The 57,671-nt window shown below is 46.2% G+C and carries 47 protein-coding genes and 1 pseudogene (2 of these 48 only partly in view); 38 read left to right on the forward strand and 10 right to left on the reverse strand.

Annotated elements, in window-relative coordinates:
• From ACFVQB_RS06595 to ACFVQB_RS06625, 7 genes are all read left to right on the forward strand, one after another.
• Window positions 1-85, forward strand: the end of a protein-coding gene (locus tag ACFVQB_RS06595; protein ID WP_379435812.1) for a GTP-binding protein. Its footprint begins 1,115 nt before the window's first position; the window shows 85 of its 1,200 coding nt (coding positions 1,116-1,200); its start codon lies beyond the left edge, outside the window; it ends in the stop codon at window positions 83-85.
• 74 nt (window positions 86-159) lie between these two features.
• A complete protein-coding gene (gene rpmG, locus ACFVQB_RS06600; RefSeq protein WP_379435816.1) occupies window positions 160-309 on the forward strand; it encodes a 50S ribosomal protein L33 in 150 nt (49 codons plus the stop codon).
• A 49-nt stretch (window positions 310-358) separates the two neighbouring features.
• Window positions 359-1,066, forward strand: coding sequence for a metal ABC transporter ATP-binding protein (locus tag ACFVQB_RS06605; RefSeq protein ID WP_379435819.1), 708 nt, complete (start codon window positions 359-361; stop codon window positions 1,064-1,066).
• Window positions 1,012-1,905, forward strand: coding sequence for a metal ABC transporter permease (locus ACFVQB_RS06610; RefSeq protein ID WP_379435821.1), 894 nt, complete (start codon window positions 1,012-1,014; stop codon window positions 1,903-1,905). The genes ACFVQB_RS06605 and ACFVQB_RS06610 overlap by 55 nt, the downstream gene beginning before the upstream one ends.
• Window positions 1,892-2,971: a metal ABC transporter substrate-binding protein gene (locus ACFVQB_RS06615; RefSeq protein ID WP_379435824.1), complete on the forward strand. Its 1,080-nt coding sequence runs from the start codon at window positions 1,892-1,894 to the stop codon at window positions 2,969-2,971. The genes ACFVQB_RS06610 and ACFVQB_RS06615 overlap by 14 nt, the downstream gene beginning before the upstream one ends.
• A 202-nt stretch (window positions 2,972-3,173) precedes the next feature.
• Window positions 3,174-3,650 (forward strand): hypothetical protein, encoded by a 477-nt coding sequence (locus tag ACFVQB_RS06620; protein WP_379435827.1) that lies wholly within the window; start codon window positions 3,174-3,176, stop codon window positions 3,648-3,650.
• Window positions 3,651-3,697: 47 nt separating this feature from the next.
• Entirely contained in the window at window positions 3,698-4,405 is a 708-nt protein-coding gene (locus tag ACFVQB_RS06625) for a M50 family metallopeptidase (RefSeq protein ID WP_379435830.1), read from the forward strand.
• Between the two features lie 60 nt (window positions 4,406-4,465).
• Here ACFVQB_RS06625 and ACFVQB_RS06630 read toward each other — a convergent pair whose 3' ends face one another.
• The 5 genes from ACFVQB_RS06630 to ACFVQB_RS06650 all read right to left on the reverse strand — a co-directional run bounded on the left by ACFVQB_RS06630 (window position 4,466) and on the right by ACFVQB_RS06650 (window position 8,530).
• Window positions 4,466-4,837: a DUF4363 family protein gene (locus ACFVQB_RS06630; protein WP_379435832.1), complete on the reverse strand. Its 372-nt coding sequence runs from the start codon at window positions 4,835-4,837 to the stop codon at window positions 4,466-4,468.
• A gap of 23 nt (window positions 4,838-4,860) precedes the next feature.
• Window positions 4,861-5,589, reverse strand: coding sequence for a DUF421 domain-containing protein (locus ACFVQB_RS06635; RefSeq protein WP_379435835.1), 729 nt, complete (start codon window positions 5,587-5,589; stop codon window positions 4,861-4,863).
• A gap of 234 nt (window positions 5,590-5,823) precedes the next feature.
• Window positions 5,824-6,687, reverse strand: a complete 864-nt coding sequence (locus tag ACFVQB_RS06640; protein ID WP_379435838.1) for an SDR family oxidoreductase — start codon at window positions 6,685-6,687, stop codon at window positions 5,824-5,826.
• A complete protein-coding gene (gene uxuA, locus ACFVQB_RS06645; protein ID WP_379435841.1) occupies window positions 6,684-7,751 on the reverse strand; it encodes a mannonate dehydratase in 1,068 nt (355 codons plus the stop codon). The genes ACFVQB_RS06640 and uxuA overlap by 4 nt, the downstream gene beginning before the upstream one ends.
• Before the next feature lie 47 nt (window positions 7,752-7,798).
• Window positions 7,799-8,530: a GntR family transcriptional regulator gene (locus tag ACFVQB_RS06650; RefSeq protein WP_379435844.1), complete on the reverse strand. Its 732-nt coding sequence runs from the start codon at window positions 8,528-8,530 to the stop codon at window positions 7,799-7,801.
• Between the two features lie 197 nt (window positions 8,531-8,727).
• Here ACFVQB_RS06650 and ACFVQB_RS06655 point away from each other — a divergent pair, with 197 nt between their 5' ends.
• Together ACFVQB_RS06655 and ACFVQB_RS06660 are read left to right on the forward strand one after the other, a co-directional pair.
• Window positions 8,728-9,030 (forward strand): ArsR/SmtB family transcription factor, encoded by a 303-nt coding sequence (locus ACFVQB_RS06655; RefSeq protein ID WP_379435847.1) that lies wholly within the window; start codon window positions 8,728-8,730, stop codon window positions 9,028-9,030.
• An 88-nt stretch (window positions 9,031-9,118) separates the two neighbouring features.
• Window positions 9,119-10,519, forward strand: a complete 1,401-nt coding sequence (locus tag ACFVQB_RS06660; protein WP_379435850.1) for an aldehyde dehydrogenase — start codon at window positions 9,119-9,121, stop codon at window positions 10,517-10,519.
• A 65-nt stretch (window positions 10,520-10,584) separates the two neighbouring features.
• Here the strand turns inward: ACFVQB_RS06660 and ACFVQB_RS06665 are convergent, their stop codons facing one another.
• Window positions 10,585-11,496: a helix-turn-helix domain-containing protein gene (locus ACFVQB_RS06665; protein WP_379435853.1), complete on the reverse strand. Its 912-nt coding sequence runs from the start codon at window positions 11,494-11,496 to the stop codon at window positions 10,585-10,587.
• A 179-nt stretch (window positions 11,497-11,675) separates the two neighbouring features.
• Between ACFVQB_RS06665 and ACFVQB_RS06670 the strand changes: the two genes are divergently transcribed.
• The 9 genes and pseudogenes from ACFVQB_RS06670 to ACFVQB_RS06710 all read left to right on the forward strand — a co-directional run bounded on the left by ACFVQB_RS06670 (window position 11,676) and on the right by ACFVQB_RS06710 (window position 22,460).
• Window positions 11,676-13,907: a glycoside hydrolase family 52 protein gene (locus ACFVQB_RS06670; protein ID WP_379435856.1), complete on the forward strand. Its 2,232-nt coding sequence runs from the start codon at window positions 11,676-11,678 to the stop codon at window positions 13,905-13,907.
• On the forward strand, window positions 13,904-16,054 hold the full coding sequence (locus tag ACFVQB_RS06675; protein WP_379435858.1) for an alpha-glucuronidase family glycosyl hydrolase: 2,151 nt from the start codon (window positions 13,904-13,906) through the stop codon (window positions 16,052-16,054). The genes ACFVQB_RS06670 and ACFVQB_RS06675 overlap by 4 nt, the downstream gene beginning before the upstream one ends.
• A gap of 79 nt (window positions 16,055-16,133) precedes the next feature.
• The gene (locus tag ACFVQB_RS06680) at window positions 16,134-17,201 is read left to right on the forward strand and encodes an NAD(P)-dependent alcohol dehydrogenase (RefSeq protein WP_379435861.1); all 1,068 of its coding nucleotides are present in this window, start codon (window positions 16,134-16,136) and stop codon (window positions 17,199-17,201) included.
• Between the two features lie 167 nt (window positions 17,202-17,368).
• Window positions 17,369-17,635 (forward strand): HPr family phosphocarrier protein, encoded by a 267-nt coding sequence (locus ACFVQB_RS06685; RefSeq protein ID WP_379435864.1) that lies wholly within the window; start codon window positions 17,369-17,371, stop codon window positions 17,633-17,635.
• A gap of 144 nt (window positions 17,636-17,779) precedes the next feature.
• The gene (locus ACFVQB_RS06690; RefSeq protein ID WP_063563876.1) at window positions 17,780-18,028 is read left to right on the forward strand and encodes a type B 50S ribosomal protein L31; all 249 of its coding nucleotides are present in this window, start codon (window positions 17,780-17,782) and stop codon (window positions 18,026-18,028) included.
• A 215-nt stretch (window positions 18,029-18,243) separates the two neighbouring features.
• Window positions 18,244-18,546: a Dabb family protein gene (locus tag ACFVQB_RS06695; protein ID WP_379435868.1), complete on the forward strand. Its 303-nt coding sequence runs from the start codon at window positions 18,244-18,246 to the stop codon at window positions 18,544-18,546.
• Window positions 18,547-18,687: 141 nt separating this feature from the next.
• Window positions 18,688-19,449: an SDR family NAD(P)-dependent oxidoreductase gene (locus tag ACFVQB_RS06700; RefSeq protein ID WP_379435870.1), complete on the forward strand. Its 762-nt coding sequence runs from the start codon at window positions 18,688-18,690 to the stop codon at window positions 19,447-19,449.
• Between the two features lie 225 nt (window positions 19,450-19,674).
• Entirely contained in the window at window positions 19,675-21,402 is a 1,728-nt protein-coding gene (poxB, locus tag ACFVQB_RS06705) for a ubiquinone-dependent pyruvate dehydrogenase (protein ID WP_379435872.1), read from the forward strand.
• Between the two features lie 303 nt (window positions 21,403-21,705).
• A pseudogene (locus ACFVQB_RS06710) lies at window positions 21,706-22,460 on the forward strand (SDR family NAD(P)-dependent oxidoreductase).
• Between the two features lie 97 nt (window positions 22,461-22,557).
• Here ACFVQB_RS06710 and ACFVQB_RS06715 read toward each other — a convergent pair.
• The 4 genes from ACFVQB_RS06715 to ACFVQB_RS06730 all read right to left on the reverse strand — a co-directional run bounded on the left by ACFVQB_RS06715 (window position 22,558) and on the right by ACFVQB_RS06730 (window position 26,025).
• Window positions 22,558-23,739: an MFS transporter gene (locus ACFVQB_RS06715; RefSeq protein ID WP_379435875.1), complete on the reverse strand. Its 1,182-nt coding sequence runs from the start codon at window positions 23,737-23,739 to the stop codon at window positions 22,558-22,560.
• Window positions 23,740-23,993: 254 nt separating this feature from the next.
• On the reverse strand, window positions 23,994-24,278 hold the full coding sequence (locus ACFVQB_RS06720; RefSeq protein ID WP_379435878.1) for an ArsR/SmtB family transcription factor: 285 nt from the start codon (window positions 24,276-24,278) through the stop codon (window positions 23,994-23,996).
• A 172-nt stretch (window positions 24,279-24,450) separates the two neighbouring features.
• On the reverse strand, window positions 24,451-24,795 hold the full coding sequence (locus tag ACFVQB_RS06725) for a ribosomal protein L7/L12 (protein ID WP_379435881.1): 345 nt from the start codon (window positions 24,793-24,795) through the stop codon (window positions 24,451-24,453).
• Between the two features lie 39 nt (window positions 24,796-24,834).
• Entirely contained in the window at window positions 24,835-26,025 is a 1,191-nt protein-coding gene (locus ACFVQB_RS06730) for a cytochrome P450 family protein (protein WP_379435884.1), read from the reverse strand.
• 573 nt (window positions 26,026-26,598) lie between these two features.
• Here ACFVQB_RS06730 and ACFVQB_RS06735 point away from each other — a divergent pair.
• The 20 genes from ACFVQB_RS06735 to ACFVQB_RS06830 form a co-directional block, all read left to right on the forward strand.
• A complete protein-coding gene (locus tag ACFVQB_RS06735; RefSeq protein WP_379435887.1) occupies window positions 26,599-27,699 on the forward strand; it encodes an ATP-binding protein in 1,101 nt (366 codons plus the stop codon).
• Entirely contained in the window at window positions 27,687-30,089 is a 2,403-nt protein-coding gene (locus ACFVQB_RS06740) for a DUF5682 family protein (protein WP_379435890.1), read from the forward strand. The genes ACFVQB_RS06735 and ACFVQB_RS06740 overlap by 13 nt, the downstream gene beginning before the upstream one ends.
• Window positions 30,074-31,264, forward strand: coding sequence for a VWA domain-containing protein (locus tag ACFVQB_RS06745; protein ID WP_379435893.1), 1,191 nt, complete (start codon window positions 30,074-30,076; stop codon window positions 31,262-31,264). Before ACFVQB_RS06740 ends, ACFVQB_RS06745 begins: the two co-directional genes overlap by 16 nt.
• 51 nt (window positions 31,265-31,315) lie before the next feature.
• Window positions 31,316-34,831, forward strand: a complete 3,516-nt coding sequence (locus ACFVQB_RS06750) for a DUF4132 domain-containing protein (RefSeq protein ID WP_379435895.1) — start codon at window positions 31,316-31,318, stop codon at window positions 34,829-34,831.
• Between the two features lie 4 nt (window positions 34,832-34,835).
• Complete coding sequence (locus tag ACFVQB_RS06755) at window positions 34,836-36,608, forward strand: hypothetical protein (protein ID WP_379435898.1); 1,773 nt, start codon at window positions 34,836-34,838, stop codon at window positions 36,606-36,608.
• Window positions 36,595-36,873 carry a hypothetical protein gene (locus tag ACFVQB_RS06760; protein ID WP_379435901.1) on the forward strand — a complete coding sequence of 93 codons (279 nt, stop codon included), beginning with the start codon at window positions 36,595-36,597 and terminating at the stop codon, window positions 36,871-36,873. The genes ACFVQB_RS06755 and ACFVQB_RS06760 overlap by 14 nt, the downstream gene beginning before the upstream one ends.
• Before the next feature lie 169 nt (window positions 36,874-37,042).
• Window positions 37,043-37,585, forward strand: coding sequence for a sigma-70 family RNA polymerase sigma factor (locus tag ACFVQB_RS06765; protein WP_379435904.1), 543 nt, complete (start codon window positions 37,043-37,045; stop codon window positions 37,583-37,585).
• Between the two features lie 221 nt (window positions 37,586-37,806).
• A complete protein-coding gene (locus ACFVQB_RS06770) occupies window positions 37,807-38,973 on the forward strand; it encodes a hypothetical protein (RefSeq protein ID WP_379435907.1) in 1,167 nt (388 codons plus the stop codon).
• A 172-nt stretch (window positions 38,974-39,145) separates the two neighbouring features.
• A complete protein-coding gene (locus tag ACFVQB_RS06775) occupies window positions 39,146-41,656 on the forward strand; it encodes a WG repeat-containing protein (RefSeq protein ID WP_379435910.1) in 2,511 nt (836 codons plus the stop codon).
• A 234-nt stretch (window positions 41,657-41,890) separates the two neighbouring features.
• Window positions 41,891-43,690 (forward strand): ABC transporter ATP-binding protein, encoded by a 1,800-nt coding sequence (locus ACFVQB_RS06780; protein WP_379435922.1) that lies wholly within the window; start codon window positions 41,891-41,893, stop codon window positions 43,688-43,690.
• Complete coding sequence (locus tag ACFVQB_RS06785; RefSeq protein WP_379435925.1) at window positions 43,687-45,429, forward strand: ABC transporter ATP-binding protein; 1,743 nt, start codon at window positions 43,687-43,689, stop codon at window positions 45,427-45,429. Before ACFVQB_RS06780 ends, ACFVQB_RS06785 begins: the two co-directional genes overlap by 4 nt.
• Window positions 45,430-45,517: 88 nt before the next feature.
• Window positions 45,518-46,480 carry an ABC transporter substrate-binding protein gene (locus ACFVQB_RS06790; protein ID WP_379435928.1) on the forward strand — a complete coding sequence of 321 codons (963 nt, stop codon included), beginning with the start codon at window positions 45,518-45,520 and terminating at the stop codon, window positions 46,478-46,480.
• Between the two features lie 176 nt (window positions 46,481-46,656).
• Window positions 46,657-47,073: an RDD family protein gene (locus ACFVQB_RS06795; RefSeq protein ID WP_379435931.1), complete on the forward strand. Its 417-nt coding sequence runs from the start codon at window positions 46,657-46,659 to the stop codon at window positions 47,071-47,073.
• 320 nt (window positions 47,074-47,393) lie between these two features.
• Window positions 47,394-49,019: a type 2 periplasmic-binding domain-containing protein gene (locus ACFVQB_RS06800; protein WP_379435934.1), complete on the forward strand. Its 1,626-nt coding sequence runs from the start codon at window positions 47,394-47,396 to the stop codon at window positions 49,017-49,019.
• Between the two features lie 56 nt (window positions 49,020-49,075).
• A complete protein-coding gene (locus ACFVQB_RS06805; protein ID WP_072732961.1) occupies window positions 49,076-49,999 on the forward strand; it encodes an ABC transporter permease in 924 nt (307 codons plus the stop codon).
• Between the two features lie 10 nt (window positions 50,000-50,009).
• A complete protein-coding gene (locus ACFVQB_RS06810; protein WP_379435938.1) occupies window positions 50,010-50,891 on the forward strand; it encodes a carbohydrate ABC transporter permease in 882 nt (293 codons plus the stop codon).
• A 102-nt stretch (window positions 50,892-50,993) separates the two neighbouring features.
• A complete protein-coding gene (locus tag ACFVQB_RS06815; RefSeq protein WP_379436377.1) occupies window positions 50,994-52,052 on the forward strand; it encodes a glycoside hydrolase family 88 protein in 1,059 nt (352 codons plus the stop codon).
• Between the two features lie 276 nt (window positions 52,053-52,328).
• Window positions 52,329-54,629: a helix-turn-helix domain-containing protein gene (locus tag ACFVQB_RS06820; protein WP_379435941.1), complete on the forward strand. Its 2,301-nt coding sequence runs from the start codon at window positions 52,329-52,331 to the stop codon at window positions 54,627-54,629.
• A gap of 19 nt (window positions 54,630-54,648) precedes the next feature.
• Entirely contained in the window at window positions 54,649-56,298 is a 1,650-nt protein-coding gene (locus ACFVQB_RS06825) for an extracellular solute-binding protein (RefSeq protein WP_379435944.1), read from the forward strand.
• A gap of 195 nt (window positions 56,299-56,493) precedes the next feature.
• Window positions 56,494-57,671, forward strand: the 5' portion of a protein-coding gene (locus ACFVQB_RS06830) for a glycosyl hydrolase family 28-related protein (RefSeq protein ID WP_379435960.1). It continues 157 nt past the right edge of the window; only the first 1,178 of its 1,335 coding nucleotides appear in the window; it begins with the start codon at window positions 56,494-56,496; its stop codon lies off the right edge, out of view.

A 57,671-nucleotide genomic window follows, 5' to 3' on the forward strand; every position in this document is an offset into this window, starting at 1 on the left:
GACGCTGGATGAGACACTCCTTACGGAAGAAGAGATGTTAATGAATTGGCGAGATTTGAGAGATCCATTTCCAGCGTGGAGTTGACAAACGTAAAAGCATGGGCTAATATCATTAAATAGTAATAATTACGATTAGTTAAATTGAAGGAGGCCCTATCCATGAGAGTCATTGTAACCTTAGCCTGCACCGAGTGCGGAGACCGCAACTATACAACCACCAAGAACAAGCGTAACCATCCGGAACGGATCGAATTGAAGAAGTATTCACCACGATTGAAAAAGATAACCATTCACCGGGAAACAAGATAAATTTTTTTGTCATTTTTACATCGTAATATTTACGAAAAGAGGAAAAACCATGATTCTATCTTCCATGCGTGATGTGGTATTCGGATACGGCAAAGAACCGGTTATTGACCAACTGTCGCTGGATATCCATGTAGGGGAGTTTGTGGGCATTACAGGACCGAATGGTTCCGCGAAAACAACCATGTTGAAATTGCTGCTGGGGCTGTTACAGCCCTGGAGCGGCACGGTACATATGGATGCACAGTCCGTACGTGGCAGCAAGCTGAACATCGGATATGTACCCCAACAGGTAGCATCGTTCAATAGTGGATTTCCCAGTACGGTGATCGAACTGGTGCGATCCGGATGTTACCGCAAGCTCGGCTTGTTCCGCAGATTCACTTCCGAGCAGGAAGCCATTGTGGAACGCAGCTTGCGGGAAGTCGGCATGTGGGAATACCGCAACGCCCGAGTTGGTGAACTATCTGGTGGACAAAAGCAGCGAATCTGCATTGCCAGAGCCTTGGCAGGCGAGCCGCAGGTACTCGTACTGGATGAGCCGACGTCAGGCATGGACCGGCGCAGCCGTGAAGGGTTTTATGATCTGATGCGCCATTATGCAGACGTGCACGGACTGACCATTATTATGGTCACCCACGGACTGGAAGAGATGGGCAACCGGTTGGACCGGACGATTACCCTGGAGCGGCAAGAAAGTGAGGAATGGCAGTGTTTGAGTACGAATTCATGCAGCGTGCTTTCTGGGCAGGCGGACTGATCGGAGTCATTGCTCCAATTCTGGGAGTCTATCTGATGCTGCGACGACAGGTGCTGATGGCGGATACGTTGTCCCATGTTTCATTGGCTGGGGTTGCCCTGGGTTCTGTGATGAACCTTGATCCAGTGATCTGTGGATTTGCGATTGCGATTATCGGCGCATTGCTGGTGGAACAACTCCGGCGAAATTACCTGACATATAGCGAGGTGCCTGTAGCGATCATTATGACGTCGGGTCTGGCCCTTGCTGTGGTGCTCATGAGTCTGAAAACCAATCTGTCCAAGACATTCAGCTCTTACCTGTTCGGTTCCATCGTTGCAGTTAGTGATATGCAGTTGTGGATTATGGTGGCTGTGTGCGTCATCGGACTTATTTTTTTCATCGTGCTCCGAAGACCATTGTACAATTTGACATTTGATGAAGAGACAGCTTCCATTGGAGGCATTCAGGTCAAAGGTTTATCATTTGCATTTGCCGTTCTGACAGGAATGACCGTTGCTTCAGCCATGCCGATTGTCGGCGTATTGCTTGTGTCTGCATTAATCGTACTGCCCGCTGCCCTGGCACTGAGATTGTCACGCAGCTTTGCAGCAGCGATCCTTATTGCTGTCGTCACTGGATTAATCGGTATTTTTAGCGGACTGACAACCTCTTACCATTTAAACACACCACCGGGAGGAACGATTGCTCTCATCCTGTTGGTATTTCTATTGATTGGAATATCAGCCCAAAAGCTGATTGGACGATATAACCGTAAGCGTCATCGTAAAGAGAGAAAACAACAACGAGCAACTCTATTCATACATTCAAGGGAGAATACGCCACATGAAATTCAATAAAAAATCAGCTCTTGCATTATTATTCAGTCTTACACTTATCGTAGCCGGTTGTGGACAAAATCAAGCCGCTTCCGACTCCAGTACCAGCTCGGCTAACACGCCAGTACCAGCAGAGACCGAAGAAGCCAAACTGAACGTTGAGGTCAGTTTCTATCCGATGTACGAATTCACCAAAAATGTAGCGGGCGATCTGGCTAATGTTCATCTACTCGTTCCGGCGGGTATGGAGCCACATGATTGGGAGCCGACACCACAGGATATTGCAAGCATCGAGAAAGCGGATGTGCTTGTCTATAATGGGGCGGGTATGGAATCCTGGATCGATCAAGTTACGGATAGTCTGAGCAATGCCAAACTCATTCAAGTGGAAGCGAGTCATGGGATCGATTTGCTGGAAGGCTCAGAAGAAGATGAGCATGAACACGATCATGCCGATACAACGGACACGCATGACCATGCGGATGAAGCCACGACAGAGGAGCATGATCACGATCATGACGCTGAGGCAGAAGAAGGACATACACATGATCATGATCACGGTGGACTTGATCCCCACGTTTGGCTGTCACCTGCACTTGCCGTGAAGGAAGTACGGAATATCGAGGCTGGACTCGTACAGGCTGCGCCTGAACATGCAGAGCAATTCAAGCAAAATGCCGATACCTACATTGCCAAATTGGAGGCACTGGATCAGGATTTTAAAGCGGCTGTGGCAAACAGTAAACGTAAAGATTTCATCACACAGCATGCTGCATTCGGCTATCTTGCACAGGAATATGGTCTGAAGCAAGTACCAATTGCCGGTCTGTCCCCTGAACAAGAACCTTCCGCAGCGCAAATGGCATCCGTTATTGATTTTGCCAAGGAGCATCAGGTGAAGACGATTTTCTTCGAAACGTTGGTTTCATCCAAAGTGTCAGAGACCATCGCCAGCGAAATAGGGGCCAAAACGGCTGTGTTGAACCCGATTGAAGGGTTGACGGAAGAGGAAATCACAGCAGGAATGGATTACATCGGTGTAATGCAACAGAATTTGGAAGCACTGAAACTGGCACTGAATGAATAGCTCTTTTGCTTCTTTAACAAGTTGGATTTACGAAAAAAGAAAACCCATTTGATGCCTGTCATCGAAAAAGGTACAATAATACAACATGCTGAGGAATGGTGGAGCCATTCCTTTGCCTTTGGCCACGCAGAGAGCACAGGGATGTGCTCTTTTCGTTGTTCAAGGTGACGGAGATCATGCGCGGAACGGGAGGAATCACTTTATGGATTTACATGAAGAACAGGAAGTGCTGTTAAGCCAGCAGCCTGCCCATCTATGGAGAAGACGCAAACTGGAGTTAATGCAGTGGACGGAACGCGAGAAGCAGACGGTGGCAGCGAAGAGAACGGAGATTTGGAACGATGTTGAAGTGGATGCTGAGCTTGTCAATGCCTTGACTTTGCTTCACAGAGCAGGCGTACGTACCGAGTTTTCTTGCGCTGGTGTAAGCCCTCTTGATGAGCCGATAGATCATTCCCTTTATGCCTATGTTACACTTGTACAATGTGAAGCAAGCGATCGATTTGTAACCTATGCGCTGTCTCAGATGCGGAGCAGATTGCTTGCCACACTGGAGACAGGAACGGGTCGTTATGATCTGTCTTCTTTTTTCATTGGACATAACCGGAGTTTCTGCTGGTGGATGCAATATTGCGCTGCACATTTCATGGATCGAAACGATTACAGCGTAACCACGTAGTATAGTGATAGGCATTTTTACTCGGAGGCAAGGGAGGTAGGACCGGATTGAATAAATGGGTCAAAACCATACTGTTTCTGGTGGGCTCAGCGATACTGACCCGCTTTATCCCGTTTTCTTCATTGTTCCGTAACCTGGATACGATGATTCACGAATTTGGCCATGCATTAGTAACACTGTTGTTATCCGGCAAAGTATTGCGCATTGAATTATACGCAGATCACAGCGGCGTTACATATTCATCCATGCTGACACCAGGCAGATCTATATTGGTTTCCTTGGCGGGCTATGTCACAGCATCTCTCTTTGCCTGGCTGCTATTCTATCTATACCGGAAAGGACGTCACATGTGGGGGCTCGGCATCATGACAGGTGTAGCCCTTGTATCGCTTCTCTTCTATGTAAGGGGAGAATTCGGTATGCTATGGCTTACAGGCTTTAGTGCGCTGAATGTTGTGATCATGATTTTTGGTGCAAAAATCGCGAAATTCTATTATTTGTTACTGGCTTTCCTCACATTGGAAGAGTCCGTAGTTAGTGCCATGTATGTTGGGCTTATGTCCTGGACGCAGCCGTCACGGGCAGGGGATGCAGCCAATTTGGCTCAGCAGACATTCCTCCCGGCATTGTTCTGGGGAACGTTATTTGCACTGTTTGCACTGTGGTGTGCGAAGGGAGCACTTACGCTCTTTTTCCGAAAAGAAAGCACGGCCCGCACGTCAAAATCTCGTCGATTACGCGGACGTAACGTTTAGAAAACAGAGAAGGCACTTCCTTTTTGATTAAAGGAGAGTGCCTTTTTGCGTTTCTTCAGATCAATCTCCAAGATTTTCCCATAACACATAAAAGTAATAAATTTCTTCCATGATCGCTTTATCATCCTCTGCGGCAATACCGCCCTTCATCCGGGCAAGGGTACCCAGAATATCGTAAATCGTCTCACGCTCCACACTGAACTGTATGCGATTGACGATCTTGTTCCAGGCTTTCATCGCGTAATCAATTTGGGACTTGGCTTCAGTCCATTTTTTGTCCTCTACCTGTTTCTGCAATGTTTGTACAGATTCAAGCAAGCGATCATCAGCACCAAAGGGCTTTTTGAGAAGGGCTCCGCTTGCCATAATCGCAACGAACACAAGAATGAGGCAGATCGGAAGCACATACAGCAACCAGAAACGCGTTTTCATTCAATCGCCTCCTTCATATAAATTTAGAAAGGCCCCTCATAATCGCCCATATCGATTTTTTCGGTAATCTTATCCTTAAATAGATCAATATACAATTTATCGTTAGGCAATATGGCGGCAAAAGCAATATCCTGTATCGTCACTTTTTGCTTTTTAAGCTGCTCGCTGAGCCAATTCGTATCCTTGTTTCGTTCCGCCAGATTTTGCTTAATCAGCACGCCATCAATGATAATCTCGGTCATCAGTTTACTCTTGGCAGGATGCATATGCATATCCTTTGCGGTTACCGGTTGATTCTCGGGTTTCAATACAACAGAGAGACTACCGTCCGGTTCAAGAATGGCATAATCCAGCGTAGTGATGTCAAATACATCCTTTTGCCGCAGCATCATGGTCAATTCGTCGAATTTCACACGCATTTTATGCAGGTTCTGTTCAAGAATTTTACCGTTCTGAATGACCAATGTAGGATCAGAGTCCATCAGTTTGGAGATCGTGCGATTTTTCAGCGTAATATACTGAAAGACGATCGTGATGATTGTGAAAATGGTCAAGGCTACAAAATGAATCCACGCTTTGGAAGATAGATCCGTCGCAAATGTACCTGCAAGGGAACCGATCGTAATGCCGTTAATGTAATCAAAATACGTCAAGTTGCCCATTTGCTGTTTGCCTAGCACCCTTGTATAGATGATCAGGGTCAAAAAGGCGATAATAGACCGTACAGCAACAACCCATGTTTCTTCCATCATATATGTATCACCTTCCTTCGCTTCGTCTTACAAATTGAAAACGTCAAAGCTTGGAGCTAATATTTAGCTCCACCCAGCATAGTTGTGGACTATAACAAGCTTTTCCCAGGCTGGATCATCTTATTCTTAAACGCAAAAAACCGAATCCTGGCTAAGAGCTCCAGGCTTCGGTTAATCATTCGATACACATTTTCAATTCGATCCAATCCGTGTAAAAGGAAAATAGAAGAGAGGTCACACACCTGAGTAAGCCATAAACCCGCCATCCACAGGAATAACCGTACCTGTTACAAAACCGGACTGCTGTTCATCTGCCAGCCACATCAGCGTGCCCAGGAGATCTTCTGGTTTGCCGAAGCGGCGCATGGGCGTATGCGCAATGATTTTGCTTGAACGTTCAGTCGGTGAGCCATCCGGCTTAAGCAGCAGTTTACGATTTTGTTCAGTCAAGAAGAACCCAGGGGCAATGGCGTTAACCCGGATTCCTGATTCTGCAAGATGTACGGCAAGCCATTGCGTGAAATTGTTAATCGCGGCTTTGGCTGCACTGTACGCAGGAACTTTGGTCATGGGCGAAGGGGCACTCATGGATGAAATATTAATGACGGTAGCTGGAACATCACGCTCAATCATTTGTCTTGCGAAAATCTGGGTAGGGATGAGTGACCCGACAAAATTCAGATCCATCACCTGACGAAATCCCTCAACACTTACATCGAAAAAAGTAGTGATATCCGGCTGCTCCAGATCTTCCAGCCTGAAAATTTCATTCGTGGTATTGGCGCTGGCATGGTTGCCGCCCGCCCCGTTAATAAGGATGTCGCAGGGGCCCAGCTTCTCCTGAACAATAGCCGCTGCCGCTACTACGCTTTCGGACTGAGTCACATCACAAGCTACAGCAATCGCTTTTCCACCCGCAGCCTCGATTGCAGCAACGACTTCCTGTCCTTTGGATACGGTACGGTTCAAGATGGCTACACTTGCACCATGAAGCGCGAGCTCTTCAGCCATAGCACGGCACAGAACACCTGCCCCGCCAGTAATTACAGCTGTTTTGCCTTCCAGGCGGGTTGATCTTTCTTTGGCAACGTTGCTCATGCTTTTGACCTCCTTTGCAGGGAATCCCAGACGCCCCACAGATACATAATTCCCAGAGCCCGATCATAGAGTCCATATCCCGGTCTGCATTGTTCTCCCCAGAGATGACGTCCGTGGTCCGGTCGTGCATAACCTTCAAATCCAATATCGTGATAGGCTTCCACAACACCTGCAATATCGACATTTCCATCCTGACTGCGGTGAGAGGTCTCGATAAAGTCACCATTGTCGTAGATTTTGACATTACGGATATGGGCAAAAGGAATACGGTCCTTGAACTCGTGGATCATGCCGATAATATCATTGTTTGGATTGGCTCCAAGAGAGCCGCTGCACAGCGTTACGCTATTGTAAGGGCTATCATACAGGTTCAGATATCTGCGAACATTGTCTTGATTCGTAATAATCTTCGGCAGACCAAAGATCGGCCATGGTGGGTCATCCGGATGAATGGCCATTCGAATACCTAATCGTTCAGCAGTAGGAATGATCTCCTGAAGGAAATAACGGGCGTGTTCCCACATATGATCCTCAGTTACATTCTTATAGGCTTCGAACAGTCCTGTTAAATACTGCAATCTTTCCGGTTCCCAGCCAGGCATAGTTAAAGCTGAATTCTCGGTAATCCGGCGTACCAGTTCCAAAGGCTCAATATCGGCGAGTTTGCTGTGCTCGTAGAAGAGGGCAGTAGAGCCATCGTGCATCTCCTTATGCATATCGGTACGCAGCCAATCAAAGATGGGCATAAAGTTGTAACAGATCACTTTAACGCCTACCTGGACGAGTTTTTCCATCGTTTTTTTGTAATTCTCAATATATTGATCACGTGTAGGCAGACCGAGTTTGATGTCTTCATGAACATTAACACTTTCAACGACATCCAGATGTAATCCGGCTTTGTCGGCAGCAGCTTTCACTTCCAGGATTTTGTCCATGGGCCATTCCTCACCTGCCGGAACATCGTGCAACGCCCATACAATACCTTCAACACCAGGAATCTGCCGGATATGATCAAGCGTTACAGTATCATTGCCTTCTCCAAACCAGCGAAAAACCATTCTCATCACGTTCACCTCATCAAGATTAGTTTAAAGAACAGGTATATCCATCATTATTGAAAATAGGAAGGGTATGTATCCCGCAGGACAGCCAGATCCGTGACAGTTAAGTGCAGATGTTCCTGCATAATGTGTTCCGCAGTTTGGGCATCGTGCTGCTGTATCGCCTGAACCATGGATCGATGCTGTTCAAGCAAGTGATCCCAGTGATGATCCGAAGACAGGCGGAGCATTCGGCTCCGGTTAAGATGCACGTTCATATGCTGGATCACGGACCAGGTATTACTTTTGTTGCAGCCTGCAAAGAGAGTACTATGGAATTCCTCATCCAATCCGAACATTCGATCATCATCCGGTTCAAGTATGCATTCCTGCTGCTGTGCAAGGTTCTGTTCCAATATCTTCATGTGTTCATCCGGAAACTGCACACAGGCAAGCCGTATAACAGCACGCTCAAGCTGTTCACGCATGAATCGCGCTTCCTCTACGAGATCAACCTGAATCAGAGATACATAGGTACCCCGCTGCGGATATACTTCGAGCAGACCCTCTTGTGCTAATCGGACAAAGCTTTCTCGAACAGGGGTCCGACTCACATTGAACTCAAGCGAAATCTCCTTCTCCGAGATGGCGGTACCAGGAGGCAGCTTCAAACTCAAAATTAACTGCTTCAACGTCGTATAGACCGCATCACGCGAAGAGAAAGTCTGCTTCTTCAGAGAAGAGGGGCTTATTAAGGATGATAATAAATCGGCTTTGGATGAAGACCTTGGGGGATATTCCATAACTTCAACTCCTTCAAGGATATACTACCATACTTGTATGGTAGTGTGGAAGCGCTCTTATATAAGTTATTCTACAATTTATCGGACACGACTTGCTGTTAGCGGGGTGGTGGAGTAAACTATACCTATTAGGTTCAAACGTTTGAACCAACAGACATGACAAAAGTGATATCTGTAGAACATATAGAGGTGAAACCATGGGACAAAAAGCGATATCTATTTTTCAAACCTGTATCCCCTTATTTCAGGTACTTAGCGACAATCATCGTCAGGCGATTTTACTTGCTCTTAGTGAGAAGGGCAGCATGACAGTGAATGAAATTACAGAACAGTTCAGCCTATCCCGGCCTGCTATATCTCATCATCTCAAGCTATTGCTTGAGAAAGGGCTCATCTCCGTAGAACAGAAGGGTACACAGCGATATTATTCCGCTTCATTAAGGTCCTCGGTGGAACTATTGAAGGAACTGGTTTCGGCGTTGGAAGAGGAGTGCTTATAACCAAGTGTTGTTAACATGCCTAGGCATGTGGGCTATACGTTCGTATGTTTAAACGAATCATCATTAACTCGAAGAGGAGTTGGATTATATGAGTCCCATTCAGGAATTAAGCGAACATGAAGTCAAAGAAATTTTACAGCAGCAACGGCTATTTTTCCGCTCAGGGGCGACTCGTTCGGCCGAGTCTCGCATTGCACATTTGACCCGGTTGAAACAGGCGATTCAAAAGTATGAGTCCCGTCTTACCGAGGCGCTCTATCAGGATTTGGGCAAGAGTGAGTTCGAATCGTATACTACAGAGATCGGATTTATGCTGGATAGTATCACGCACACCATTCGGCAAGTGAGGAAATGGGTCAAGCCGGTCAAAGTTAAAACCCAATTCGCGCTGGTCGGTTCCAAAAGTTATATCATTCCTGAGCCTTATGGAGCGGTATTGATTATTGGACCTTTTAACTATCCATTTCAGCTGTTAATTGAACCCCTGGTTGGCGCGTTGGCAGCAGGCAATACGGCAGTCCTCAAAGCATCAGAGAACACACCGGCCGTCTCAGCTGTTATTCGCGAGATGATTACCTCCGTATTCGAACCAGCTTATGTTCATGTGGTCGAAGGAGCCAAAGACACAACCACGGCGCTCATTAATGCGCCATTTGACTATATCTTTTTTACAGGGAGTGTACCGGTGGGCAAAATCGTCATGGAGGCCGCTGCCAAAAACCTCGTTCCGGTTACGCTGGAGCTTGGCGGTAAAAGTCCGGTTATCGTGGATAAGCACGCAGATCTCAAAGTAGCTGCACAGCGTATTATATGGGGGAAGCTGCTCAATACGGGTCAGACCTGCATCGCTCCGGATTATCTGCTTGTGCATGAACAGGTGAAAGATTCGTTGATCACCGAAATGAAAGCAGCAGTGGAATCATTCTTTGGGACAGATATCCAGCACAATCGAGACTATGGGAGAATTGTAAACAAGGCCCATTTCAAACGTCTCACGACTCTCATTGAACGCGATCAGGCTCATATCATCTACGGTGGTCAATCCGATGAGGAAGATCGCTTTATTGAACCGACGTTTATTGATGCCGAATCGTGGGAAGCCGCTACGATGGAGGACGAAATTTTTGGACCAATTCTGCCGATTATCAGTTATACCCATATTGATGAGGCGATTGCCGGTATTGTGAAGCGACCGAAACCGCTGGCGCTCTACCTTTTTACATCGGATACGCAGCTGCAGGATAAAGTGATGCGTGAGGTTTCTTTTGGGGGCGGCTGCATTAACGACACGATCACCCACGTGGCCAACCCACGTCTGCCATTTGGAGGAGTAGGACATTCCGGTCTTGGCTCTTATCATGGGCGTTACAGCCTGGAGACCTTCTCACATATGAAAAGTGTGCTCAAAAAGAGCACGCGGTTGAACTTGTCGATTTTATATCCGCCATACGATAACAAGCTGAACACGATTAAACGTCTTTTGAAATAAAAGAACCGGCGTTTAATCATATACAAATTAAATGCCATACTGGAATGATGTTCAATGGATGAAGCTCATTCAGGAGCAGGCTGTTCCTGTCTGTAGCGTGTGGGTGAAATCCCTGACCAGCGCTTGAATTGACGACTGAAATGGGCAATATCCTTATAACCTAGCATGGCAGCGATATTCTGCACCGACAGCTTGGGGTTACCCAGCAGAACTTTGGCTTCATGCAGAACCATTTCAGATAAATATACACGCGGAGACTGACGATATACCTGCCGAAATACACGGTTACAATGTGAGGAACTGATGCCCAGCTCTGCTGCAATATCATCAATGCCATAATGGCTGTCGGACTCACGTCCCTGCTTGAACTGCTGACTCACCAGTCCTTGCAGCCGATTACGAATTTGATGTGCCAGTTCGATTTTCTCATATCCTTCCGTGAACAATTGAGCGGCTTCCTGAGAGACAGCCTCCCATAAATGGCCGAACAACTCAAATACCGCCGATTGCAGCTGCATGCGCTGTACCATCGTACTCGCCGCCCGGTTGTCCGCAGAAGACATTAATTTGTGAAGTACAGGCTCAATCTGGCGGGTAACCGGACTATCAGCATCGAATAAAACCTGCTTGATTCGTGCAAGCAAAGAGAGAAATAATTGATCGTCGATATCAAAATGCATGCAAAAATAGGTAAACCCCTTGCCATTATGGCTCAGGCTGGAATGAATGCTTCCTGGAGGAATCAGGAGCAATTCGCCAGCCTTTTGAATATACAGCTTGCCGTCCACGGTCATGCATTGTTCGCCTTCCGTTACATAATTCAGCTCATATTGTGGATGTTCATGGGCTGGATAATCCCAATCCGCCCCGACACTTCGCAAATGAATGGCGAACAAATTTACCGTTGTTTGTACATCCGGGTAAAACACCTCATGCACACTCTCTCCCAAAGCGGGAGGCAAATAGGTGGAAGACATGGAAGACCCCCTTGATAAAAAATATGGAAACGGATGTAACCGCTTTATTTATATTATAGTCTACTAGCTTGATTTGGGTAAATATCCGATTGATTTGACCATGGTCTACGGTGGAACGCCCATGGTAGGATGGGGCTAATGAAAACGTATGCAAACCATTTTGAAAGGGGTCATCGTTCATGAGCACATCCAAATCCATCTTTTATAATGCGCATCACTCCCCGATCGGGGCTTTTGCCAGCTTTACGCTTGGATACAAAGGAGCCAAAGGCGGACTAGGCCTGGAGCTTGGAAAGCCAGCAGATCAGAATATATATATTGGTTTACAATCTCGCGACAGTGACAACTACGAAGCACTCCCATTTTTCGAAGCCGTAGAAGATGCAAGCGTTCGGTATGATGTAGAGAAAGTGGAGAATTCGGATTCAGATCAGGTGTCTCCGGCCTCGACGGAAAGTGGAGCGAGCACGCCAGCGGCAGTTGCAGCACAAGGGTCACGCCCACTGATTTCAGCGTTCCGCGATGAAGAGATTACGCGCGAGTTCACTTCGGGAACAGATACGTGGACGGCAGGTGATCTGACTTTCCGTATTTACTCACCTGTGCGTCCTGTACCCGAACCGTTGAGTGGCGACCGTGAAGCATTAATGGATGCGCTTGTGCCTGCGGTGCTGGTGGAGATGACAATCGATAACACGCAAGGACAGCAGCCGCGTAAAGCATATTTGGGCTACCAGGGTAATGATCCTTATTCAGCCATGCGTATAATCGGAGGACCTGAGGGTGGAGCATTAACGGGTGTTGGACAAGGACGTCTAACCGCCATTTTGTCTGAAGATGAGGGGCTATGGCCTGCACGAGGATTTACGTTGGAGAAGATATTGCAGGAGAAGCATCGTGAGAATCTCGCGTTCGGACTTGGCGAAACAGCTGCGTTGTTAATGGACGTTCCAGCCGGTGAGAAGCGTACGTACCAATTTGCTGTTTGTTTTTATCGCGGCGGGATCGTTACTTCGGGCATGGACACAACGTATTGGTATACCCGTTATTTTGCAGATATCCTGGAAGCAGGGAAATATGCGCTTGACCGTTTCAGCGAGCTGACTGCTTCCTGTAAGGAAGTTGAGCAACGTCTCGGTGTGGCTGCTTTGAGTGAAGATCAGTCATTTATGCTTGCCCATTCCATTCACAGCTACTATGCAAGTACACAACTGCTGGATGCGGACGGCGAGCCGTTCTGGATCGTAAATGAAGGCGAATACCGGATGATGAACACACTCGATCTGACCGCAGATCAGTTGTATTTTGAACTTGCCTTAAATCCTTGGACCGTGCGTAACGAGTTGGAGTGGTTTGTGAAACGCTATAGTTATACGGATCAAGTTCGATTCCCGGGGGAAGAGAAGGAATATCCGGGCGGCATTACTTTCACGCATGATATCGGTGTAGCCAATGTATTCTCACGTCTGGGACACTCAGCGTATGAACTGGTGGGCATTGATGACTGCTTCTCGCAAATGAGTCACGAGGAACTGGTCAACTGGCTCTGCTGTGCAACTGTATATATTGAACAGACGCAGGATCGGGAATTTGTTAAAGAGATGCTGCCCGTCATTCGGGATTGCTTCGAAAGCATGTTGAACCGGGATCATCCGGATGAACTGCAACGCAACGGCCTGATGGGGCTGGATAGCAGTCGTACCAAGGGCGGAGCCGAGATTACCACTTACGACAGCCTGGATGTGTCGCTTGGACAATCCCGTAACAACATCTATCTGGCAGGCAAATGCTGGGCCGTCTATGTTGCACTGGAGAAGCTGTTCGCTGCAGAGAAGCTGGCTGAACTGTCTCATCATGCAGGACGTCAGGCGGATCGCTGTGCAGCCAGTATTGCAGCACAGTTGACCGAGGGTGGCTACATTCCGGCAGTTATCGCCGAGAATAATGATTCCCGCATCATTCCGGCCATTGAAGGCTTGGTGTTCCCATACTTCACCGGCTGTGAAGGCGCGCTGGATGTAAATGGCCGTTTCGGACCTTACCTGCAAGCACTTCGAACCCACTTTAAAACCGTTCTTGTCCCTGGCACTTGCCTGTTTGAAGATGGAGGCTGGAAGCTGTCCTCTACGAGCAATAACTCATGGCTCAGCAAAATATATCTGTCCCAGTTCATCGCACGAGAACTGCTGAGTGTGGAATGGGATGAAACAGGGAAGGCTTCTGACGCTGCTCATGTAAACTGGCTGTTACATCCAGAGGAATCCTACTGGTGCTGGAGTGACCAGATCCTGGCAGGTGTGGCTGTCGGAAGCAAGTATTACCCACGCGGTGTAACATCGATTCTATGGCTGCTCGAAGACAAAGGTAATCGTCTGGAGCAGATCTATGCCAGCAAGGAGGCTGTACAATGAGCAATACAACCATTCAATCCAATATCTCCGGCCCGCAATATGATGCGTGGCTTGGATATCTTCAAAGTCAATCCGCAGTGAAAGGGGCCTCCAAAAAGGCAGCCCCTGCTTGGAGCCATACCGTGACTGTGGCGGAAGATCAGGAAATCATATCAACAGCAATAGCCGAACTGACTCAGGGGCTGGATAAGCTGTTTGGCATCAAGCCGAAAGTTAGTCATGATGCTTCCAGTCAAGCGAGTGAGCCGGATTTAGCCCACCAGGAGACACAAGGGATATTGCTTGGCACATGGACGGGTTCGGAAGCTGTAGCTCAGGCCTTCAGTGACACGGAACGCTCTACCGTGCAAGGAGAAGGTTATATTATCCGCGAAGATAAGGAACGGGGCAGGTTGTTTATTGGTTCTGAAACCCCTCAAGGTGTTCTGTATGGAACTTTTCATCTGTTAAGGGAGCTTGTATTGAACCACGAAAGTTCAAATCAAGCGGAGAATGCTGCGGAAAGATTAAGTTACATTGCCGAGCAGCCCGTTAATGCATTACGCATGATCAATCAGTGGGACAACGTGGACGGCAGCATTGAGCGTGGTTATGCTGGAAAATCCATTTTCTATGACAATGGAGAATTCACTCGTGATCTCGGGCGTATCCGTGATTATGCCAGATTGCTTGCTTCCACAGGCATTAACGCCATTTCGATCAATAACGTTAACGTGCATCAGCGTGAGAGCCTGTTCCTGACGGAACGTTTCCTGGGTGATGTTGCGAAGGTTGCTGCCGAATTCAGAGCGTACGGCATCCGACTATTCCTGAGCGCAAACTACGCAAGCCCGATAGAGATTGGTGGATTGCTTACGGCAGATCCGCTGGATGAACAGGTCCGTGAATGGTGGAACATTCAGACAGTCAAGGTATATGCGGCAATCCCGGATTTTGGCGGCTATCTGATCAAAGCGGATTCGGAAAATCGACCAGGTCCATTTACGTATAACCGGGATCATGCGGATGGAGCGAATATGCTTGCCGAAGCACTTCGCCCGTTTGGTGGACTAGTAATTTGGCGCTGCTTCGTCTATAACTGCAAGCAAGACTGGCGTGACCGCTCCACAGATCGTGCACGGGCGGCATATGACCACTTCAAACCACTGGATGGCCGATTTGCGGAGAACGTCATTTTGCAGATCAAGAATGGGCCAATGGACTTTCAGGTTCGTGAGGCCGTATCCCCGCTGTTCGGGGCAATGGAGAAAACAAATCAGGTATTGGAATTCCAGATTACGCAGGAGTATACGGGCCAACAACGACATCTGTGTTATCTGATTCCACAGTGGAAAGAAGTATTAGATTTTGATACGTTTGCCAAGGGACCGGGTTCTGAAATCAAACGTATTGCTGACGGTTCTCTGTACGACAGACCGTATAGCGGCTTTGCCGCAGTATCCAATATCGGTGCAGATGCTTGCTGGACAGGACATCCGCTTGCTCAGGCGAATCTATATGGATATGGAAGACTTGCCTGGAATCCGGAGCTGTCATCGGAAGAGATCGCGAAGGAGTGGGTTAGACTTACATTCGGACATGACGAAGAGGTAGTTCGTCTAATCTCTGGCATGCTTTTGAATTCGTTGGATATCTATGAAAGTTATACGGCGCCGCTCGGTGTAGGCTGGATGGTTAATCCGGAGCACCATTATGGACCTAATGTGGATGGCTATGAATATTCCAAGTGGGGGACGTATCACTTTGCCGATTGTGATGGCATTGGTGTGGACCGGACAGTGAGCAGTGGAACGGGATATACATCCCAATACCATCGGGAAAATGCCGAAAGATATGAATCCGTAGACTCCTGTCCGGACGAGCTGCTGTTATTTTTCCACCATGTCCCGTATACGCATGTTCTGCAGTCTGGCAAAACGGTCATTCAGCACATTTATGATACACATTTTGAAGGTGCAGAGCAGGCTGCGGGATTAGCTCAGACCTGGAGACAGCTGGAAGGCAAGATTGATCCAACTGTATTTGATAAGGTGTCTGCGTTACAAACAGGGCAGGCGGAGCACGCCAAGGAATGGCGAGACATGATCAATACGTACTTCTATCGCAAAAGTGGTATTGCCGATAAACATGGAAGAACGATATATTAATCTGGATACGAAAACTAGAACAGTCGGATCTTCTTCGGAGGAAAGAACAACGTTGGCATACACGAGAAGGAGGGAACATATGGGAGATCATCAAGTACCCAAGACCATGAAGGCCGCTGTCATGACAGAGCCCGGGCACATCATTATTGAGGAACAGGCTGTACCACAGCCGGCTGAAGACGAGGTGCTCATTCAGGTGATGGCCGTTGGCGTCTGCGGATCGGATGTGCATTATTTTGAACATGGTAGAATTGGCCGATTTGTAGTTGAGAAACCGATTATACTTGGACATGAATGTGCAGGTATCGTAGCGGCTGTAGGCTCGAAAGTATCACGGCTGAAAGAAGGAGATCGGGTAGCCATTGAGCCTGGGGTAACCTGCGGACGATGCACGGCATGTAAAGAAGGCCGTTATAATCTGTGTCCCGATGTGCAATTTCTGGCGACGCCTCCGGTGGATGGGGCATTTGTACAGTACATGACCATTCGTGAAGATATGGTTTTCCCGATCCCGGATCATCTGTCTTTTGAAGAGGCAGCCATGAACGAACCTTTCTCTGTTGGCATTCATACTGCGAGACGCAGTAAACTGGCTCCGGGAACGACACTTGCCATTATGGGCATGGGACCTGTTGGACTGATGGCTGTTGCAGCTGCCAAATCGTTTGGTGTGGAACACATCATCGTCACAGATCTGGAGGAAGTACGGTTGGAGGCTGCTCGTCGTATGGGCGCCACCCATACCATTAATGTTCGTAACGAGGATGCACAGGCGGTGATACGTGAGTTAACGAACGGCGTCGGTGTAGATACAGCTTGGGAAACTGCGGGAAATCCCAAGGCGCTTCAGTCGGCATTATATTCGCTCCGGCGAGGAGGCAAGCTTGCCATTGTAGGACTGCCTGCACAGGACGAGATTGCCTTGAATGTTCCTTTTATCGCAGACAACGAGGTGGATATTTACGGGATCTTCCGTTACGCCAATACGTATCCGGCGGGCATTGAATTTCTGAGCTCAGGCCAGCATGATGTGATGTCCCTGATTACAGACCGTTATTCGCTTGAGGAAACCCAGCAGGCCATGGAACGGGCATTGCACAACAAGAGCGGCAGTCTGAAAGTAATGGTGTATCCGAACGGCAATTGAATCTATCTCGAAGGAGCCCTGATGTTCAGGGTTTCTTTTTTTGTATTTGTCGCCATAAAAGGGTTAAACAAACTTCCATAACGCGGTATAATGCTTGAAGATTCTAATATATAAAATTATACACACCCCATGGGTTGAATAGCATCTAGTGAAAGGAACTGAAGGTTGTGAGAACACATGAATTTATGATTCACTCTGATTTCCACCGGGATGATCTGATGTCAGTATCTTCTCAAGCGTCGCGTTTTGCCTCGGATATTTCATTGTCATTTATGGATGCGAATCATGAGCATCGTGTAGATGTCAAAAGCCTACTCGGAATGGCGCTTCTTCCCATTCGACATGGCAGTGTAGTGAGATTGCAGACACGGGGAAGAGATGAACTTGAAGCGCTGGAATATATGCTGAATGTACTGGAGAAGAGCTCAATTTGAACACTGAAACCCGGGTTAGTCGCAGTGAATTGTAAAATATTTATCGTTTCTTCAATTCCGACTGGTACTTCGTCCAAAAAAAGAGTATAATAAAATTTAGTTCTATTCTAAGAAGTACCCATATTAAAGGAGTGTAAATAGATTATGCCAAAAGCTGATATCCATCCAAAGACACAAACAGTAATTTTCTTCGATGCAAGTGCTGATTACAAATTCCTGAGTTCTTCGACTAAATTCTCGAACGAAACAATGGAATGGGAAGATGGTAACTCTTACCCAGTAATCCGTGTGGACACTAGCTCCGCATCCCACCCATTCTTCACAGGTAAACAAAGAAACGTGGACATCGGTGGTCGTGTTGATAAATTTAACCGTAAATACAACATCAAATAGTTTGTCCAACCATTACAAGAAAACCTCGGGATCAATCCTGAGGTTTTTTTGTATGCATGCCGATAGGTAAACTCATATAATTCAAACTTAAAAGTAATTCTAATACCCGTACATATTCAATTTCACTAAAATTAATTCAACCAATTATTGCGCTTACAACACTTTCGGATGTACACTAGGAAACAGAGTCAGACATATTGGAGGAGGAAATAGAGATGAGCAGCATCAATCATATGGTAACGTTTACACTTTACGCAGGTAAAGATACACCTGAAGCAGAGGCATTTTTGAAGGAGAGTGCGGATGCACTGGCGAATATTCCCGGTGTAGAGCAATTCCAGGTTCTGAGACAGGTGAGTGAAAAAAATGAATTTGACTATAGTTTTTCAATGGTATTCGCCAATCAGGCTGCGTATGATTCATACAATGATCATCCGGTTCACCGCCAATATGTAGAAGAGCGTTGGGAAAAGGAAGTTAGTCGCTTTCAGGAAATCGATCTCGTTCAGCACGGTTAAGAATCATCTCATAATACGTGAAGCAATTAAGATTCGAAATCGTTCTCGATGAAATGGAGTTATCATTCATTATATATCGCTTCGCTTAAGTTCTGATAATATCCATGTGATGATATATGAACTCAAGGAGGTTTCACTGTTATGCAACTGGATCTTACAGGTAAAACGGCGCTGGTGACCGGTGCAACCGGTCAATTGGGAAGGGTCATCGCTCGTACGTTGGCAGACTGTGGTGCTGACCTTGCGCTGCATTACATAAATAATGAAACGAAGGCTAGAGAACTCCAAAGTGAGATTGAGGCCCTTGGCCGGAAAACGGTCATTGTCCAGGGAGATATCACGAAGCAGGATACGGCATTTCGGATGCGGGATGAAATTCAATCCAGCCTCGGCGATGTGGATATTGTGGTTGCCAATGCGGTCATCCAATATGCCTGGACAACGGTACTGGAACAATCACCGGAGGATTATATAAGCCAGTTCGAATCATGTGTGATGCAGAGTGTGTATCTTGCCAAAGCATTCATTCCTTATATGAAAGAAGCCAGAGCTGGTCGATTCATTGGTATCAATACGGAATGTGCGATGCAAAATTTTGCTACCCAGTCTGCATATACGGCTGGAAAACGCGGCATGGACGGTTTGTACCGTGTACTGGCCAAAGAGGTAGGCGAATATCAGATTACGGTCAACCAGGTTGCTCCTGGATGGACGATCAGTGAGCGCGACCGCAACAACGAGTCGGGGCATGATGAGGGCTATATTCAAACTGTACCGCTGAAACGTAGGGGGGAAGATCAGGAAATTGCCAATGCCGTAGCATTTCTGGCATCCGACCTGTCCTCTTTTATTACAGGAGCTTATATCCCGGTCAGTGGTGGCAATGTGATGCCCGCCATTTAATTTGGCTTTGGTGATATGAATGAATTACTAAATATGCAATGTATGGCTTTTTAAACCATAGTAGCCTATGATCCGTTTGTCAGTCCATGACAAGCGGATGTTTGTATATATCCATAAATACATATGATTTTGTTTCTAATTTCAAAAGATTGGGGTAAAAGAATAGGTAGTTTAACGCGGTGGAAACATAACTCAAAATAAGTGGATAAAGGAGACCGACCTTTCATGAAAAAAACAATTGCAGACGTTCTGGTCGAAGCACTATTGAACGCAGGCATCAAACGCATCTATGGTATCGTTGGAGACTCCTTAAATGCGGTACTCGATTCCATCCGTCGTTCGGGTAAAATTGAATGGATTCATGTCCGCCATGAGGAAGTGGCTGCTTTTGCAGCAGGGGCAGATGCCCAAGTGAGCGGAAGTATCGCCGTATGTGCGGGCAGTAGCGGACCGGGAAACATGCACTTGATTAACGGTCTGTATGACTGTCATCGGAACCGTGTACCGGTACTTGCCATCGCTGCTCATATTCCGAGTGATGAGATCGGGAGTGAGTATTTTCAGGCGACTCATCCAGAGTATTTGTTTCAGGAATGCAGTCATTATTGCGAGGTCATTACAACAGCCAAACAAATGCCGCGTTCCTTTACGATGGCGATGCAGACCGCAGTTGCGCGTTCAGGCGTTTCTGTCATTATACTGCCTGGGGATGTAGCAGCTCTGGAAGCGGCTGATTTGCCTGTACCGGAACATGTATATCATGCCACACATCCTATTGTACATCCTTCCGAACCTGAACTGCGGAAACTGGCGGAATTCCTGAATCAAGGTAAAAAAATTACGTTGCTGTGCGGGGCAGGCTGCGCGGGTGCACGTGAACCTCTGATGCAGCTCTGTGATCGCTTGAAATCCCCTATGGTTATTGCTTTGCGAGGCAAGGAATACCTGGAATACGAAAACCCGTATTCGGTGGGCCTTACGGGATTAATCGGGTATTCTTCGGGTTATCATGCCATGATGGACTGTGATGTGCTCCTGATGCTGGGAACCGATTTTCCGTATCGTCAATTCTTCCCGGAAGATGCGGTTGTACTCCAAGTGGATATTCAGTCTTCACACCTTGGCCGCCGTACAAAGCTCGATTATGGAGTGTGTGGAGACGTGAAGGCTACCATTGAAACCTTATTACCTTATCTGACGGAAGAGCATAGCGACAAACATTTGCATAAAAGTGTAGAACGTTACGAGAAAGTTCGTAAAGAATTGGATGAGCTTGCTGTAGGAAAACCCGGAAAAATGCCAATTCATCCTCAGTATCTAACCAAGATCATCAGCGATGCTGCAGCGGAAAATGCGATCTTCACCTGCGATGTAGGTACACCTACGGTATGGGCGGCTCGCTACATTGAGATGAGCCGCAATCGCCGATTGCTGGGATCATTCAGTCATGGCACCATGGCGAATGCTCTTCCGCAGGCGATTGGAGCGCAGGTGTCTGATCCGGGAAGACAAGTGATATCTCTATCTGGTGATGGCGGCATTGCCATGCTGATGGGTGATCTTCTGACGCTTAAACAGCATAATCTCCCGATTAAAGTTGTCGTGTTTAACAACGGTGCACTCAGTTTTGTTGAACTGGAGATGAAAGCTGCCGGATTGCTTGAATCCGGAACCGAGCTTGTAAATCCCAACTTTGCCATGGTAGCCCAAGCGATGGGCCTGGAGGGAATACGGGTTGAAGATCCGGCGGATCTGAAAGGGGCTGTAGAGCGTGCATTGCAGCATGATGGTCCAGTTCTGATTGATGTTGTGGTGAACCGGCAGGAGCTGTCCCTGCCTCCGAAGATTAATATAAAACAGGCTGAAGGCTTCACCTTATGGATGATGAAGGCGGTACTGAATGGACGTGGCGATGAGCTGATCGAGCTGGCAAAAACCAATTTGCTGAGATAAGTATTAGGTTCACCTTAGCATCAACGCAACAAGTTAAACTGTACATCTCACCAAAAAGAAGGGGAACGTTACACGCTTTTATTAAGGAGTTCTCCTTCCTGAGATGTTTAGTGTGTGATGAAAGTTATAGTATGCAGCCATATTATATGATTTGTTTTTAAGTTGTAACTCCATTAAAATAGGTAAAGTCAGGCAGGATTCAAGGCTTAATACCCTACATATGTTGCATTCCGATGCAAGACCGATTTATATCGAATTAACCGATCCAATGACAGATGACGAACACACATGGAGGAGATCAGAATGAGTCACAAAGGAAAAGTAGCAATTATCACTGGAGCAGGAAGTGGATTGGGTCAAGCGACTGCATTAAAGCTGGCTGAGAAGGGCGCATCTATTGTGGTCGTTGATCTCGTGGCAGAGACGGGTCAGGAAACTGTAAAACAGATTGAGAAGCTGGGTGGTAAGGCCATTTTGTACAAACAGATGTAAGCAAGGCGAATGAGGTAGAGAATTATGTCAACAAAACGATTGAGGAATTCGGGCGAATCGACATGTTCTTCAATAATGCCGGGATCGCTGGTCCGGGTATCAAATTAATTGAGCATACCATCGAGCAGTTTGACCAAATCATTGATATTAACCTGAGAAGTGTATTTTACGGATTAAAATATGTGATTACCGAAATGCTCAAAACAGGCGGTGGTTCAATCGTCAATACGGCATCTACAGCAGGTATTGTGGGTGTTCAAGCGGTTGCTCCATATGCAGCGACGAAGCATGGCGTAGTTGGACTAACACGTACAGCGGCCATTGAGTATGGCAAAGAAAATATTCGTGTGAATGCCATTGCCCCAGGGACGATTGAGACTCCAATGGTGGTTCAGTTCGGGAAGGATAATCCTGAAGTGTTCAAAGCGACCCTTGACAGCATTCCATCCGGTCGTCTCGGTAAGCCTGAAGAGATTGCCAATCTCGTATCCTTCCTGCTGGGAGACGAGGCTCCGTATATTAATGGTGCTGTTTATCCAATTGATGGTGCTGTAACCGCACAATAAGGCTTCAATTAGACTGAATAAGAAAGAGAGGCTACTGTAATGTCACAGTGCCTCTCTTTTTGCGTGTTATCATTTTTATTCTTGAGCATACGCTCCATTATGCCACATTGGAAGATTCAGTCTGAGCTGTTGTAGCAATTGCCGGACGATAGGCAAGAATAATGATGATCATTGCAATAACCACCCCTACAGCACCAATCCAGGTGATGGATGACAATGAAACTGCGCTGACAGCGATCCCCCCAATACCAGCACCAGCAGCCATGGCCAGTTGCATAACCGAGCTGTTTAGACTCAACATAATCCCGGACGATTCAGGAGCCATTGTAACCAGATTATATTGCTGTGTTGGGCCGGAAGACCAGGCGGAGAAAGACCATAGAATCAACACAATAAAGATGACCACACCCGAATGAGCCGTGATGTTCAGTATCAGCAGACTTACGACATGCAAGGCCATTCCCAGGATGAGTGTTCGCTTTACTCCCATACGATCCGCGCTGTATCCTCCAGATTTGGAACCAATCAGACTTGCGATACCAAAAGCCAGCAAAGCGGAACTTAACAACGTTTCGCTCATACCTGCAACAGATACCAGGTAAGGTGAAATGTAGGTATACGCAATGGAATAGCCTCCTAACCAGAAAAAGCTGACAAGCAGCGCAAATCCAATACGAGGTTGTTTAAGCAGGGCTAATTGTTTTTTCAAAGGAACGGGTGCTTCGCCTTCAGATGGTGGAATCGTAGATGCGATAACAACCATGGCAATCACACCCAAAATCGCGATACCTGCAAAAATAAGTTTCCAATCCCAAGCTGCAGCAACCATTCTTCCCAGTGGAACTCCCACGATCAGAGATGCGGTAAACCCCGTAATGACCGTTGCGATAGAGCTGGCCTGTTTGCCTGCGGGCGCTATTTTGGCAGCGACTGTCAAGGCTGTTACAACGACGACTCCTGCTCCCAGCGCCATAAGGACACGTGCAGCGATAAAGAGTCCATATCCGGGTAACAGGTAGGCCAAGACATTCCCAACGACAAAAAGTCCCAGAAAGTAGAGCAGCAGCTTTCGTCGATCCATGCGGGATGTTAAGGCGATAATGATAGGCGTACCGAGTGCATATACAAGTGAAAAGACTGTGATCAGCTGTCCCGCAGCAATCAACGATATATTCATGGTGTCCGAGATCCGATCCAGAATGCCTGCAATGACATATTCGGAGGTCCCTACAAGAAAGCTGACCAAGGCCAGGACATAGATTTTCCATGTGTTAGACATGAGTATATTACCTCTTTCTGATTATAATTATTATATTTTTAGAAATATAGAAATAAAGACGAGAGAACAGAACTAAGAAATAACTAATGCACCAATGAGGCAAGGCTGAGTACTTAAACTATTAAATATACCGGGTGTTATGTCAAAAAGGGTATTTACACGACTACGTTGAGGCTCAGCCGACCAAGTAGCAATACCGCTTTAATGAAAATAATTTTATATTTCTAGTATTATAGAAATATAAAACAAAAATTTTATCTATCCAACAGATAAGGAGCAAATCTCTGTACAGTATCCGTGTTCAGGCTGTAGTAAATATACGTACCTTTCTTTTGTGATGTTAACAAACCACAATCGGAAAGCTGCTTCAGGTGATGAGATAGAGTGGAGAGCGCTACGGTTACAAGCCGATTCTCCAAATCAGCCGGGCAAAGGTTGCTTTCACCCGAAAGGATCTGAATGATCTTATATCGTGTTTGTTCACCCAGAGCTTTATGAATTTTCACGGCCTGTTCAGTATCAATGGGATTGGTTTGCATCAAAATCGGTCCTTTCGTCTTTATTTCTTATTTCTATAAATATTGAAATAACTTTATCATGCCTTTTGAAAAAAGTAAACTCCCCACGAAGATCGTTGTTTCCAGTCGAACATGAATCAACTGAAAGCAAAAACCTTTGCAGGAAGTTGGGAAGTCTATCTAAACTCACTAATTATAGACGTTCAAGATACTCGACGTATTCTTTGGCATCTTTCAACGACAGGTTTCTCGCTTCACGAACCTTTTTGATTGCAATTATTTTCTTGCCCTGTTGTGTAAGTGCCTGCAATTCTTTATCAAGTTCAGTCAGGTCAGCCTGTGCCGGTGGAGGTGGAGACACATTCACTGAAGAAGCGTTATAACTGAGAGGGGAATGAGCGGTACTGCCTGAACCATTCTCCAGGCGTTCAACATCCCTTTTCAATTCATTCAACTGTGTCTGCAAGCTGATGACGCGAACCAATAAGATAAGAATAAGAAATAAAAAAACGACTAAAATTATGGTGTTAATTTCCATCCAGTCAGGTGCCTCGCTTTCCTTGCTTCAAATACACATCTATTTAAGCTGTACCGGGATCTCCTTAACACCACGAACAATCATGCCGGGTCTCCATTCAAGTTCATTAACATCCGTCTGCAGCTGCATATCGGGAAAGCGGCGAAGCAGTGTATTAATAGCAATCTCGCCTTCCAGTCGCGCGAGAGGAGCTCCCAGGCAGAGATGAATGCCTTTGCCAAAAGCCAAATGTGCACTCTTCTCGCGAGTGATGTCAAACACATCCGCATCTTTAAATTTCTCTTCATCCCGATTGGCTGAATCCAGCGCTACAATAACAAGTTCACCTTCAGCGATGTGATGTCCATGAAATTCAATGTCCTCGGATGCCCAGCGGGATGTGCTGAATTCAACCGGTCCGTTATAACGCAGCATTTCTTCTACGGCGTTATGGATTAACTCAGGCTGCTTGATCAACAGGTCGCGTTGCTCCGGGTGCTCCAAAAGGGCAAGTACACCATTGCCGATCAGATTAACGGTTGTTTCGTGTCCGGCGATGATCAGCAGAGCAACAACACCGAGCAGTTCTTTTTCAGAGAGTTGTTCTCCTGATTCTTCTGCCACAACGAGCTGGCTAATCAGATCGTCACCCGGCTGCTCACGCACTTTGGCAAACCAATCATTCAGGTAATCAATAAACTCCTGGGCATGCTTTTCGAACACTTCGGAATTCTCCGCACTTGTCGCATCGATAATGGAATTGGACCAAAGACGGAATTTGTCCTGATCTTCAAGAGGTACACCCAGGATCTCGCTGATTACAATGATCGGTAATGGAAAAGCAAACTCATCAATCAGATTCATCTTGTCTTGGGAATTGAGATTATCCAGGAGATCGTCAGCAATATCTTGAATATGGCTTCTCATGCCCTCAATCAATCTGGGAGTAAAAGCCTTCTGTACAAGTCCACGCAACCGGCGGTGATCGGGTGGATCGGAAAAAAGCATGTTATGCACGAATATATTTTGTTGATCAGGTCCATAACGTTTGACTACATCCTTACTGAAACGGTTGTCTTTTAATACTTCGACTGCATCCTCATAGCGGCTAATAATCCAGCCGAAATCACCATGAGGGAACAGAACTCTGTAAATGGGATCATTCTGTCTCAGCTTTTCATATACGGGGTAAGGGTTCTGTGTAAATTCTCGGGTGAAGAACTCAGGCTGTGAAGTTTCATTTGTACTCAAATGGTTAATCTCCTCTCATCAAAAGCTCGTAATGTTACGCATCTTATCTAAGGGATCATATGTTAATTTCGGTGGCTTCATACGAAAAGCCTGCACCATCTATATATTCAATATTGGAGCGATTGAAACCTTGTTTTTGACTAAGCAATATGGTATGGAAAGCTTACATATTTTAGAGGGAATAGCACTTGGAAGTTAGGTATATCATCAGTTAGAGATTGGGTGAAGACACAGCTTACTTGGTTGTGTTTTTTTTGTGAGATTGGACTTAATCTGCTTGAACCATATTACGTGATGTTTAATGAACTATAGGGACGTATGGCCTATAAATTGAAGTTTTCTACAACAACAACATGAAATCAAATTAGTTTTGAATGCAACCGCCATGATGTAACGATATAAGTAATTCACAATTGTGCTAATGCACCATGTCCACGGACTTATGAAGAATGCTGATAAGAAGGACGTTTCAACCATTTTTGTCGTTTTCTACGTTCGTTCAAAGGCTGCTGTGATAAGATAAAATGTAATAAGAACATACGATCTGTTTATGCGAGAGGAGAAACCTTGACGATGGAGATGCTTAAGCCGCCCGCCGAGACACTATATGAGACAGAATTAAGGGCACTGCGAGAAGAAGATACGGGAAAACGTCCTCCAAACTGGCTGCTTTCCCCAGCCTATGTCAGAGATTTTATTATTGGCAGGGATAAACCTGCCATATTGGATGGAGAAGAGATCACAATTACACGGAAATTTTATGGCAACGATGTTCTCATTGAACGAGCCGTGGTAACCTTGGCAGGAAATCGGGGCTTGATGCTCGTTGGAGAACCCGGAACAGCCAAGACTATGCTCAGTGAATTGCTGACCGCGGCCATTTCTGGAACCAGTTTGAACACAATTCAGGGTACGGCAGGTACAACTGAAGACATGATCAAATATTCCTGGAATTATGCCATGCTGCTGGATAAGGGCCCATCCGAAGCGGCGCTTGTGCCCTCACCGTTGTATAACGGAATGAAGAAGGGGATTCTTACCCGTTTTGAGGAGATTACACGTTGCCCCGCTGAAGCACAGGATAGCCTGATCAGTATTCTTAGTGACAAGGTGATGAGTATACCTGAGCTGGATGGTGGTGTGCTGTTTGCCAAACCGGGGTTTAACGTGATCGCTACAGCGAACATTCGAGATAAAGGCGTCAATGAAATGAGTGGTGCGCTGAAGCGCCGTTTCAATTTTGAGACGATCAAACCGATTAGCAGTGTGAAAATGGAAGCCAAAATTATTGAATCCCAGGCGAAAAGCCTATTATTACATAGCGGAATAGACACCGAGATTAATTCGGATGTGGTTGAATTGCTGGCCACGACATTTATGGAGCTTCGCACAGGAATGACGCGGGAAGGTTACAAGCTCGATACGCCCCAAGCGTCCATGAGTACGGCTGAAGCAGTATCTGTATATGTACAGAGTGCAATGACTTCCTATTATTACGAAGACAAGGGAATCGCATTGGATCGGCTGGTACAAAACATGTTGGGGACGATAGCGAAAGAAAGCGACAAGGATCTGTCCATTCTCAAAACCTACTTCTCTAAGGTCGTGAAGGAGCGTTCGAGAGAAGAAGGGATTTGGAAGGATTACTACGAGGAAAAGAAATGGATCGGTTAACAGGAAAAGCGGATCTGGATGTTGCCCAGTTACAGACGCTATTTGAGTCCCAAGTGTATAACCTGAACAACGGAACGCTTTATTTTCCCATACGCCATCATAGCCCGGCCTGTTCCTATCATTTGCTGCGATTGATTGAAGAATACAAGCCGGACATCATTCTAATCGAAGGACCTGAGAGTGGAAATCCTTTGCTTCAAGTTCTGGCTGATGAGGCGACCATACCTCCTGTCAGTCTTTACTACACCTATGAGAGTGAAGAGGAGAGAGCGGCCTGTTATTATCCGATGCTTCGTTACTCTCCTGAATATGTAGCGCTCAAAAAAGCCGCTCGGCTGAACATCCCTGCAACATTTATCGACCTGGACTACCATCATTTCTCTAAGCCAAAAAAGCTGGAACAGCGGGAGATTTCTATTCAAGACGAGACATTGCTTGCAGGATCTGAGTTTATCCACCGTTTATGTCAGAAAACAAACTGTCGAAGTTTCGATGAATTGTGGGAGAACGTATTTGAGATTGGTGGTCTGGAGAAATCAACACAGGCGTTTGTACAGGATGTATTCACGTATTGCACCTTATCCCGGATGTGTTATTCAGCGGAACGGTTGCACAGTACAGGTGATTTGGCAAGAGAAGCTCATATGAGAAGTCGTATTAAACAAGCTGGGCAGGAGCATGAACGTGTGCTTGTCATCACTGGCGGATTTCATACGTATGGGCTGCTGATGCTCGAGAATCATGGGACGGACTCAGAAGAGATGACGATGCAAGAGCATGCGAAGGCTCAGAATTCGGTGCGTCAGCAGATGTATCCCATGGTCTACACGTTTGCCGAAGCGGATCGGCTGAATGGGTATGCAAGCGGCATGCCTTACGTGAATTATTACGAACAGATCTGGACCCAGCTGCTTCGACAAAAGAGTTCCGTGTATAATTTGACCGCTTTAGACTTGTTATCACGACTAACCCGCAAGCTGAGGGAAGGGCATGAACATGTATCAACCAGCGACGCTATTGAGGCGTACAGCATGGTTCAAGGACTCGCAGGACTGAGAGGGAAAAGGGAAGGGGGAGTCTATGAGCTGATGGATGCAACCCTTTCTTCCTTTGTTAAGGGTGAACTTACGTTAGCTTCAGACAAACCGCTGCAAGAATTACACAGATTGCTAACCGGCGATGTCATCGGAAAAGTGGCTCCCAACCCATTCAGTATTCCGATCGTTGAGGATTTCAAAGAACGTTGTACAGAATCAAAACTTCAAATCCGTACTACAGGTCAACATAAGAAAGTACTTGATTTATACGCCAAACCTGAGCATCGTCGGCAAAGTCAATTGTTTCAATGCATGGTTTATCTCGTTCCGGAGTTCGCGAAGCGGCAATCGGGCCCCGATTGGATTGCACAGCGTGACATGAACCTTGTTCGGGAGACGTGGGTATATACCTATTCCTCCAGAATTGAGGCTCGATTAATCGAGAATTCGCTCTATGGAGGTACGATTCGGGAAGCCGCTACGCGCAAGATGGAAGAGGAAATGCAGGGAATACCGGATCATCACAGCGGTGACCTCGCCAAATCCATGCTTCAGGCTCTGCTCATGGGCCTGCAGGATACCGCAATGAAGCTGTATGAACAAGTGAAATCGGCGCTCCGGAAGGATGGAAATTTCCTGTCGTTGTGTGGAAGTCTGCATATTTTGAATCGAGTTCAGCAGCATCGCAGACTTCTTGGGTTGTCTGAGGAACAGCACCTCCTTAACCTTGTGTCCGAAGCCTATAACAATGCCGTTGACAAACTGATGCAGCTCTCAAGAACGAATCCGGATGAACATGAAGCGATTGTCCAGGGACTAAAGCTGCTTGCCATGCTGGCGGAATCGTCCGAAAAGCATTTTCGGGATGAACCATTCAGGGCACACCTGGATGAACTTCTGTCAGACAGCCAGCTTCCGGCCCAGCTGGAGGGGGTATGTATTGCCATATCTTCAGGACTTGGGGACAGGCTTAGAGAAGAAATCGTGGATCGGGCACGTGCATATATCCGGGGATCGCAGGAACAGACCCGGCAGACTGCACTTTATCTACAGGGCGTGTTCTCTGTAGCTCGGGATGCTTTTTTGTATGAAGATCAGCTTTTATCAGAATTGAACTATATGATCGAGCAACTTGATTATGAAGAGTTTATTCGCATGATCCCTGAGCTTCGCTTGGCGTTTACTTACTTTACCCCCATGGAGACAGGCCTGATTGCGGATCGGGTTGCGAGCTTGCATCAGGTAGAGAACGAAGAGATGTCATGGCCTTCCGTTGACGAGCGATTGCTGATCCAGACCAAAACATGGGATGAAGCCCTTCGGAAGGAGTTTGATGCATGGAAACTGATCTGAATGAGCTGGATAAAACCAAGGAAATTGTGAAAGACAATGCTGAGCTGAATCGGGCGGAAACCTTAAACCGTTGGCGCCTTATTCTAGGTGAATCCGCCGAAGAAGGACTGTCCAATGTAGAAGATTACTCCCCTGATGATTTTAAATATACCGAAGTCGATGAGATTCTCGGATATCTGTATAATCGCGAATACGGTGAAGAGCAGGGTTACAGAAAAGGGGGAGGAAGGGGCACCTCGGATCTAACCGTTCCCAAATGGTTGCATAAGGTCAGGGAACTGTTCCCGAAATCAACGGTAGAAATTCTGGAGAAACAGGCGCTTGACCTTTATGGTCTAACGGAATTGTTAACGGACAAAAAGCTGCTGGAATCCCTCGAACCCAATATGAACCTACTCAAGAACATTATGCAATTTAAAGGACGAATGAAAGGTGACGTATTAAAGAGCGCCAAGGAAATCGTACGAGTCGTGGTTGAAGAGCTGCGACGCAAACTCGAATCTCAGACCAAAGCGAGCATTATGGGGAAACGCAGCCGTTATGCATCCAGTTCGGTGCGTTCCTTACGCAATTTGAATTTCAAGCAGACGATTACCAAGAACTTGAAGAACTATGACAAAAACAATCGAAGATTTGTAATTGATCGTCTATATTTTGACGGGAATATCCAGTCTCACAACAAGTGGGACATCATCATTGGTGTGGATGAGAGCGGAAGCATGTTAGATTCAGTGATATACAGTTCGGTGATGGCCAGCATTTTCTATCGCTTGAATGCACTGCGAACGAAATTGTTCATTTTTGACACACAGGTTGTTGACTTGAGTGACAGGCTGGAAGATCCGGTAGATGTGCTCATGAATGTGCAGCTTGGCGGGGGAACCCATATTACCAAGGCACTCCGTTATGGTGAGACGTTAATCGAAAATCCTGGGAAAACGATATACATTCTCGTTAGCGACTTGGAGGAAGGTTACCCGATCCAGCACATGTATAAGGCATGTAAGGATATTCTGGATACGGGCTGCAAATTGCTTGTGCTGACTGCACTCGATTTTAACGGAGATACCGTGTACAACAAACATGCTGCGCAGACGTTATCCAATATGGGTGCACATGTTGCTGCGATTACACCCAATGAGTTGGCGGACTGGATTGGCGAAATTATTACTTAATTGGTTATATACAAGATCATTTATACACTCATATTCGAGGAGGAATGTGTAATGTTAACCGCAGACCGCGCAGTAGAAGCTTTGGTGGAGAAGTTTGCAGAGGTGTGTTCCAATGAATATTCGTTGAAAACGGATCGGAGTTCGGAAATCATTGATTTTGTGATGGGAACGACGGACAAGTTTCCTGATATGATTGGAGGTTCCAGTCATTATGCCTATCAGACGATAGAAGTACTCATGAAAATTGCCAAAAAAGATGACGGAGATATCTTTTTTCGAGCGGGAGCCATTGTAATTCATATGGAATCCAATTATTCCAGAAGAAATTCATGGAGAACCGATGGTTTTACGCTCTGCCTTGGAAACGACTCGGAAGCTTATGGACTGAGTGGAAAGAGCAAAAACAATGACCGGATGGGCGGGTTGCTGTCCCGTTTGGAGAAAATCAATCGGTTTGCTGGAGAGAAGGAAATTCTGGATGAATTAAAAAGCAGACTAAAGGGGAATTTCCAGGATGTAATCAATGGAATGATACTCCTTCGACTCTATTCCGATCTCAATGATAGCCCTTCTCATGCTGCCCAGGTGCAACAGTTCACTCAATCTCTGCCAACATTGTTTCAACATGTGATGACCCATGAACCGAGTAAGCTCCAGAACGAATTGCATACATTGATTGAGCCTCTGGTGGTTTGCAATTTTCAAACGAAACATAACAGATCTGCATATGAATTGAATGGTGAATTCCTCCAAGAAAAGCATAGTCGAGTTATAGCTGAGAACTATTCGGATTCTTCTCTTTCCAAAAAGGAACAACTGTCTTACAGTGAGTTCGACAAGACGATGATCCTTTTGAGCAATGCTTTGTTGTATTTAGTTAACATAAGTGGCGGCAAACAACGTTTCCTTGAAGACAAAAGTGAGACCGGTCTTATTTTGCTCGAAGCCATAAACCAATTACATGAGATCTATCCACTTGAAGTTCGGCGCTACTTGTTAAGCATGGATCCAAGAACGAAAAATGCTAATGAGTTGCTGTCAGGGCTGGTGCCCCTAGACGAGCCATATCAGCTAATCGAAATGTTGCGTAATGAGCTCGAAGCGTACACCATACCATGGCAATTTCTGCAATCCGCGATTGTGAATGAGCCGCAGCAAGCGATTCGTGCATACCACATTTTAAAACCCCCATTCCTCAAATTGTGTATTCAAAAAATGCTGGAGGACCATGGAATCGCAGTGCCAGATGTGCATGAAACGGTTGAACAAGCCGTGTTCAGTGCGCTTCGGCATCCGTTAGATGGAGGGAGACAGGGAATTGCCATTGCACGATATTTGAACGGGGAAAGCTTCCTTGAAGAATACTGGGAAGATCCGAATAGTCGTGGGCTGTTTAATAACCTGAATCGTGACAAAAAGCGCGTTCATAACTTGATCAGCATCAGTTTCCTGCCTTTGGATTCGGAGGCGATGCGTCGGTTCGTGATTCTGACCACGTATCCCGAGTGGACACTGGATATCGTTTCTGATATGTATCAATCTTACGCGTTTAGCGGAGAGAAGCTGCTTGAACGTTACAGCCAAGATCCAGAGGTGAAGCAAGAGAAATTGCTGTCCAGCGTGATCGCTCTTAACGGTATGACCGATTACAAGTACAAATCGATGCCACAGGATGAATATCACCGAATTATTCAGCAGAATCTGGACTTTGCTCTGGGACAGTATAAGAAACTGCCTACGGACACGCGCATCTTAATTTTGGAAATTACTTTTGAACAACGTCATGAGCTTTCGACGAAACAAGTAGCCGAAGCGGTTCGTGCGGGGTTGCAGGATTCATCCAAGAAGGCAAATGGCGTAGCGTTATCTGAATTTAATCGAATTCCTGACCAGGACTTATACACGACAATATACCGTTCGGAGAAGAAAACGGGTGTGAAGGAAATGGCTCTGAGCGCCATTCGCAGTTTGGATAACAGCAAGGATATATACCTTGAGCTTCTGAAGGGTGAGAAGTCTGCAGACTGGAAGAACCTGATTCAAATTCTGTTGGATACCGCGGATCAAAGCCCTGAGTATGCTCATGCGGCGCTTGCAGATCAGGCAGATGGCAAAAAGCTGACCAGACTAAGCTGGTTGTCCTTGAACGATCTTCCTTCTCTGATACGTTCAGAGGACAATCAACCATTAGATGATCGAATCAAGCAATATATCTTGGTGCAATCGATAGATCATACCTCTGCGCCGAACGAAAGACTGAATGAACTACGTGAGTATGTAAGCGAGGAATCATTGGCACGGTTTGCGAGCGAGCTGCTCCAGTTATGGATTCAGGAGGGTGCTTCCGCCAAGGAGAAGTGGGTAATGTACCTCTCGGCACTCTTTGGCGACATTCAGGTTGTAAATATATTGGCTCCACAAATTAAGGAATGGACAGAAAACAGCCGAGGCGCCATTGCGGCTGATGCTGTAAAAGTACTGGCCTATCTTAAGGAACCATCCGCTCTCATGGCGATTGACAAGATCAAACGCAGTGTGAAGAACCGCCAGGTTAAGGGTGCGGCTGAAGAAGCATTGCAGCTGGCTGCAGAAAATTTGGGACTCACCTCGGAACAGTTGGAAGATCGACTCGTCACCACACTTGGTTTTGATAAGAATGGAACGATGCAGCTGAGCTACGGGGAGCGTTCATTCCTGATTAAAGTGAATGGAGATCTGCAGGTGGTTGTTGTAAATGAAGAAACGGGTAAATCTGTGAAGAGTTTACCTGCTCCTGCACAGAAAGATGATGCTGAACTTGCAGCACAATCTAAGGCGCGTTTCACACAATTGAAGAAGGATCTCAAAACAATGGTTAACATCCAGGCACAACGTCTGGAAGAATCGTTGTCTAAACAACGGCTGTGGTCTGCTGATGAGTGGACAGCATTGTTTGTACAGAATGTAATCATGCAGAAATTTGCGGTAGGTCTGATATGGGGCACATATGAAGATGGTCAGTTGGCCACCACGTTCCGTTATATGGAGGATGGCACGTTTAATACCGTCGATGAGGATGAATACGAGCTGCCCTCGGGATCTCTAGTGGGATTGATTCATCCACTCGAACTTGACCAAACTACGCTCGAAGGATGGAAAACGCAGTTGGAGGATTATGAGATCAGGCAGCCGTTTGAGCAGCTGAATCGTCAAATTCATGTGCCTGAGGATGAAGACAAAAACAAGGTTGAATATGACCGCTTGCCGGAGTCTGATTTCTCTCCCACTGCATTCCCCAAAACACTGGAGAAATACGGATGGGTCAAAGGTCCGGCGCAAGATGGCGGCTGGTATCATGAATTTTACAAAGAGTATGGAGATCTCGTCGCCGAACTGCGCTTCAGTGGTACGAGTATCACGTATTATGAAGGATTGGAAGATATTACGCTGGAATCGCTGCATTTCTTTAAACCTGGCACCCAAAAACACTATTATTATAGCGATCACAAATCTATTGCTTTGGGCAAAATCGCAGGTCGTGTGTTCAGTGAAACCATCTATGATATTTTAAGAGCGTCAGGACGTTGATCACGTGAGTGGATTTGAACAGAAATTTCGGATATTTTCGAAGCTGTGTACGGAGGATTATTTGATTCGATATGCCAACAAGGGACTATACAAACGTTCCCTAAAAGAGTTGGATAATGGACTGACTGTCCAATATACCTGGAATGAAACCTCTGTGGGTTGCCAGTTGAGTGACGGTATACATTGTACGCTTGAAGATACGCTGGAACATTGGGAGTGTTCGTGTCCGGCAGATAATATTTGCAAACATGTACTGATTTCAATTTTGTATTATCAACGGGAACATCAGACAGAGGATACATTGAATCAGGGTGAAGAAGCGTCCTCAGCAGAGTTGGAACCTGCGTCTGGTAGGGATGATCATGAGGCAGTTCAAATTCAAAATACGCATTCCATGGTAACAGAGTCCCGCTTCCATTGGATGGTTGAATCGAACCTTGCTTCTTTGATTAAATCCTATAGTTCTTCCTTGATTGAGGAAGTTCTGTTCCGATTAAGATATCCAGAGCAGATTGAAGTATTGGAAGATTCTCTTCTAACGGTGCGTCTGGTGAAACAAGAAATTGAGGTTTCGTTTACAGAGGAAGCTAGTCTAACCAAAGCCCTGTGCAAAGTAAAACAAACTGCCGGCAATATGACCAAGCTGGAAGCGTTACTGCGGTATCGGATGCAACAAGGATTGGATGATACGGAAGCCATAGGTGGAAGAGTTCATGATATCAAGTTTTCACTTCAAACGGTGCGGGAATGTCGTTCCATGCTGACAGGTTTGTTAAAGACGGGACTTGCTCGTCTACCGCAATCGTATATGGCTCAATTGGAGACACTGGCCATTGCGGCCCATAGTGGTCATCTTCCTGACGTTGAGCGGAGTTTACGCGGGATTCAGGGAGAACTGCAGCTGTTCTTTAACCGGCATGTACGGTTCTCCATGCAATCGATGCTTGATCGGGTAAGCAAATTGTATCTTGCACTACACGTGCTTGAACAAGAGAAGGTCTCGGCGTTCAAACAAAGTCAGCTCATTGGCAGTTTTCGAAGCAAATACTATGCGGTTTCTGCACTGCATCTGTATGGCTTGGGTGCTGATGCATGGGAGACACGCTCCGGTTACCGTGGAATCACGTATTACTTCTATTGTTTTGATGATGCGGAGATCTATACGTACAGCGATGTGCGGGCGGTATACTATGAAGAGAATCAATTCTCATATACAGAGCATTATGGTTCCTTCACTCCATGGCTGCCCAATCTGACTTTTCGTCAATTTGCAGGGGAAGAAGTACAGTTTCGCTCAGTTAAAGTAAATGAAGAGTATAGGCTCTCCTCCGGGGAAGGTGCAAAACTTACGTTGCTACCCCGAACAGGAGTGGAAGAGGTGAGTCTGGGCAAGCACATGCAAGATGTAGCCTCCGTACTCGCTGAGGATTCACGCTCATTTGAGTTATTTTCCATTCCGAAAGAGCGACTAGCAATGATTAAGGTTGCCAGGGTCGTAGAGCATCGCTTTGATAAGCAATCACAGGACCTTATTCTAACGATGGAGAGTGACAGGGGGGAGACGTTGGATCTGACTCTTCCTTATTCAACGGAATGGGAAACCATGATCAAACGGCTTGAGTCGGGCTATGGAGCAGGGACACTCGAAGACTTCTATGCTTTTGTGCGTATAGAGCAACAACGGATATACCCGATCAGCTTCCTGAAGGGTAAAACGGTAATCAGTCTGAAACTGGATACGGGCTATGGAAGGACGAGGAGATTTGGAAGACTATAATCAGTTGATGCAGAAGATTAGCAGCTGGTCAGAAGAGCTGTTGCTTCGTGGATTGTCCCAATTCACACTGAAAGATATTGAAGTGTTGGAGCAGCTAATTGCGGAAACCTCGAGATTCCAAATGTCTTTTCTTCGTGAAATACTGGAACTCATGATCGAAGAGGGCCGAAAAACTGCTCTGGGGAGCGGTGATGAGGAGCTTATGTTGCTTCATTATTGTCGCCTCACACAGTATGTGCAACTCAGCACTCAAGAATCTTCCTGAATCGATACACACTTAAAGAATTGCAGAAGCGTACGCCTCTGCAATTCTTTTTTTATATTTATTGAGTAAATTGAGTTTTTGGATCGAATCTAATATAGAGTTGCATTTTAATGGAGATATCCGTAGCTTACTAACTCGTATATCACTCTATATGGAAGGGAGGGTAAGCATGAAGGAAGATCAGATCAGGAAAGCAGTTGCAAGGCGTGACCATGGAGCTATGGAATGGGTGATGAACAACTATGCTGGATTGTTATGGAAAATTATTTATTCCATATTACATAATGCCTCAACAGAAGAAATCGAAGAATGCGTAGCAGACACCTTTTTTTCATTTTGGCAAAATCCACTTTCTTTCCAGCCCGAGCGTAGCAGTTTGAAAAATTATCTGGCAACCATTGCGAAGCATAAAGCCATTGATCGTTACCGGAAATGGAATCGCAGAAGTGAGATTTCATATGAGGAGAGCATTCATTTTGTTCAAACTGAGGACACGCTCTCTCAATTGCTCAGTATAGAAAGGTATCAAGAATTGGAACAAGCTATTGAATCGTTTCCTGAACCTGACCGGGAGATTATGAAACGTCGATTTTACGAAGGTCAGAAGCCATTGGAAATTTCAGAAGCCTTGTCTTTGCACATCAGACAGGTCAATAACAAAATTTATCGTTCGAAACAGTGGTTGCGTAAGTGGTGGTTGCAGAAGAAATAGAGGAGGTGATTCCCATATCGAATCCAGGAGATCATTTTACTGAACAGAATCTAACCCATATCAAGAAATTTTTCTATGAAAAAGTGGGCCTTGAGGCAAATTCTCAACGTAATTCACAGAAGAATAGAACACAACTGTACAAAAGAAGAATCCCTAAGTTAATCTATATCCCCATTGCAGTTATCCTGTCTTTAACAATTGTTACAGGTGCAGCAGCGGCTATGGGGGTAATTGATCTTTCATCCATCCTGCAATTTTTGAGTGGAGATCGAATCAACATTCTTCGTCCCGTAAATAAGACCAGTGAAGATCAGGGCATACGCATGCAGACTCTCGGTGCGGTTCGAGACGGCAGCTCAACTGAAATTTATGTAGCCCTCAAGGATTTAACGGAAGATCGGGTCAACGCTTCACTTGATGTATATGATTTTCATGTATCAGGTGGTCGTGCACATAACGCGCAGTTAGTACATTATGATACTGCTGAGAAGACAGCGATTGTCCGATTTCTGGTTCAGGGAAAACGGTTCAGCAATCGAATGAGCGTCCAGATTAGTTCTTTTTTATCAGGTGCAAATAAAGAGGAGAACTATGATTCTGGGCTCAATCTCTCAGAACTCCTGAGTAAGAAGCAGCAGAACGAATATGATACTCTTGATCCACTCAAAGACTGGATTAACGGGTGGGGAGGTGAATCCGCTCTGGAATTAAGTGAACAGGAATTCATTCATGTACTTCGTCAGGATCAAACCCATATCAAGTTGCCTGGGGTCGATTGGATGTATATATCCAATATAGGTTTCGTCGATGGGAAATTGCATATTCAGATTAATCCAGATGACGAGATGGGTAGATACAATCATGGTTACTTTTTCTTCACTGATGATCGAGGGAACAAGCAGGATATCCCCATGAATAGTGTCTCCTACGGCTCTTATATCAAAGGTGGCACTAGATACGGTGGGGATTATGAGGAGTATATTTTTGATATTTCGGATATCAGTCAACTCAACAAGCTCCAGCTGAAAGGTAACTTTACCAGTTATGATCAGTTTGTTACGGGGAAATGGGAAACAAATTTTGATCTGAAACAGGATTCTTTAAGTAAAACTGGAAAAGCAACTCTTACGCTGGATGAGGAAATACGTACAGAGATTGTAATCTCCTCCCTGGGTGTTACGCTCATGGGCAAAGGCGTCAATCAAATAACGCCTGAGAATCTTCATATGGAACTCTATCTCAACGATGGCACGAGCATTCTTCCCAAATCGGGGTTCCTGAACATTGACGACAATTTGATGAAGTGGATATCATCTCAGACAATACCAGTAAATGAAGTGAATTATTTGATGTTGAACGGACAAAGAGTGTTATTGCAAGATCCATAAGGATGGTTACAAATAATAAAATGGGCGGTCTTCACGACTGCTCTTTTTTATAAGATTTTGCTATTCGCTTCAACTTTTCAAAGTTAACGGTTATATTCGCCCAGATGTCATATCCCCACTTATGATGCATACCCATACCATAGGCGAATGCTGTCTTAAGGAGGAAACAGGCATGTCTATGAGCGAACCTCTGTTAACGCAAATTGTCAATCAACATATCCCGGCTGACGCGACTGTCGTCACCATTGATAAACCGGTCCAACATCCGGCCATTTATGCTTCAGATTTAACCGGAGACGGAATGCCGGAGATTGCTGCTGTATATCAGCGGGGCGGAGAATTAATACTGCTTGTTCTGAAATTTTACCAGGGTCACTGGATCAAGATGTCTTTGACCAAAGGCTTGGGTTATGGCGTTACCTTGCTGACAGCGGCATCTGTGACATCCACGGCGCGGAACAATCTCATTGTCGGCTGGCAGATCGGTGCGATCTGGTCGAAGCTTGCTGTGTACGATTGGACAGAATCAGGACTGACAGATCTCGCGCCAGAAGATTTGTATTACAGCCATGCGGAAATCATCGATATGCCGGGTCACCACGGCAGAGATGGCAAAGTAGAGATTGCACTCTGGATTCATGATACAGGTGAAGCTTATCGGGTCGAGATCATCCGCTGGCAGAATGGTAAATGGGTCCCCGCAACAGATGTATATCCGTATTACTTCCCTAAAGTCGTACAGTATTACGAGCAATTGGCAGAACGACATCCAGACTACACGTTCTATTGGTACTATCTTGCGGATGCTCAATATAAAGCTGGGCTATTTCCTGCCGCACTCGTTTCTGTCCAAAAAACGCTAAGTTTCAGTAATCCGTACCCTTCCCGGGAAGTTTTGCTTGAGCTGGAAAAGAAGATTAGGCAAGCCATGGGCACAGAGGGGCCGCCTGAAACGACGTGGTTATTTCCGATATCGGTCAGAACAACGACTGGAACCCGGTGGGGTTATATGGACGCCCAAGGTCGTATTCGACTTGAACCAATACTTGACGACGCCCAAGACTTTCAACGAAATGTCCTGGCTGTCGTGGTAAAAGACGGGAAGGCTGGCATCATCAATCTTAACGGGCAATTTGTCGTTCAACCTGTATACGATTCCATTAATTCTTTTGCAGAAGGTCGGGCCATTGTCATTGATTCCCAAGGGTTCAAGATGATTGATGAACAAGGCGCAGTATTGACCAAACGGGCATATCCGTTTATTGCCGATGTGAAGGACGGTCGAGCGTTGTTTTACCTTTCAGACAGCAGTCAGGCAGGCGGGGAAGTCAGTCGTTACGGTTACTTGGATACCGCTGGAAATGAGGTCATTCGGGCGCAGTTCGCTTCAGCGAACGATTTTCAGGATGGCAAGGCCGTTGTGCAGATCAAGGAAAATGAATATGCGTTAATCAATCGAAATGGTCAGCGGCTGGCGACGTATCCATATGCCTATGTAGGACCTCTAGGTGACGGATTACTTCCTTTTCAGAAAGAGGCATCGGGGAAATACGGTTATATCGACGAAAGTGGTCATATCCGAATTCAGCCGAGCTTCACTTCGGCATTTCCGTTCAGTGGTGGGTACGCTATTGTAAATACAGCGGAGGATTACAACTCCATCTATGGCGTTATTAACACACAGGGCACATTTACCATCCAACCCGCCTATAATGACATTCGAGATCTGGGAGAACATCGGCTAGCCCTGGGGCAAGCGATTGACCCCAAACAGTCTTTCCTAGGTTCGGTCTATGCAATTGCAGATGTCACTGGTAGAAAACTTTCGGATTTTGTATATACGGATATATCGAATTATAAGGGAGGCCTTGCCTCAGCCACGAATGGAACACAAACGTTCTTTCTGGATCTAAATGGGCGACCTGCATCGGGATACCCCCGTGTTGAAGGCTCGGGCACACTCGAATTGGTAGCTCCCGATCTGATCAAGGCGTATGTGGACCAGCGCGTATCCTATGTAAACCGAACCGGGCAGATCATATGGCGGCAAAATACAATCGTTCCGCTTCACCCGCCATATCGTGTACGGGAAGAGAAATATAAGCCAAACCCCGATTATCTCGTGTATTATCCGCAGGTGGAAGGGTTAACCGATCAAGCCGTTCAGCTTGCAGTAAACGCCAAGTTAAAGGCACTTTCCCAAGTGAAGCCAATCCCTGCGGATCAGAAGCTGGGTTACACATATACAGGGGATTTTGATATTACGTTCTATCAGCAGCAATTGCTTCAACTCAAACTCACGGGTTATAACTACCCGGCTGGTGCAGCACATGGCATGCCAACGATGATCTATGCGATTATTAATCTGAGCAGCGGCCAGATGTATGAACTCAAGGATTTGTTTAAACCGAACAGTGATTATGTAAAGGTTCTCAGCAAAATTGTAGGTGATCAGATCAAGACTGATCCGCAGTACTCTTATGTTTTTCCGGACACGTATGAGGGAATCAGCCCGGATCAGCCGTTTTTTGTCACAGCGGATGCACTGCATCTATACTTTAGCCCTTATGAAATTGCTCCTTATGTCGCGGGATTTCCGACATTTACAATTCCTTTTGCCCAGATCAAGGATATCATTAATACAGAGGGTTCATTCTGGAAAGCTTTTCACGAGCAGCCGTAACCAATCCATGTCACCCCAGTGCAGAGAGGCCATATGTCCAATATATGGTCTCTTTTCTTTTGTTCTCGTGAATTATCAGATGAAATAAAACAGAATGATGCCATTTATTATCCGTATAGAGGTATTTTTGCTCCGTTTTGAGGTAGTAGCCGATCGATGTGCTGTGAGATATTAATTGGGCGTATATAACACTGCGCTATATTGAGAATGATTATTAATGTCAGGAGGAGCGGGATGAACACCACATCTGAAGTATCCGGTTTAATGGAAGTAACCAAGGAGCGGAAAGGTTTGCTGATTACAGCAAGTATCTTCTCGATTTTATCGAGTCTGCTGCAAATGGTTCCATTTATCGGAGTGTATAAAATCGTCGAAGAACTGTTAATCCATGCTCGGGAGCCATCTGCCCTGGACAGGGATTTGCTGATGTATTGGGGATTAGCCTCTTTTGGAGCGCTGATCGTCGGACTTATTGCACTCTATATTGGAGGAATGTGCTCACATATCGCTGCGTTCAACATCCTGTACCAGCTCAGGGTAAAGCTTGCTGACCATGTGGCAAAAGTGCCAATGGGGTATCACACCCGAACAGCGACAGGTGAGCTGAAAAAAATCATTGAAGTCAGCGTTGAGAAAATAGAGAAGTTCATCGCGCATCAGCTTCCCGATCTGGTAAGTGCAATAGTCATTCCGCTGGTGCTGCTTAGCTATTTGTTCTGGCTTGATTACCGTATGGCACTGGTTTTGCTAGTTCCCATGATTATCGGGTTCTGGCTGCAAAGCAGCATCTTCCGAAGTGAACGTGGGCGTCAGGCATATCGTGATTTTCAGCATGCAATTGAAGAGATGAACGCCACGGGGGTTGAGTACGTAAGAGGGATGCCGGCGGTAAAAGTATTCGGTATTACAGCGGACTCGTTTCTCACGTTTAGACAGGCGGTGACACGCTACCGGGATATTTCGTTGAGAATAACCGATTTATGTAAGACGTCGTATGGCATGTTTTTCATCATTATTATTTCGCTGGTTACCTTTATTGTTCCGATCGGCATTTTACTTTCCAGCGGAAACGCAGGCAATCAGTCTTTCGCGATCACCTTTATTCTGTTTCTGATCATTACACCAAGTTTGTCCGTGCCACTACTGAAGCTGATGTATCTGGGCAGTGGCATGCGTGAGATCGTGGAAGGTCAGAATCGGATCAAGGCTGTATTTGCCGAGCCGGTTGTGCAGGAACCTCTTACCCCGCGAGTGCCCGATACATATGAAGTGGTTTTCCGGCAGGTATCCTTTGCTTATGAACAAAAGGATAGCGAAGCGTTCAAACCTGTACTTCAAGAAGTTGATTTTGTAGCTAAAGCAGGAGAAATGACCGCATTGGTTGGACCTTCGGGTGGCGGGAAATCCACCATTGCCAATCTGCTTTTGCGTTTCTGGGACGTACAGCAAGGCGAAATTACGATTGGCGGGGTTCCCATTCAGGAAATGGGGACAGAGAAACTGATGGAGACGGTTTCGTTTGTATTCCAGGACGTACATCTGTTCTACGATACGATTGAGGAAAATATCCGCATGGGCAATACAGCCGCGTCCCGGGATGATGTCATTGCTGCGGCTCGAACAGCTTGTTGTCATGAGTTTATTGAGAAGCTGGATGAGGGATATGACACCAAGATTGGAGAAGGCGGTACGTACCTGTCTGGCGGGGAAGCCCAACGGATTGCGATTGCAAGAGCGTTACTCAAGGATGCTCCTATTCTTGTACTGGATGAAGCGACAGCTTATGCGGATGCAGAAAATGAACATAAGATCCAGCAAGGTCTGGCCCAACTGGTTCAAGGTAAAACGGTCCTGATTATTGCTCATCGTCTAACAACGATTCGGGCAGCTGAACAGATCCTGGTCATTCGCCAGGGTACCATTGTTGAGCGAGGTACACATGATCAATTACGTGAGGCAGACGGTTTGTATGAGAAGATGTGGCAGGTCCATATTCATGCAGCTTCCTGGAAGCTTGGAGGTGCGAAGCAATGAGGAACTATTTATACAACATATCGGGTGGTAACCCCCGCAGTCTGCTTCCCTCCATCATTGCCGCCATTCTGGACGGGATTGCCAAGATCGTTCCGGCTGCGCTGCTCGTTGATATTTTCAATACGATATACAAATCCTTCGCTGAACCGGAAAAGGGACTGGATATCCAGCGAATGTGGATGGTGTGCTGCATTCTGTTTGCATGGCTGTTGGTGGAATATGCATCTTACTCTTCTCTCTATGATAAAACCTATCGGGCAGCATACAGCCTCGCCGCAACGGGACGCTTGAAGCTGGCTGAACATATTCGTCATCTATCATTGGGTTTCTTCGGCAAAAGGGACCCGGGGGATCTGACCAATCTGATTCTGAGTGATTATGGACAGGTGGAGCATACGATTTCTCACAATCTGTCACAGCTCATCAGCGCAATAGTGCTGCCGGTGTTGGCTTTTGCTGGACTGCTGTTTATAGATTGGCGAATGGCAGTTGCGATGTTCGTCGCTGTTCCACTTGGTGTGGCCTTGTTATGGGTGACAGACTCTATTCAGGCTCGCTTAAGCGAGAACCATGTGAGAGCCAAGAACGAAGCAGCCAGTCGGCTGCAAGAGTATTTAACCGGTATTCGTGAGATCAAAGCCCACAATATGGGCGGAGAACGATTTGAACGACTGCGTCGTTCTTTTGACGAGTTGAAGTCGGCATCCATTCGGTTGGAAGGCATTATGGGACCGATGATTATGGGGGCGATGCTGCTTGCGAGGTCCGGCATGACGTGGATGATTTTGGCGGGGAGTTATTTGCTTGCTGGCGGGGAATTGACATTGCCAATATTTCTGCTGTTTTTGCTGGTCGGTACGAAGGTGTTTGAACCTCTGACCGTTGCGCTGATGAGTTATGGCGAGATGCGGTACTCCGCATATAGTGCACGGCGCATTATGGAAGTGCAGCAGGAGGCACACATGACAGGTACAGGCAGCGTACAACCTAATCAGGCCATTTCGTTTAACCGTGTGACCTTTGGTTATGATGATGAGCTGCCTGTACTGAAGGATTTGTCGTTTACTATTGCTCCGCACACGATTACTGCTCTTGTAGGGCCATCTGGCAGTGGTAAAAGTACAGTTACCCGTCTCATTGCGCGTTTCTGGGATGTCCAGTCAGGTTCCATTACGATTGGCGGGCAACCGATTAGCGGCATGGACCCGGAAAAACTGTTGGACGATATCTCTGTTGTCTTCCAGGACGTCTATCTGTTCCAGGATACGATCGGTAACAACATACGTGTAGGGCAGAAAGAGGCTACCCAGGCAGAGATTGAAGAAGCAGCACGACGGGCTTGCTGTCATGAGTTTATCGCAAGTCTGCCTCAAGGATATGACACACTTGTGGGAGAAGGAGGCTCGACGTTATCAGGTGGGGAGAAGCAGCGTATATCGATTGCACGTGCGTTATTGAAAAATGCATCCATCGTATTGCTGGATGAAGCTACGGCCTCACTCGATCCGGAAAATGAAGCCGCTGTACAACAAGCAATTAATGAACTGGTTGCAAACAAAACGGTAATTTTGATCGCCCATCGTTTGAAAACGATCCAAAATGCGGATCAGATCCTTGTTCTGGATCAGAGCCAGCTTGTGGAACAAGGAACGCATGAGCAATTATTGCTAGGCTCGGGCATCTATTCGCGTCTGTGGCAATTACAGCATGATGCTGAGGGATGGCAGGTAAAGGTATAGCGAATGCACGCAGTCGTCCAGTGTAAAATCATTCATTTAACGTAAATAAACGAGATAGATGAATTGACTCAAAAGGAGAATAGTTCAAATGTTAAAACGAATTCATATATGGATTGCATTATGCTCCATGCTGCTGCTTGCGGCTTGCGGAACTGAACAGACAAGCAATCAGGAGGTTAGTTCGTCAGAGGGAACGACGCAAGCGACAACGAAAGTCATCACCAATCCAAATGGAGAAGAAGTCACAATCCCCCTTAATCCGAAGCGGATTGTGGATCTGTCCGGCTCAACTGAGGAATTACTGATCGTTGGTAAAACCCCTGTCGCAACGACCAGCGCCGATTATGGGCAGCAGGATCAAATTACTCCAACCCTTAAAAACAAGTTGGATGCAAATACCGTGGTTCTGGGGTGGCTCGGCAGCAAATTCAGTATAGAAGCGGTGACCGCATCGAACCCGGATCTGATTATTCTGGGAAAGGATTTTAATACAGATCAGTATGAAACCTTATCCTTGATTGCGCCGACAATTGTATTGCCATACTCGTATTATGATTGGAGAGAACGTCTGACGTTCCTGGCAGATACATTCGGAGAAGAAACCAAAAAGGATGAGTTCCTGGCTAAATATGATGCGAAGTCGGCTGAGTGGAAGCAAAAACTCGAATCGGCTGTGAACGGTGAATCTTTCGCGGTCATTGAAACCTACCCTAACAATCTGGTGATCTATTCGAATAAAGGTGCGGCCGAGATGTTGTACGGCGAGTGGGGCCTAAAACGCACAGAAGGTATTCCTGAGCCAGAAGGCTGGGGAGGCAAACAGATCAGTATAGAGGCGCTGGTCTCCGTCAATCCGGACCATCTGGTGCTGATGGAGAATAGCGAGAACAAGATGGAAGACAGCAAGGTGTGGAATAACATGAATGCCGTCAAGGATGGGAAGATCTATAAAATCTCCAGTGTAGATAACTACAATTATTCTTATACGGCTATGGGACGGATGGAGCTTATGGATCGTTTGGGTAACATGATTTTGGAAGGGCAGAAGTAACGCTGAACAGAAATGTAACGAAAGATTAAAAGTTAAACGGTTCGCTATGGATAGGCTTCTCAACAAAAGTTGAGAGGCCTTTCTTGATTCCTTGAACAGGATGATTAAGAACATAATGGAATATTTTTCCGTTATACTACATGGATATGTGCATACATACATTCAACTAAATCCATATGAAAGGAGGCATTCATTTGAGAGAAGCAGGTTTTTGGGTCAGATTTGGAGCAGGCTTGTTGGATGGGCTTATCGTTTCATTGCCATTAGCTATTATTGTAGGTGTACTGACAGGAAATTTTGATCGTGACGAGCCTTTAGCTAAACTACTGGGTGGATTATATTCCATTTTATTACCTGTATTATGGAGTGGACGAACGATAGGAAAGCGTATTTGCGGAATTCGAATTCGAAAATACGGTACACATGAGCCCCCGGGAATTGGAACCATGCTCATGCGAGTTGTTGTTGCAGGACTGGTATATGGAATCACATTTGGCATTGGTTTCATTATAAGTGTTTTCATGGTGGCGATACGTGAAGACAAACGTGCAATACATGATTTTATCGCAGGTACCGAAGTTGTCTGGGACTAAAAATGAGAAAGCGAGCCCGGGCGTAATATATTCGTTATATTCCAATCCACTCATATTCACCCACGTTACAGACTATGAACAGTGTTCATGGTCTGTTTTTTTGTGCTGTCATAAGTACAGTCACAAACCCGCGCCAACACTGCAAATTCAAGGCATTGCAGATGATTATATAGAGAATTCGTCTATCGTTTTGGCTAAATGATCATTTGGTTCTGACGAAATCAACATGCCATTTCATCTTTTGCGAATATCGCTGCAATGCGCTCTCCCTTACTCTGAGGTAGAGCACAGACATTCCCAAAGGGTGGAGGATAAGGTCCATGAGAAGAAAAGTGTTATCTACGAGTTTGATGATCCTGTTATTAGGTACGACGATCCTGGGGTGTTCGTCCGGAGACAGTAAAACGGGCGAAGCTGATAAAGGCACGCCAAGCGGATCAACGGAAGCAACAACCTATCCGATTCAAACGGATAAGACGCTTTCGTACTGGGGTGAAATTAACGGAAACCTGATCGGGGTCAAAAATTCGCACAGCGAAATTCCATTCTTTCAAAAATGGCAGGAAAAAACCGGCGTGCCACTCAAATTCACGGCACCACCGACCGGTCAGGTCAGAGAATCCTTTAACGTGATGCTGGCATCCGGGGATTTGCCAGACATGCTGGAGTACAATTTCATCGGAGATTTCCCCGGTGGACCAGAGAAAGCCATCAATGATGGTTACATCCTCAAGCTGAACGATCTGATTGACCAATATGCTCCTAATCTGAAGAAATACCTGCAGGAGAATCCGGACATCGATAAGATGGTCAAAACGGACAGTGGCAGCTACTATGTATTCCCGTTCGTTCGGGGAGATGAGTATCTGCGTGTCTTCCAAGGACCCATCATTCGTCAGGATTGGCTGGATGAGCTGGGACTGCCGGTTCCGGAGACGATTGATGAGTGGACAATAACTCTAAGAGCTTTCAAAGAGAAAAAAGGCGCTGCTGCTCCATTCTCTGTTGTAAGTAAGCCACGATTCTTTAACGATTCCGGTAATGGTGCTTTCTTGGGGGCCTTCGGTGTAAACCGCGGATTCTATCAGGAAGACGGACAGGTCAAATTTGGTCCCGCGGAAGAAGGTTTCAAAGAATACTTGACGTTATTCCAGGAATGGTACAAAGAAGGTTTGATTGATAAAAACATCTCGACAGCGGATACCAAATCCGTTGACGGTAACCTCGCTTCTGGTGCTACTGGCGCTAGTGTCGGTAACGCAGGCGGAGGTATCGGCAAATGGCAGCCGCTCGTAGAAGCAAATGATCGGGATGCCGTTCTGGTCGCTGCACCATATCCGGTGCTTAATAAAGGTGATATTCCTAAATTCGGCCAGCTTAATCAGGGTTATGCCTCTGAAGGCACTGTTGCCATCACGACGGCAGCCAAGGACCCGGAACTTGCCGTTCGCATGCTGGATTATGGCTATAGTGAGGAAGGGCACATGTTCTTCAACTTCGGTGAAGAGGGTGTCAGCTATAACATGGAAGGCGATTATCCGAAATTCACGGATTTGCTGTTGAAGAATCCGGACAAACTCGCTCCTGCACAAGCAATTTCACTATATGCCCGCAGCAGCTATAACGGTCCATTCGTTCAAGACAAACGTTATGCCGAGCAGTTCTTTGCATTACAGACTCAGCGCGATGCCATTGATGTATGGAAGAATACACAGGCTGGCAAATATAATCTGCCTTCAATCACACCTACACCTGAAGAGAGCTCCGAATACGCGACCATCATGAATGATATCAACACGCTCGTCGATGAGATGACCATCAAGATCATTCTGGGCAACGAACCGGTGGATCAATTCGAGAGCTATGTCGCGAAAATGAAATCGTTACATCTGGATCGAGCTATTGAAATCCAAACAGCAGCACTCGAACGCTACAACAACCGGTAATTGTAAAAGGGGAGGGCTCTAGCCCTCCCGATTGAAAAGAGGTGAAAAGGTACATCATGAGCAATCGTCAATCCTTTAGAAGCCGCTTCGTGCGGGACTTCATGATGAACAAGTATCTATACATCATGATGATTCCCGTTATTGGATATTATTTAATATTTCATTACGGTCCGATGTACGGCGCAATTATTGCCTTTAAAGATTATTCTCCGATGAAGGGTATTTTGGGGAGTGATTGGGTTGGGCTAAAACACTTTGAAGAGTTTTTCAACAGTTATTATTTCTTGCGTGTTCTGAAAAACACCCTTCTTATCAGTTTGTACACGCTGGTCTTTGAATTCCCCGCACCGATTATTCTGGCGCTGCTCATCAATGAAGTACGCAAGCGCACGTTCAAGCGGGTTGTTCAGACGATAACGTATATGCCTTATTTCATCTCTCTCGTCGTCATATGCGGTATTATTACGGACTTCACAAACGCGGATGGTTTAATCAACCGCCTTATCATGATGCTTGGATATGACGGTCAGGCGATGCTGCAAAAGCCGGAGCTGTTCCGTCCGATCTATGTCCTGTCTGAAATATGGCAGCGGATCGGTTGGGAATCCATTATCTATATCGCTGCGTTGATGAGCATCGACCTGGAGCAATATGAAGCGGCGAAGATAGACGGAGCGAGCCGTCTCAAGCAAATGTTTCACATTACGCTACCCGGATTGCTGCCTATTATTACGATCATGTTCATTCTCCGGATGGGTAATATGCTGAATGTCGGGTTCGAGAAAATCATTCTTCTTTATAATCCGGTGACCTATGAAACGGCTGACGTAATCTCCTCCTTCGTATATCGAAAGGGATTGTTGGAGTTCGGATGGAGTTACAGCTCGGCAGTCGGTCTATTTAACTCGGTGATCAATCTCGTTCTTCTGATTTCGGCGAACTATATCAGCCGCAGAGTGAGTCAAAACAGCTTATGGTGAGGTGGTAACTTTGATTAAGGAAAGCGGTTGGTTTGACCGAATCTTTACGATCTTCAATTATACATTTCTAATCCTGCTTGTCATCGTCACATTGTATCCGCTGCTCTACGTGTTATTTGCGTCCTTAAGTGATTCGGCGCAGCTGTTAGCAAACAAGGGTCTCCTGTGGAAGCCGGTCGGGTTCAGTCTGGAAGCTTATAAGAGCGTACTCGCCAATCCAGGTATAGCCACAGGTTTCCGCAATACATTGTTTATTCTTGTGTTCGGCGTCATCGTCAACCTGTTCATGACTGCGCTTGGTGCGTATGTGCTATCCCGTAAAAATGTGATGTGGAACAAGGTGTTCATGTTCTTTATCGTGTTCACGATGTTCTTTGGCGGCGGGTTGATTCCACTGTACCTGGTCGTAAAAGGCGTTGGCCTGTTAGATACATTGTGGTCGACCATTCTGCCTTTTGCCATCAGCACGTTTAACCTGATCATCATGCGAACGTCATTTATGGGCATCCCGGACAGCCTGGAAGAGTCGGCCAAAATTGATGGAGCGAATCACTTCACCATTTTGTTCCGTATTATTATTCCGTTGTCCATGCCAGTCATTGCCGTGATGATTCTGTATTACGCAGTTGATAAGTGGAACGGGTGGTTCTATGCGTCTGTATTTATCAAAAGTCGAGAACTGTTCCCATTGCAATTGGTGCTGCGTGAGATTCTGATCGCCAATTCTACAGAGAGCATGTCGGCAGGTGCATCGGCTGGGGATCGCTTCCAGATCGGGGAAACCATCAAGTATGCGACGATTATGGTAGCGACGATACCAATCCTGAGCATCTATCCGTTCTTGCAGCGCTTTTTCGTGAAAGGTGTCATGGTTGGTTCATTGAAAGGTTAAATCAGAGAATTGAAGAACGGTAAGGAGGTATGAGGTTACATGAGCGTATTAAATGAAGTGAACAAGGACGTGTGGGATCAGATTAAAAGTAAAGCCGATCAGATGCTTGCAGCCATAGGTGATAAGTCTCCGCATGTTGCTGGAGCAAATGGCATCTATGACGACATGAGAATCGATTGGTGGACCTCGGGATTCTGGCCGGGCATGTTATGGATTGTGTACGATATGACGGGTGATGAGAAATATAAAGAAGCTGCATGGAATTGGGATGAGCGACTATCGGAACGTTTTCTAGAAAACAACTACTTTGATCACGACGTGGGCTTTCATTTCCTGCCTACGGCCGTCATCAAATACAAACTCACCGGAGATGCCGATGCCGCCAGGCGTGCCTTATTTGCCGCCAACTTCCTGGCTGGCCGCTTCAATACCAAAGGCAGCTTCATCCGGGCTTGGAATGGAGACATGCTGGGCTGGTCGATCATCGACACCATGATGAACCTGTCCTTGCTCTACTGGGCGTCTGAGGAGAGTGGAGATCCACGTTTCAGCCATATCGCCAAATCTCATGCGGATATGGTCATGAAGCAATTTGTGCGGGAAGATGGTTCTGTACATCATATCATTCGATTTGATCCGGAAACAGGTGAACGTGCAGAAGCGATAGGGGGACAGGGAGCGGCGCCGGATTCGGCATGGAGTCGGGGAGCTGCTTGGGCTTTATATGGATTAACGAATACGTATCGTTATACAGAGGACCCGGCATATCTGGATGCTGCACAACGTGTGGCGAACTTCTTCATTTCCAGCCTACCTGAGGATAGCGTTCCGCATTGGGATTTCCGTGCTGAGCCGGAAGAAGGGGAGGAGATTCCACGAGACAGCTCCGCTGGTGCTATTGCTGCTTCCGGATTGCTTGAACTTGCAGATGTACTTCCTGATCCAGAGGGCAGACTTTATGCTACCGTTGCTAAACGTATCCTGAGTTCCCTGCGGGATCATTATGGAACCTGGAATCTTCCTGAACACGAAGGTATGCTTCTGGAGGGAACCGGTCATAAACCGGCAGGTCAGAATGTAAACGTCTCACTCATTTACGGTGACTATTTCTACGTCGAAGCGAGTGCCAAATTAAACGGTTGGAAGCATCGCATTTTCTAAGAAATTTCTAAGAATATTAAAAAAACATTCTCAACTTGATACCGAATGCCCGATAGACGAAATTAGTCTATTCGGGCTATTTGTGCTTGATTTGACGGGGGAAATCAATGCTTGCTACCCTTTTTGTCAATCGATTTGAACTTTTTATCTATATCCCAATTGTACTCTTACCGTTATAATAAATTCCTGATCCAAACATAGATAATCTACGAAGAGTTGGGTGATGAGTTGTTGCTAAACATTCGATATTTGTGGCAAAAACGAGAAAGCATAATTGTGACCTGGCTTGTCTCTTACAGTGCTGTTTTGATTGTGCCAATTCTGATCAGTTTGGTTATTTACATGCAAGCCAATGAGACATTGAAGAGTGAAATACATCGGGCCAACGATTCTTTATTAAAACAGATGCGATATACGATCGATACACAAGTTGATCTGATGAAGCGGTTAAACATGGAGATGACGTGGAGCCCGAATCTGCAAACGCTGATGTATTCCAATCAGCCAGCCAAAGAAGCGCCGTATACGGCTTATCAACTGGTAAAGGAATTCCGTCTCTATAAAACATCATACGCATCCATCGATGAATTCTACGTCGTGTGGAAAAAAGACCAATCCATTCTCCGTTCAGGTAATATTCGGGATATGCGGACGGCATTTCATACCCTACATAACACAGGTGCCATGTCTTTCGAAGCGTGGCGGGATCAGATTCTGGGTGCAGAGACGAATCAATTCGTCATACTGCCACATCAGAATGCAGCTCCGGCGGATTCTTCCATTGCGTACATTACACGTCTGCCTGATGATTTGAATGGTCAGGAGACCGGTACGGTTGTCGTCATGGCGGATACGCGAAGATTCCAGGAAGCGATTGAGAGCATTTCGGGTTTTAGTGATGCCACGCTGCTGATTCTGAACCAGAATAACGAGATTCTGATGAGCAATCGTCCCGGATCGGAGGAATTGAAGCCATTCATGAATGGTAATCAGGTTCAGTTGGATAACGCAAAAGTAGGCAAGTCAGAGATGTTTTACATGGACTCCGCGGTATCCGATCTGAAATACGCATTGATTATTCCCAGCAGCTTGTATTGGGAAAAAGCAGTATATGTCCGCAATTTTACGTATATCAGTATCGTGGTGAGTCTCATTAGTGCGGGTGTACTGACCTGGTTCTTCATGCGCCGGAACTACTCCCCAATCCAACAGCTCGTGGAATCATTAAAAGACAAAAATAGTCAGAACGAACCCGCTGATCGGAACGAACTTCGGTATATACAGAAGGTTATTATGAACACACGATCAGAAAAGAACGAGATTGCCCAGCAGTTGCAGAAACATCAGCAGGTGCTGCGCTCCAATATGATTAATCGGCTTCTGAAGGGCAAACAGGATACGCTCGTGCCCTATGAAGATGCATTCCGTTCCTTTCATATGCCGCTATATTCAAGTGAATTTGCTGTTATCCTATTTGTAATCGAAAATGAAGAGAATCTCTATGGAAAGCTGCCGGGTATTGATATCAACGAACGAAACAAGTTAATCCAGCTCATTATTTCCAATGTGGTTGAAGAACTGGCTTCAGAGCGTCAGCACGTCGGATATGTAGCAGAAGTTGATGATATGATGGTCTGCCTTGTAAATATGAAAGCGGATTCTTCGGATTGGAACCAGGATCTTCATCACATTGCGGCAGAAGCGCAGCGCTTCCTGGAACGCTATGATATGGAATTGACGATCTCCATCAGTGGACGCCATACGTCGTGGATTGGCATTGCCGAAGCATACCAGGAAGCAATAGACGCGATGGAATACAAAATGGTGCTTGGCAAGAAAGGCATCATTACCTATGGCGATGTCCGCAGCGATGCATTGGCGGATGACCCATTTGGCTACTACTATCCGCTTCAGGTGGAACAGCAGCTTCTTAATTTCATCAAAGCGGGAGATACCGACCAAGCCAGCGCTTATATGAACGAGATTACAGAGCGAAATTTTGATAAACCGATTATGTCGCTTACACTCGCACGTTGCCTGATTTTTAACCTGGTAGGTACAATGATCAAGGCCATTAATGATCTGGGGGATAGGGATAACCATACGCTAACCCAATACCCGCATCGGATTGAGGACATTATTGCCGGGGATACCATCCAGGAGATGCAGGAGGCTTTGCAGAACTTGCTTGAGGAGGTATGTTCCTATGCCGCTGACAAGCGCGCAACGAATGTATCACAAGAACGTGAGGATTCCCTGCGTCATCTCAGTACTCAAGTCACACAATATATTGAGAGTAATTATACGGACGTGAATTTGAACGTCAACGCAATTGGTGAACATTTTGAGCTGAAGGGCAGTTACTTGTCCAAACTCTTCAAGAATCAGACCGGTGAGGGTCTGCTGGACTGCATTCATAAATGCCGTATCCGACAGGCTAAAGAAATGATGGAGCATAAACAGGAATCCATTACAGAAATATCCCGATTGGTCGGGTATAACGATGCAGCAACTTTCATCCGGGTATTCAAGAAATATGAAGGCATTACACCTGGTAAATATAAAGAAATCAGTTGATTTGAAAGGAGACCGGAACATGAACGTAAAGACGAAGTTGGCATTCATAGCAAAGGTAACGGGATTCATCCTGCTGCTTGGCATGCTGACTGCTTGCGATCAGAACGGGACAGATTCGGATGCCAAACTGGATGAACGCTCCGGCTCATCAGAGTACCAGACCGTCTCAATCGCTGCACCCAATGACGATGGGAAATTAACCTACTGGGCAGAATTGAATGGCAATGCAGCGAGCATTAAGTCCAGCTTCAATGAAGTTCCTTTTTTTCAGGAGTGGCAGCGAAGAACCGGAGTCAACCTCCAGTTCATCCGGCCTCCCGCCAATCAGGCCAAAGAAGCGATTAATGTGCTGCTTACGTCCGGAGAGCTGCCGGATATGATTGAATACGAGTGGAGTAATTATCCCGGTGGGCCGGAGAAAGCGATCAAAGACGGATATATTCTGCGATTAAACGATGTTATTGATCAATACGCACCTCATCTGAAGCAGTACCTGACCGAGCATCCAGACATTGATATGCAGATTCGCACAGCGAACGGAAGTTATTACGCTTTTCCCTTTATTCAGGGAGATGATAAGTTGCGAACCTATCAAGGGCCGATTATCCGAAAGGACTGGCTGGATGAGCTTGGACTTGATGTGCCAACCACGATTGACGAATGGCATACGATGCTTCAGGCCTTTAAGGACAAAAAGGGAGCTGACGCCCCGCTTACTTTTCTTGGTGTTCCAAATCCGTTGTTCGGTATCGAAGGCGGCGGTTTTATTGGCGCTTTTGGCATTAAAAAGGGGTTCTACGTGGAAGATGGCCATATTAAGTTTGGGGCACAAGAAGCTGAGTATAAGGCGTTTCTATCCTTATTTCGTGAATGGTATGCGGAAGGACTCATTGACAAGAATCTGGCTGCCGTCGATTCAGAGACTCAGGATACCAATATGCTAACAGGACGCAGCGGCGCGAGTATCTGGAATGCAGGAGCGGGGATCGGTACCTGGCTACCCATCTTACAGGAGACGGATCCCCATGCGAAACTTGTACCAGCGCCATATCCTGTTATGAACAACGGAGATCGTCCGAAATTCGGTCAACTTGCTCCCGCTATCGGTTCCAGTGGAGTCGCCATATCCAGCAACAGTCATCATGTAGAAGAAGCAGCACGGATGCTGGACTACGGGTATGGGCCCGAGGGACATTTGCTGTTCAACTTTGGCATCGAAGGTGTTAGTTTTGAGATGAAGGACGGGTATCCGACGTATACGGAAATGATTTTGAAAAACCCTGACAAGTGGTCGCCAGCACAAGCACTAGCGATGTACACCAGAGCAAGTTATTTCGGTCCATTTGTACAGGATACGCGATATATGGAACAATATTATATTTTACCGGAACAAAAAGAGGCGGTGCAGTTATGGTCCAGTACGGATGCCGTACTCCATCAGATGCCGACCCTGCCCAAAACCGAGAAAGAAAGTACAGAAATGTCAGTTATCATGCAGGAAGTGAACAAAGTCGTGGACGAGATGTCGCTTAAAATCATTTTTGGCATTGAGCCGGTAGATGCTTTCGATACGTATGTCGAGCAAATTAAGTCATTGCAGATTGATCGTGCGATTGAGATTCAGCAGCAGGCGTTAGAGCGGTATAATCGCGCATTGTCCTCTAAATAAATCCTTATATTGAATAAAATAGGGGTTGAAGTGTCGTTTTTGTTAATGTAATTTCGTTCCCTCGTGCTCTACAATCGGTTATGACATGCTGAGATGGCATGCACATGACTCTTGCTAGAGCAGGATCGGAGGTGACTACAGGGTTTATTGAAACCGCTCATATACTCTGGAATCCAAAAGGAGGAGAACGAAAGTATGCGGAGAAAGTGGCCTTTTTTATTGTTGGCATTTACGTTGACTGTTGGATTGTCTGTACCTGGAACCCATGAGGTGCGAGCGTCAGAGGGTGACTCACAGCCTTCTATTGATCGTGCGGGTGAGCATCTGTCTTTGGGTACGGATGGCAGAAGCAGACTTTATCCAAACGATTGGTATCCAGGATTTAAAGATGAACAGGGAAGGTTTCTGCATGACTTTTCGTATGCCGGTTATCAGCGCGGGGAAACAGAACTACCAAAAACGCCTAAAAACAAACGTATCGACGTTACAAAAGCACCGTACTTTGCCGATCCTTCAGGGAGCCGTGATGCAACGCAGGCTATTCAAAAGGCAATTGATGCTGCTGTTGCGCTAGGTGGGGGTGTCGTGTATCTTCCCAAGGGTACATATCAGGTTAACCCTCAGGACGGCAAGGATTATTCGCTAAACATTCCTGCAAGTCGTGTGGTCCTGAAAGGTGACGGGATGAACAAGACTCATATCTATAATGCACAGCAAAATATGAAAAACAAGGATATTATCCGGATCGGTAACGGAGATTGGAAGAAAACCGGAATTTCTACGAAACTTCGCAAATCCGTTACCGATCCAACCGTCCTGCTGCCTGTTGAGGATACAAGCGGGTTTGCTGTGAATAGTTATGTGGTCATTTCATTCGAAACGACGCCAGGTTTCTTGCGTGAACTGGGCATGCAAAACAAGTGGTCGTCACGTCTCGGTAAAGTAGAACCGTTATTCTATCGCCAAATCGTGGGCGTAGATCCGGAGAACAAAACGCTCACGCTAGACATTCCGACGCGTTATCCAATGAAGCTGCGAGATGATATTACGATTAGTCAGACCGCAGATCCGATTGTCGAAGTAGGTTTGGAAGATTTCTCAATCGCAAACATTCAAAATGCGAAGTCGGGGCTTGGTGAGGATGACTTCAAAGTCGTTGGGACTGCTGGGTATGAAGCCGATAATGCTAAAGCAGTCAATGTGATTGCAATCGCCAACAGCTGGATTCGAAATATTAACACCTATAAGCCAGCTGGCAATACAGATTATCATCTGTTGTCCAAGGGTATTATTCTGGACCGTACGAAGAACGTCACTGTGGATCATGTAACCATGCAGTACCCGCAGTATCGTGGAGCGAACGGAAATGGTTA

This window comes from Paenibacillus sp. NPDC057886 (genome assembly GCF_042796655.1).
GTDB lineage: Bacteria > Bacillota > Bacilli > Paenibacillales > Paenibacillaceae > Paenibacillus.

Excerpts from the sequence above, each read along its gene's own strand:
- ACFVQB_RS06700 (WP_379435870.1), top strand. The coding sequence starts at position 18,688 with ATGCAACTGGATCTTACAGGTAAAACGGCGCTGGTGACCGGTGCAACC.
- ACFVQB_RS06665 (WP_379435853.1), bottom strand. The coding sequence starts at position 11,496 with ATGTCTTCCACCTATTTGCCTCCCGCTTTGGGAGAGAGTGTGCATGAG.
- ACFVQB_RS06785 (WP_379435925.1), top strand. The coding sequence starts at position 43,687 with ATGAGGAACTATTTATACAACATATCGGGTGGTAACCCCCGCAGTCTG.
- ACFVQB_RS06605 (WP_379435819.1), top strand. The coding sequence starts at position 359 with ATGATTCTATCTTCCATGCGTGATGTGGTATTCGGATACGGCAAAGAA.
- ACFVQB_RS06740 (WP_379435890.1), top strand. The coding sequence starts at position 27,687 with ATGGATCGGTTAACAGGAAAAGCGGATCTGGATGTTGCCCAGTTACAG.
- ACFVQB_RS06620 (WP_379435827.1), top strand. The coding sequence starts at position 3,174 with ATGGATTTACATGAAGAACAGGAAGTGCTGTTAAGCCAGCAGCCTGCC.
- ACFVQB_RS06715 (WP_379435875.1), bottom strand. The coding sequence starts at position 23,739 with ATGTCTAACACATGGAAAATCTATGTCCTGGCCTTGGTCAGCTTTCTT.
- ACFVQB_RS06680 (WP_379435861.1), top strand. The coding sequence starts at position 16,134 with ATGGGAGATCATCAAGTACCCAAGACCATGAAGGCCGCTGTCATGACA.
- ACFVQB_RS06670 (WP_379435856.1), top strand. The coding sequence starts at position 11,676 with ATGAGCACATCCAAATCCATCTTTTATAATGCGCATCACTCCCCGATC.
- ACFVQB_RS06610 (WP_379435821.1), top strand. The coding sequence starts at position 1,012 with ATGGCAGTGTTTGAGTACGAATTCATGCAGCGTGCTTTCTGGGCAGGC.
- ACFVQB_RS06795 (WP_379435931.1), top strand. The coding sequence starts at position 46,657 with ATGAAAGGAGGCATTCATTTGAGAGAAGCAGGTTTTTGGGTCAGATTT.
- ACFVQB_RS06815 (WP_379436377.1), top strand. The coding sequence starts at position 50,994 with ATGCTTGCAGCCATAGGTGATAAGTCTCCGCATGTTGCTGGAGCAAAT.
- ACFVQB_RS06805 (WP_072732961.1), top strand. The coding sequence starts at position 49,076 with ATGAGCAATCGTCAATCCTTTAGAAGCCGCTTCGTGCGGGACTTCATG.
- ACFVQB_RS06635 (WP_379435835.1), bottom strand. The coding sequence starts at position 5,589 with ATGATGGAAGAAACATGGGTTGTTGCTGTACGGTCTATTATCGCCTTT.
- ACFVQB_RS06735 (WP_379435887.1), top strand. The coding sequence starts at position 26,599 with ATGGAGATGCTTAAGCCGCCCGCCGAGACACTATATGAGACAGAATTA.
- ACFVQB_RS06775 (WP_379435910.1), top strand. The coding sequence starts at position 39,146 with ATGTCTATGAGCGAACCTCTGTTAACGCAAATTGTCAATCAACATATC.
- ACFVQB_RS06720 (WP_379435878.1), bottom strand. The coding sequence starts at position 24,278 with ATGCAAACCAATCCCATTGATACTGAACAGGCCGTGAAAATTCATAAA.
- poxB (WP_379435872.1), top strand. The coding sequence starts at position 19,675 with ATGAAAAAAACAATTGCAGACGTTCTGGTCGAAGCACTATTGAACGCA.
- ACFVQB_RS06630 (WP_379435832.1), bottom strand. The coding sequence starts at position 4,837 with ATGAAAACGCGTTTCTGGTTGCTGTATGTGCTTCCGATCTGCCTCATT.
- ACFVQB_RS06750 (WP_379435895.1), top strand. The coding sequence starts at position 31,316 with ATGTTAACCGCAGACCGCGCAGTAGAAGCTTTGGTGGAGAAGTTTGCA.
- ACFVQB_RS06640 (WP_379435838.1), bottom strand. The coding sequence starts at position 6,687 with ATGAGCAACGTTGCCAAAGAAAGATCAACCCGCCTGGAAGGCAAAACA.
- ACFVQB_RS06765 (WP_379435904.1), top strand. The coding sequence starts at position 37,043 with ATGAAGGAAGATCAGATCAGGAAAGCAGTTGCAAGGCGTGACCATGGA.
- ACFVQB_RS06695 (WP_379435868.1), top strand. The coding sequence starts at position 18,244 with ATGAGCAGCATCAATCATATGGTAACGTTTACACTTTACGCAGGTAAA.
- ACFVQB_RS06770 (WP_379435907.1), top strand. The coding sequence starts at position 37,807 with ATGGGGGTAATTGATCTTTCATCCATCCTGCAATTTTTGAGTGGAGAT.
- ACFVQB_RS06800 (WP_379435934.1), top strand. The coding sequence starts at position 47,394 with ATGAGAAGAAAAGTGTTATCTACGAGTTTGATGATCCTGTTATTAGGT.
- ACFVQB_RS06825 (WP_379435944.1), top strand. The coding sequence starts at position 54,649 with ATGAACGTAAAGACGAAGTTGGCATTCATAGCAAAGGTAACGGGATTC.
- ACFVQB_RS06725 (WP_379435881.1), bottom strand. The coding sequence starts at position 24,795 with ATGGAAATTAACACCATAATTTTAGTCGTTTTTTTATTTCTTATTCTT.
- ACFVQB_RS06615 (WP_379435824.1), top strand. The coding sequence starts at position 1,892 with ATGAAATTCAATAAAAAATCAGCTCTTGCATTATTATTCAGTCTTACA.
- ACFVQB_RS06745 (WP_379435893.1), top strand. The coding sequence starts at position 30,074 with ATGGAAACTGATCTGAATGAGCTGGATAAAACCAAGGAAATTGTGAAA.
- ACFVQB_RS06655 (WP_379435847.1), top strand. The coding sequence starts at position 8,728 with ATGGGACAAAAAGCGATATCTATTTTTCAAACCTGTATCCCCTTATTT.
- ACFVQB_RS06660 (WP_379435850.1), top strand. The coding sequence starts at position 9,119 with ATGAGTCCCATTCAGGAATTAAGCGAACATGAAGTCAAAGAAATTTTA.
- rpmG (WP_379435816.1), top strand. The coding sequence starts at position 160 with ATGAGAGTCATTGTAACCTTAGCCTGCACCGAGTGCGGAGACCGCAAC.
- ACFVQB_RS06790 (WP_379435928.1), top strand. The coding sequence starts at position 45,518 with ATGTTAAAACGAATTCATATATGGATTGCATTATGCTCCATGCTGCTG.
- ACFVQB_RS06690 (WP_063563876.1), top strand. The coding sequence starts at position 17,780 with ATGCCAAAAGCTGATATCCATCCAAAGACACAAACAGTAATTTTCTTC.
- ACFVQB_RS06650 (WP_379435844.1), bottom strand. The coding sequence starts at position 8,530 with ATGGAATATCCCCCAAGGTCTTCATCCAAAGCCGATTTATTATCATCC.
- ACFVQB_RS06675 (WP_379435858.1), top strand. The coding sequence starts at position 13,904 with ATGAGCAATACAACCATTCAATCCAATATCTCCGGCCCGCAATATGAT.
- uxuA (WP_379435841.1), bottom strand. The coding sequence starts at position 7,751 with ATGAGAATGGTTTTTCGCTGGTTTGGAGAAGGCAATGATACTGTAACG.
- ACFVQB_RS06780 (WP_379435922.1), top strand. The coding sequence starts at position 41,891 with ATGAACACCACATCTGAAGTATCCGGTTTAATGGAAGTAACCAAGGAG.